We start from the raw sequence: 56661 nt of genomic DNA on the forward strand, positions 1-56661 counted from the left end.
GATGCCGCCGTCGTCGCGGATCGCGAGGATCGACCGCACCAGGTGCTGGCGGTAGCCCATGCGCCCGGTGACGCCGTTCATGATGATGCGAAGCGTCTGCGTCGACACGTCGTTTCCGTTCTCTCGGGCTCTCCGGGTGGAAAGCGCTTTCCAGGTAGTTCGACTCTGCCAGACGGGTCCGGCGTTGTCCAGGGGTAGTGGGTGGGGTGTCAGCCCGTCACCGGCGTCCCGGCCGCCACCGCGTTGTGCAGGCGGTCGATGTCGAGCCCCAGCCGTGACGGGCTGGCGATGTTCGTCAGCAGCACGAACGAGACGCCGAGCTCCGGATAGATCCAGAACTCCGTGCCCGCCCAGCCGCCGTGCCCGTAGGTGCGCTGCTCGAGCAGCCCGGGCGCGGCGAAGCGCAGGTTCCAGCCGAGTCCCCAGTCCTGGCCGCGCTCGGCCGGGTAGGGCGCGAGCCGAGGCAGGCCCGTGGTCTGCGGTCGCAGCATGGCGTCGACGGTCGACGAATGCACGACCCGCCGCCCGCCCGCACCCGCACCACCACCAGCAGCACCACCAGCGCCATCCGCCAGCAGCGCCGACCCCAGCACGAGCAGATCCTCGGCGGTCGCGTACAGCCCCGCCCCCGGATGCGCGAGCCTCTGCAGCGCCTGATAGTCCAGCCCCTGCTCGGCCGCGTCGAACACCGGATGCGGATCGCACCCCGCGTCGAACGTCAGCCCGGGCATCCCGGCATCGGCGGCGAGCGCGTCGAGCTCGTGCTGCAGCGACTCCCCCGTGGCGTGCTCGACGAGTGCCTGCACGCCGGCGAACGCGATGGACGAGTAGCGCGACACGGTTCCGGCGGCGAAGTCGGCGTCCGCGCCGAGCAGCGAGGCCTCGAGCCCGAGCGGCGTGTGCAGCGGCGGTTCGGCGATGCCCGAGGTGTGGCTGAGCAGGTGACGCAGGCGCACCGTGTCGGAGCGGTCGGCCCCGAACGCCGGCCGAGCATCCTGAAGCGGGGTCTCGGGGGTGAGCAACCCCCGCTCGACGGCGCGCAGGGCGGTCAGCGCGACGATCGGCTTGGTGATCGAGAACAGCGGATAGTGGTCGCCCGTGCCCGCCACCCGCGACCCGCTCGCACCGAAGGCCTCGAGTTCGAGCACCCCGTTCGCGTCGGCGATGCCGAGCACGGCGGTCGGCAGGATGCCCTCGTCGACCTGCCGCCGGGCCCAGCTCAGGGAATGCCCGTAGCCGCTCATCGCGCCTCCTCGGGAAGGGCGAACACGCGCACCGGGCCGTCGGCGGCCGCGGTCGCTGCAGGGTCGTCGACCACCACGACGAGACCGTCCGCAGTGCGCCACGCCCGCCACCAGGGCTCCACCGCCGAGTCGGCACGGTCCGCTTCCGGCACCGTCACGCGGATGCCCGCCCGCTCGACCATCGACCGCCCCACGGTCGCGGGCTTCACCTCGGCCAGCCATGGCGCCACCCCCTCGAGGGTGCGCCGCTGCACCTCCGGGATCTCGCCCGCCGCCGTCGGACCCACGTTCAGCAGCAGCCGCCCGCCTCGCGACACGACGTCGGCGTAGAGCCGGGCCAGCTCGCGCGGGCTCAACGTCAACGACTCGTCCTCGACGGCGTTGTAGCCGAACGAGAAGCCGAGCCCGCGGCAGTGCTCCCAGCCGAGGTCGGTCTCGTTCGCGGTGCCGCTGTCGTACTCGCTGGTGCGGTAGTCGCCCACCGCGGCGCCCCACCGGTCGTTCACGATGCCCTCGGGGGCGGCAGCCCGGAAGCGCGCCAGCAGCTGCTCGATCGAGGTCGGCCCGGCCGTCTTGCCGGCGTCGGGCCAGTCGATGTCGTTCCAGAGCACCTCGGGCGCGTAGCGGTCGATGAGGTCGGCCACCTGGGCGAAGGCGTAGTCGTTGTAGTCGGCGCCCACGGGCCGGCGGTCGGCGAGCTGGTCGCTGGCGGTGAGCGGCGGATGCTCCGCGAACCCCCAGTCGAGACCCCCCGAGTAGTACACGCCGAACCGCATCCCGGCCTCGCGCACGGCACTCGCGAGCGGCCCGATCAGGTCGCGGCGGGGCCCCCGCGCCACCGTGCTGAGCTCCCCCGCACCCGGAGCGTCCCAGAGCGCGATGCCGTCGTGGTGCTTCGTGGTCGGCACGACGTAGTCGGCGCCGACCGAGGCGAACAGGCGCGCCCAGTCGGCGGGGTCGTAGCGCTCGGCCGTCCAGGCGTCGAGGAGGGCGGCGTAGGGAGCGCCCCCGTAGAGCTCGGCATGCCGCCGCGCGGCGGGCGAGCCCTCGATGCGGATCGTGTTGGCGTACCACTCGGCGTAGGCGTTGTGGGCGAACCACTCCTCGTCGGGCACCGCTCCGAGAGCGCCGCTCGGCTCGGCCCAGGCCGGCACGGAGTAGGCGCCCCAGTGCACGAAGACGCCGAGCGTTGCGTCGCGGGCCCAGGCGGGCAGCGGGCGGGTGAGCACGCTCATCGCGTCTCCTCCGGCCCCAGCACGTCGTCGTCGCCGTCCCCGCGCCGCGGCCGCTCGGGGATCGCCACCAGCGCCAGCACGACGCAGCCGAGCGCCGGCACGGCGAGCGGCAGCAGCTGCCACGTCACGACCACCGCGAAGGCCGCCGTGGCGACCGTGTAGCCCGCACCGGCCGGGTCGCCGCGCAGCGCCGACGGAACCGCGGTGAGGGCGGCGCGCCAGCCGGCATCCGTCGACCATCGACCGCTCGCGGTGAGCAGCACGAGCGCGACCCCGGCGAGCCCCACCCAGCCGACGAGGCCGACGAGCGGGCCACCGGGCAGTGCGCCGGAATTGGCCAGATCGATGTCGAGCACCAGCACGAGCACGAGCGCCGCCGCCCCGAGGGCCACCAGCACTCCCCCGAGCAGCGCGGCCCTGAACTCGCTCCACGCGGTGCCGAACGTCGACTCCTCGGCCCGGAGGAAGCGGCGCATGTGCCCCGCACCCGCCACGAGGGCGGCCGGCAGCGTGACGATCGGCAGCGACACGAGCGTCACGAGGATGCCGACGGTCAGCACCTCCCCCAGCAGCGCGAAGCGGTTGCGGGCGCCAGGGAAGCGCGCGGGCGGAGCGTCGTCGCGGAGCGGACCGCTGCCCGATTCGGCGGCCCGGCGTGCGGCGCGATCGCCCTGCCGGAGCTGTCGGTCGGTGCGGCGGTGCTGCTGCCGGTCGGTCACGGTCATCAGCCCTTGAGCCCCTGCGTGGCCACCCCGTCGACGAGGAAGCGCTGGAACACGATGAAGAAGATCAGGATCGGCAGGAGCGCGAGGAACGACACCGCGACCGTCGCCCCGTAGTCGGAGGTGCTGGTGGCGTCGTTGTAGAGGCGCAGCGCGATCGGCAGCGGGTACTTCTCGGGCGAATTCACGTAGAGCAGCGGGCCGAGGAAGTCGTTCCAGGTCCAGATGAACGCGAAGATCGCGCTCGTGATCAGGGCGGGCCTGATCAGCGGCAGGATGATCGAGAAGAAGATGCGCGTGTGCCCGGCGCCGTCGATGCGGGCCGCCTCGTCCATGTCGCGCGGGATGTTGCGGATGAACTGCACCATCAGGAAGACGAAGAACGCCTCGGTCGCGAGGAACTTGGGCAGGATCAGCGGCACGTAGGTGTCCACCAGCTCGAGCTTCTGGAACATGATGTACTGCGGGATGATGATGACGTGGAACGGCAGCAGCAGCGTTCCGATCATCGCCGCGAACAGCACGCCGACGCCCTTGAACTTGATGCGGGCGAAGGCGTAGGCCGCCAGCGCCGACGAGGCCAGGATGCCTACGACCGCGCTCACGGCGATCAGCAGCGAGTTGCCGAAGAACCGCCAGAGCGGCGTTCCGGCGATGCCGTCGAACACCTTGAGGTAGTTGTCGATCGTCGGGTTGTCGGGAATGAGGCCCGGGTTGGAGCCGAACTCGCTCGACGGCTTGAAGGTTGAGAAGACCAGCCAGACCAGCGGGTACAGGATGATCGCGGTGAGCGCGAGCAGCACGACGAACCAGATGACCGTGCTGACCGTCTTGCGCTTCGGGCGCCGACGCCTCGGCTGCGGCTCGAGCTGGCCCTCGAGGAAGGCGGCCCGGTCGACTTCGATGGTGCTCATTTGTTCTCTCCCGCGTAGTGGACCCACGACTTCGACGTGCGGAACAGGATGAAGGCGATGATCGCGACCACGATCACGAGCACCCAGGCCATCGCCGCGGCGTAGCCCATCTGCCCGTCGGCGAAGCCCCGCTTGTAGAGGTAGAGGGTGTAGAAGTTCGTCATGCCGGCGGGGCCGCCCGAGCCGTTCGAGATGATGTACGCCGAGGCGAACACCTGGAAGGCGTTGATGGTCTCCAGCAGCAGGTTGAAGAAGATCACGCTCGAGAGCATCGGGATGGTCACCGAGCGGAACTTGCGCACCGGGCCGGCGCCGTCGACCTCGGCGGCCTCGTAGAGCTCGCGGGGGATCTGCTTGAGACCGGCGAGGAAGATGACCATCGGGGCGCCGAACTGCCAGACCGCCAGCAGGATCATCATCGGGATGACGAGCGAGACGTTGCCGACCCAGCCGCCGATGTCGATGCCGAACAGACTCAGCGAGGAGTCGACCGGCCCATCGGTGGAGAACATCGCCCGCCACACAATGGCGACCGACACCGAGGCGCCGATCAGCGAGGGAGCGTAGAAGGAGGAGCGGAAGAAGCCGGTGCCGCGGTTGCGGTAGTTCAGCAGCATCGCGATGCCGAGGGCCGCGGCGAGCTTCACCGGGGTGCCGACGAGCACGTAGACCAGGGTGATCTGCACGGACTGCAGGAACTGCGGGTCCTGCGTGAACATACGCACGTAGTTGTCGAAGCCGACGAACTTGGGGTCGGCGAACAGGTTGTACTTCGTGAACGAGAGGTACAGGGAGTAGATCATCGGCCCGAGCGTGAGGCCCAGGAAGCCGATCAGCCACGGCAGCAGGAAGGTGTAGCCCGCCACGTTCTCGCGGCGGTTCGCCCGTCGCCGGCCCGGCTTGGTCGCCGGGTTCTTCGTCCGGCCGCCGCCCTTGGCCGGGCTGCCGGCTGCGGTGCCGGTGGACTGCGACGAGGCAGCCTCTTTCGTGATCGTCACGCGATTTCTCCGATCCCTGTCACGCACTCCGGGCCCGGACACGAGGTCCGGGCCCGGAAGGCGTCGGTGGTCACTGGTTGAGGACGACGTCCATCTCGTTGAAGAACTGGTCGACGGCCTCGTCGACCGTCAGGGTGCCGAAGCCGAGCTCCTGGCCGATCTGGCGGAACTTCTCCTCCAGCGTGCCGGCGCCGACGATCGGAACCGGGGGCGCGTCGCCGAGGCGGTCCTGGATGGACGCCTCGTAGTCGCGGATCTGGGCGTCGAGGCCGCCGAGGTCGGCGCCCTCGAGCTGCGTCTCGGAGGCGGGCAGACCGCGGTTGGTGCCGAAGATCGCTCCGACCTCGGGCGAGTTCACCAGGAAGTTCACGAGCGTCGCCGCGGCCTCGGGGTGATCGGTCTTCGACGAGATGGTGTGCAGCATGGAGGGCTTCAAGTACAGGTCCTTCGCGCCTTCCTTCGTCACCGGCGGGGCCACCAGGCCGAGCTCGGTGTAGCCGTCACCCAGGTTGCCCAGGTAGCCGGCACCGAAGTTGTCCCAGGTCAGCTCGCTCGCGGTCTGCGCGGCGTCGAAGCCCGACAGCGGGTAGATCTCCTCGAGACGCTGCTGCGGGATCGTGTAGGCGGGGTCGCGCACCTCGGCGCCCTGCTCCCAGAACTCGGCGAGACGCGCCTTGTCGAAGCCGGGCTCGCCGTCCTCGCTGAACAGCTGCTTGCCCTCGGCCCGGAGCTGGATCTCGAAGTTCTGGATGCGGGCGGTCCAGTCGGTGCCGCCCGAGATGCCCTGGGCGCCGCCGGCGGTGGTGACCTGCTTCATCCAGTCGGCGTAGTCGTCCCAGCTGCCGCCGCCCTCGTAGCCGGCGACGCCGACCTGCTCGAGGAGCTTCGGGTTGGTGTAGAGGCCCCAGGCGTTGGTGGAGGTCGCGATGCCGGTGGTGGTGCCGTCGACGACCCCGATGCCGAGGATGTTCTCGGCGATGCCGTCGGTCTCGATCGTGCTGCCGAGGTAGGGGTCGAGGTCGAGCAGCAGGCCGTTCTCGGAGTACTGGCGAAGGTAGGAGTAGTCGAACTGCATCACGTCGGGCAGGCCACCGCCGGCCGCCTCGGTCTGGCGCTTCTCCCAGAACTCGGGGAAGCCGAGGAAGGAGCTGTTCACCGTGATGTTCGGGTACTCCTCGTTGAAGGCGGCGAAGGCCTGGTCGTAGAGACCGGCGCGCACGTCGTTGCCCCAGAACGCGAAGTTGAGGGTGACCTTCTCGGCGGGGTCGTAGGTCGCGGCGGGCTCGGAGCCTCCGCCGGCGCACCCCGTGAGGGCGAGAGCGGCGGTGACGCCGATCGCTGCTGCGGCGACCGCCGTTCGGCGCTTGCGAATTTCGAACATCTTTGTCCTCCTGGAAACGTCTGTGTCTGCCCGGTGCCGCGCTTCGCTAGAAAGCGCTTTCCGCCACTGTAAACGAACTGCCCCCGCCGGTCAACACGCTCCGGAAAAACGTTTCAAGCCCGTGCTCCCCTCACGCTCAGCGGCGGCGCGCCGGTGCCGAGAGCCTCCCGGCCAGCACGGCTGCGCCGGCGCCGGCGGTCGCGAGGCCACCCGCGATCGCGGCGATCGGGCCGGCGTCGAGGCCGGTCGCGGCGAGAGCTCCGTCCCCACCGCCGGCCGCGGGCGCGGGCGCCGGCGGGAGCGGGGGGACCGGCGGCGCGGGCGGCGCCGGGGGCGTCGGGGCGTGGGCGAACACCTCGTCGAGCCAGTCGTACACGACCTCGTTGCGCAGCTGCGGCGCCATCGGGGCGCAGTGGAACTGGGCTCCCTCCGCCTCGGTGAAGACATGGGTCGAGATCGAAGCGGCGCCGGTCAGCCAGCCCTTCACGGTCACGTCCTGACCCGAGAAGAAGGTGTCGTACTCGTAGCTCAGCAGCAGCGAGTGGGAGGTGACCTGCGCGAACAACGACTGGTCGGCCGTGTAGCGCCCGATCGCGGCCAGGAGGCCCTCGATGTCCTGGATCACCACGCCGGACAGCGCCTGGGCGTGGAACGCCTGGCCGAAGATCTCCCCGCGCTTGTTCAGCAGGAAGCGGAAGTACGCCTGGCTCCTCTCGGGGCCGAGCCCGTAGGCGGGCAGGTTCGCGTAGACGTCGTTCACCCAGATGTCGTTCGGCAGGCCCTTCAGGGCGTCGTAGGGCACCGTCGGGTCGTTGAACACCGGGTCGGCGACCACGGCCTTGATGCGGTGCTCGAACGCGGCGGCCCGCATCACCAGGAGGCCGCCGAAGCTCCAGCCGGTCAGGGCGACCGCGTCGCGGTCGGTCTCGGGCTGGGCGAGCACGAAGTCGACCAACGGGGTGATGACGTCCTCCCAGTACGGGGTGAACGGGACGTCCTGCTCGAACAGCAGCGACCCCTGGCCCGGCCCCTCGAACATCAGCGCGTTGTAGCCACGCTCCAGGGCGGCGGCACCACCGAAGGCGTAGGTGTCGACGAGCTGGGCGTCGCTGCCGTTGTTCACGATCACCGTCGGCTTCGGGCCGTCGCCCGCGGCACGGGCCCAGTAGGCCGGAACCGTGACCGTGCGGGCGACGGGCGCGCCGGAGGCGTCGGGGAACCTCACGGTCATCGGGATCTCGACCCGGGTCCACACGGGCTGCAGCAGCGCGGCGGCCTCCGCCCAGCAGCGCTGCATGGCGCCATAGAGCTCGGCCTCGCGGGTGGGCGCGTCGGTGCCCAGCACGAAGAAGAGCACGCCGGTGTAGTAGCCGGCCGCGCGCAGGTACTTCGACCGCGCGCTGACGAAGCGGCCCGCCGCCTTCTCGGCATCCGCCTCGGTGGCCAGGCGAGCGGCGAGCGCCTCGAAGGTGGCGTTGTACGGGTCGTAGATCGGCAGGGGCTGGCCGTCGATCGCGGCCATCGCCGCGGTCACCTCCTGGACGCCGGTCGCGACCTCGCCCACCTCGGCCGCCCCGTAGGCGGCCTCGCCGTAGTTGAACTGGGCCTGGAAGTTCAGGTCGGGCTGCTGCGGGAAGGGCGTGAGGCCCGAGACCTCCGTCGGCGCCGGAACGATGGCGGCCGGTGCCGCGGCGCGGGACGTGGGGATCCCGGTCCCGGCGATCGCGGTCGCTGCCGACACTCCGGCCACGGGCTGAGCCGCGAGCACGGCGCCGCCGCCGACACCGAGGGCGGCGAGGCCCAGGAGGTTGCGGCGAGTCAGCGCTCCGCTGGGCGCCTCGACCGCCGCGGTGGTCTCCATCTTCGTCTTCTTGGCCGTCTTCGTCTTCTTCGTCGTGCGCCCGCTCATCGTCTACCGCCCCATCGTGGTCGTCGCGGGCGCCGGACCCCGGCTCACCCAGGCACCCCGAAGCGGCCCCCGTCGTCAAATCTAGTGCCGCGGGTCCAGTGTCACGGACGGTCCGCCACGACGAGGGCTCCGGCGTGCACGGCGAGGGGAGCCGCCTGGAGCCAGGTGATGCGGGACGCCGGGGTGGGGGCGGCGTCGAGCTCGGTGCCCGTCCAGTGGGGGTGGGTGAAGTAGTAGAGGGTGGCCGTGTCGCCGTCGACCACGACGTCGCCATGCCGGCCGACGGGTGCCGCGCGTTCGCCGAGGAGCACGGCGTCGGGGCCGCCCTGGCGCGTCCACGCGACCGCGTCGGTCGAGCGGTAGGCGGCGAATCCGCGCCACTCGTCGACGAGCATCCACCACCACCCGCCGAGCTCGAAGACGTTGGGGCCCTCGTGCGGGCGGCCGCCGATGGCCTCGCCCTCGACGCGCCACTCGTGCTCGTCGCCGAGGTCGGGGCTCGAGGCGACCCAGGTGGTCGAGTCGCGGGCCTCGTCCTTGTACCAGAGTCGCCAGAGGCCGTCGGGGCAGCGGGCGACGCAGGCGTCGATGACGCGGTCCGACGAGAGCGGCAGGGGGCGGATGCGCGTCCAGCGCTCGAGGTCGGGGCTCCGGTACTCGACGATCCGCCGCGCGTGCCCCTCCCAGCGGTCGGGGATGCCCTCGATGACCGAGAGGTACATGCGGTACTGCGTGCCGTCGTGGATCACCTCCGGCGCCCAGTGCGTGTCGGGGCCGGCGAACGGGTCGCTCGGGCGGGGCCCTCGAGCGGGCTCGGCGTCGAGACCCTCCACGATGCCCGCCGCGCGCCAGCTGCGCCCGTCGTCCGAGCGCGCGACGCCGATGCGGCTGCCGTGCACCCACGTCACTCCGGGGCCGGGGTCGGCCGGGCGGCGGCGGGTGTAGAACATCCACCACTCGCCCGTCTCGTGGTGGCGGATGACCGTGGGATCGGCCGCCCCGTCGGTGTCGGGATCGCGGAACAGCGGCTCGAGGAATACCCCGCTCACGGGCGCAGGTCGGTGACGGGGCTCTCCAGCGAGCGCATCCGGTCGGCGTCGTCGCGGAGCGTCGCCGGCGTGACCGTGCGCCCCGTCGCCGCGGACGAGTACAGCGCCGTCACGATCTCGAGCGAGCGAGCCGCACTCGCGGCGACCGCCGGCAGCGGCGCGTTGGAGTGCAGGGCGTCGTACACCTCCCGCACCAGCGGTACGTGCCCGCTCCCCTCCTCCACCTCGGGCAGCCGCCACTCCGGCGCCGGCTCGACCCCGGGCGCCGGCGTGATGCGCCAGTTCTCGTGCCCGTGCCCGTACAGGTGCTCGACGGTGACGGTCGCGAGCTCGGTGTCGATCCGCACCGAGCTCACCTCGCGCGGCGACAGCGCGCTCGTGATCACCGATGCCACCACGCCATTCGCGAAGGTCACCACCGCCGTCGAGACGTCCTCGGTCTCGGTCTCGCGGCCGAGCCGCCAGAGCTGCCCCGACACGCTCGCCCAGTCCCCGAGCAGGTGGGCGAGCAGGTCGAGCTGGTGGATGCCGTGCCCCAGCGTCGGCCCCCCGCCCTCGCTCGCCCAGGTGCCCCGCCACGGCACGTCGAAGTAGGCCTGCGGCCGGTACCAGAGGGTCTGGCAGGTGGCGACGAGCGGGCGGCCGAGGGCTCCGTCGGCGAGCAGCCCCCGCACGTGCGCGGCCGCGGTGCCGGTGCGCTGCTGGAACACGATGGCGAGCTCGCGCCCGGTCGCCGCCGCGGCATCCGTCATCGTCTGCAGCTCGTCGAGCGAGAGCGCGGCGGGCTTCTCGCACACCACGTGAACCCCGGCCGCGAACGCGGCGAGCGCCTGCTCGGCGTGCACCGCGGGCGGCGTGCAGATGTGCAGCACGTCGAGGTCGAGGGCGAGCAGGGCGTCGAGGTCGGTCACGGCATCGACCGGGGGTCCGGATGCTCGGCTCCACCGCTCGGCGAACGCCTGCGCCCGCGCGGGGTCGAGGTCGGCGACACCCACGAGAACGGCCCCGTCGTAGGCGGCGAGGGCCTCGGCGTGCAGCTCGGAGATGCCGCCGGTGCCGACGATGCCGGCGCGCAGGGGCCGCGTGGGCTCTTTTCGCTCACTGTCGGCGGGGGTCGGGTGGGTCATGCGGACTCCTTCTTCGCGAGGGTGACGGCGTGGGCGGCGAGACGGGCCGCGGCGGATTCGTCGAGGGCGCCGTCGGCGATCACCACGGCGTAGCGGGCTCGCAGCTCGGCGCCCGGGGCGACCTCCCACTCCTCGTCGAAGAAGGGGGCGGGGCAGAGTCCGGCGTACTCGGCGCTGCGGGCGAACCACGGCGTCGGATGCCGGGGGTTGCCGGGCAGGTCGATCATGACGATCGAGGAGGAACGGGCATCCGGATGCTCGCCCACGAAGCCGAGCCACGGCGACCTGGTGCCGCGGAACTCGTCGCCGCCTTCGCCGCTGTGCACTGCTTCTGCGTTCGGCGCCAGGATGCGGCCGCCCGTGAACGAGGCCGGGCCGCGCCAGAACAGCCCGCCGTAGCCCGCGTTCGGGCGACCCTCGGTGGTGGGCGAGCCGAGGGCGATGGGCGCGGGGGTGCGGTTGGTCATGGTGGTGTCGAAGACGAGCATCCAGGCCGTGTCGTCGAGCACTTGGGCGGTGAGGCGCCGGGTCTCGTCGAAGAGGGTGCGGCCGTTCTCGGTGACCCAGTCGAGGCGTTCCACGATCTCGGCGCGGGGGCCGTCGTCGAGGCGGTCGAAGCCGAGGTGGCGCTGGCGGCCGTTGTTCGGCAGCTGGACGTATCCCTCGCCACGGCGGTAGCTGGGGCCGCCCCAGAAGTTCTCGTCGCCGACGACCGGCAGCGACCAGGACAGGCCCTTGTGCCAGACGTGATCGGCGGGGCGCAGATCGGTGACGACGTCTCCGGCGAGCGTGCGGAGCGGCGCGAAGTACGGTCGCGGCGACTCGAGCTGCGGGTCGGGCGGCAGCATCACGTACTCGGCGAGCACGCGCGGTGCGGCGGTGGTGCCGTCGGCGGTGGTGCCGTCGCCGGTAGCGGTCGCGGTCGCGGCGGCGGGCCCGGCGGCCTCCGTGCCGGCCTTGACACCGAACAGCAGGCGGTCGGCGGTCTCGGTGATCGTGATGTCGGTCACCGGGGCTCCTGTCGTCGTCGGTCAGGGTGTCGTCGCTGCGTGGAAAGCGCTATCCGCGTTCGAATGTACACGATCAGCGCCGAAGCGCGACCGGTCGACGGCGACCCGCCACCACCTCGACCGGCCAGCGCGGATCGTCCGTGAGGGGCTCGATCCCGGCGGACGTCACGAGCACCGTGTCCTCCACCTTGGCACCCGGGGCGCTCGGGTTCCAGGCGAAGGCGTGGTTCTCCTGCACGACGTCGTCGACCCCGAAGGTGGCCCGCGGGTCACGGCCGGCGTAGCCCGTGGGCCCACCCTGATGGTGCCGCCGCCACTCTCCGGCCTCGAACCCGGCCTCGGCGTAGGCGGCGACCCCCGCCGCGAACACCTCCCCCACCGTCGCCCCGGGCACCGTTGCGTCGAAGAACCGCGCCTCCACCTCGAGCACCCGCCGCTCGGTGTCCCCCACGGCCGATCGCGAGGCGCCGTTCGTCACGACGAGTCCCGCCCCGCCACCCCGCCCACCGGCGGCCCCCGCGTCGCCGGCCGGCACGACGACCCCGACCCCGCCACCCCGCCCGCCGGCGGCCTCCGCGTCGGGTCCCACCGCCGGCTCCCACGCGACCCACCGGGTCGCGTTCGCGATCAGGCCGTGTCTCCGGCCGCACACCACGAGCATCGCCCGCCGCCCGAGCGGCCCGTCGGTGGGCAGCGGATGCCGATGCCGCACCCGCGCGTCCCCGCTCACCAGCACCACCACCGGGTCGATCCCGCGCGCCACCAACGCGCCGGCCAGCACCGCGGCCGCCTCGCGCTCGCTGCTCCCGGGCGTCACGGCCAGCGCGACATCGGTCAGCACCTCGGCGACCTCGGCCCCCAGCCGCCGATACCGCCCCAGCTCCCCCGGCAGCAGCGACGCCCGCGCGGCGCGCAGCTCGGTGGCGACGTCACCCTCGCTGATCAGCCCCAACCGGGCAGCACCCTCCCGCGATCCCACCCGCGCCGCGACCGCCGACTGCGCCACCGGCGCGGCCGCCACCGGCGGCGTCGGCGCTGAAGGCAGCACGGGCAGGAGCGGCTCGTGCCAGGGCACCCGCGTCACGTGCGCGGCGTCGTCGGGGTGGAGCTCCTCAGCGAGCATCCGCTCGGCCTCGTTCTCGAAGACCCGGATCTCGTCGCCACCCGGCCGCACCACCACCGCCGCCACCGGGTCACCCATCAGCGACACGTGGGTGCGCGCGCCGTCGAGGTACCACGTCACCGCTGCGTGCGAGCTGAGGATCAGACCCTCGGCACCGCGGCCGCCGAGCAGCTCGAGCAGCCGAGCGCGCTTGACAAGCCGGTCGGCCGAGCGCGCCACGACGGTCACGCCCCCACCCCCAGCTCAGCGGTGGCGGAGGCGGTGGCCGTCGCGGGGGCGGAGGCGGAAGCGGCGGCGGCAGCTTCGCGGACGCCGGCCGTCCGCCGAGCCTCTGACGGCGGCGCCGTGCTCGTGCGGTGCTCGAGGCGCGGCCGGAAGAGCAGCGCGTGCTCCGACGCCTCCCCCGCGATCAGCGCCCGCAGCCGTGACCACACCTGCGCCCCGAGCTCGCTCCGCGGAACGGACATGCTGGTCAGCGGCGGAGTCGCGTAGCGCGCGAGCGGCACGTCGTCGAAGCCGGCGACCGAGACGTCGTCGGGGATGCGCAGCCCGAGCTCGACGAGGCGCGGCATGAGGCCGAGCGCCACGAGGTCGTTGAAGGCGATCACCGCGGTCGCGCCCGCCCGCACGGCGGTGGCGACGGCGTCGGCGGCGCGGTGGCCGTCGTCCAGGCGGGATCCGCACGGGAGGGCGTCGACGGTCACCCCGGGGTGGGCGGTGACGGCGTCGCGGAGGCCGCGCATCCGCTCGCCCTGGGAGGAGCTGGCGTCGGGGCCCGCCAGATAGACCAGCCGCGTGTGACCGAGGCCGGCGAGGTGGTCGACGAGGTCGCGCATGCCGCGGGCGTAGTCGACGCCGACCGTGGGCACCGCGGGGTCGTCCAGGCTGCGGTTGACGACGACGGCCGGTGCGAGCAAGGGGGCGAGGGCGCGCAGCTGAGGGGCGGGCATCCGCGGGGCGCAGAGCACGATAGCGTCGCAGCGGTGGCGGGCCTCGCGGGCGATCGCGGGCTCTTCGTCGGCCTGCTCGGCGGTGTCGGCGACGAGCACGCGGTAGCCGTCGGCCGCGGCGGCGAGGCTCAGACCCTTCAGGATGCCCTGGAACAGCGGGTTCTCGAGGTCGGGCACGACCATCGCGACGGTGTCGTTGCGTCCGTGCACGAGGCTCCGGGCGGCGATGCTCGGGGTGTAGCCGAGGGCCGCGACGGCGGCGTGCACGCGGGTGGCGATGGCCGGGTCGACGTTCTGCTTGCCGTTCAGCACGCGCGAGACGGAGGCCTGGGAGACGCCGGCGCGCGCGGCGACGTCGGCGATGGTGGCGGGTCTGGTTCGGTCGGCCATCTGTCCTCGAGTGCTGGCGGCGGCGTCGGTGGGAAATCGCTTACTCACTGTAGCCGCGCGGTTGCCGCGGGGGCCAGTGCTCGCTTAGGCTCAGGTGAGAAAGCGGTTTCCCGACGGTAGGAAGCAGGCAATGGGAAGCAGCCCATGAAGGAGCAACGGATGCACGTGGTCGTCACCGGTTCGTCGGGCCGCCTCGGGCGCAGTGTCGTCGCAGGTCTCCTGGAGCACGGCCACCGCGTCACGGGCCTCGACCGCGCTCCGGCCGGCCCCGGCCTGGCGGTAGATGCCCCCGCCATCTCGGTCACCGCCACCGCGCCAGCCCCCGCCACCTCGGCCCCCGCGACGAGCGCCCCCACCCACACCGAACACCACCTAGACCTCCGCGACGCCCCCGCCCTAGACGCCCTCCTCGCCGATCTCCGCCCCGACGCGATCGTGCACCTCGCCGCCATCGCCGTGCCCTTCAGCGCCCCCGAGCTCGAGATCCTCACCACGAACACCGCCCTCGCCTACACCGTCTGCGCCGCCGCCGATCACGCCGGCGTGCCCCGCACCCTCGTCGCCAGCAGCCCCACCGTGCTCGGATACTCCCACCCCGCCTGGCACCCCCGAACCCTCCCCCTCGACGAGGCCCACCCGGTCGAACCGTCCCACGCCTACGCCCTGTCGAAGGCCGTCCTCGAAGAAGAGGTGCGGATGTTCGCCCGAACCTCCCCGCACGTCTTCGGCTCCTTCCGCCCCTGCTACGTCATCTCGCCCGAAGAATGGGCCGGCGCCCCCACCCAGCAGGGCCACACCGTGCTCGACCGCCTGCGCGATCCGGCGCTGGCCGCGGTCAGCCTGTTCAACTACGTCGACGCCCGGGACGCCGCCGACTTCGTGCACGCCTGGCTCGCCGCCGACCCCGCCTCCATCGACGGCGAATGCTTCTTCGTGGGGGCCGCCGACGCCCTCGCGGTCGAACCGGTCGCGGCCCTCTGGCGTGAGCACGCCCCGGCCCTCGGTGAGGCGGCCGACGCCCTCGGCCCGGGCGCCCCCGTCTTCAGCATCGCCAAAGCAGAGCGGATGCTCGGCTGGCGCCCCACGCGCACCTGGCGCACCGAGCTCCCCACCTGGCCCGAAGCCCTGGCCCCCGAGACCGACCTGGCCCCCGACACCGCCCCGGCCGCCGATGCCGACCCGGCCCCCGACACCGCCCCGGCCGCCGATGCCGGGCCGACCACCGACACCGGCCCGGTGGCCGACACCACCCCGATGACCGATCAGAGAGCAGCGCGACCATGACCGATGGACTTCCCACCCCGCCCGCGCCCGCGCCGATCACCTTCGACGGCGTCCTCTTCTTCCCCGTCACCCCGTTCGGCACCGACGGCGGGGTCGACCACGGCCTGCTCGCCGAGCACGTCGCGAGCCGGCTGCCCCACGGCCCCGGCGCCGTGTTCCCGGCGTGCGGAACGGGCGAGTTCCACGCCCTCAGCGCCGCCGAGGTCGCCGAGGTCGTGCGCACCACGGTCGAGACCGTCGCCACCGCCGACCGCCGCGTGCCCGTGCTCGCCGGCGCCGGCGGCCCGCTCGGCCACGCGATCGAGAACGCCCGCAGCGCCGAGGCGGCGGGCGCGGACGGCCTGCTGCTGCTGCCTCCGTACCTCGTCTCGGGCACCACCGCCGGGCTCGTCGCCTACGTCGAGGCGGTGCTCGCCGCGACCAGCCTGCCGGTCGTGCTCTACCACCGGGGCACCGCCCGCTACACGCCGGACGCCGTGCGGCGCCTCGCCGCGCATCCGCAGATCATCGGCTTCAAGGACGGCACGGGCGACATCGGCGCCACGCAGGAGATCGTGCTGGCGGCCGCCGCGACGGGGCGCGAACTGCAGTTCTTCAACGGGCTGCTGACGGCCGAGCTGACGCAGGGGGCGTTCCGCGGGATCGGGGTGCCGCTGTACTCGTCGGCGGCGTTCGCGATGATCCCCGAGCTGGCGGTGCTGCACTATGCGGCCTACACGAGCGGCGACGAGGCGCTGCGGCTGCGGCTGCTCGAGCAGTTCTACGTGCCGCTGGTGCGCCTGCGCGACGAGACGCCCGGGTTCGGGGTGTCGCTGATCAAGGCGGGGCTGCGCATCCGGGGGCTGGCGGTGGGGTCGGTGCGGCCGCCGCTGGTCGACCCGACGGGCGAGCAGGAGTCGCGTCTGGCCGCGCTGCTCGACACGGGGCTGGCGCTGGCCGCCGAGCTGGCGCCGAGTGGTGAGACCGATCGCGCCGCACCCGCCGCACCGGCGACCGCCGGGTCGAGCACGCTCGCCGCACCCGCACCGCGATGACCGCGCGCATCGCCGGCCTCAGCACGCGTCTCATTCGCGTGCCGCTCCGGCGCCCCTGGGGCCCCGACGTCACGTCGATCTCGCTCGTCGAGACCGTCGTGCGCGACAGCGACGGGGCCGAGGGCTTCGGATTCTCGTGGACACCGTCCATCGGCGCCGAAGCCGCGCAAGCCCTGCTCGACCACGACATCACCCGCTTCGCCGTCGGCCGCGGCACCGGCCCCGAGGCGCTCTGGCCCGAGCTCTGGGCGCACCTGCACGAGGCCGGCTCGGGCGGACTCACCACCATCGCGATGGCCGGCCTCGACCTCGCCCTCTGGGACCTCGCCGGCCGCCGCGCCGACCGCTCGCTCACCGAGCTGCTGACGCAGGGCGCGGGCGGCGCGACCGCCCCGAAAGGCGCGACCGCAGCGTCCGGCCCGACCGGCCCAACCGGCCCGACCGGCCCGCCCGGCACCGACCCCGAGGTCTACGGCAGCGGCGTCAACCTGCACTACCCCCTGCCCGAGCTCGTGGCCCAGGCCGAGCGCTGGGTGGCGAGCGGCTTCGACGCCGTGAAGGTGAAGGTCGGCAGCCCCGAGCTCGCCGACGACGTCGCCCGCGTGCGCGCCGTGCGCGAGGTGATCGGCCCCGACCGCCGCCTGATGATCGACGCCAACCAGCGCTGGGATCTCGAGCACGCCGTCCGCGCCCTCGACACCCTCGCCGAGTTCGACCTGCGCTGGATCGAGGAGCCCCTCCGCGCCGACGACCTCCCCGCCCACGAGGCCCTCCGCGCCCGCACCGCCGTGCCGATCGCGCTCGGCGAGAACGTGCACACGCGCTACCGCGTCGAGGAGTTCCTGCGGGCCGGCGTCGTGGACGTGCTGCAGCCGAACGCCGTGCGCGTCGGCGGCGTCACTCCCTTCCAGCAGATCGCCGCCCTCGCCCGCGTGAACGGCGTCGAGGTCGCCCCGCACCTCCTGCTCGAACTCTCGGGCCAGCTCGCCGCCGCCTTCCCGCCCGCCGCCGCCCGCCCCCTCGTCGAAGCGGTCGAAGACGCGGGCTTCGCGTCCTTCGGCATCCTGGCGTCCCCCTCCCCCATCACCGTCGACGGCTCCCGAATGCACGTGACCGACCACCCCGGCCTGGGCCTCCGATTCGCCGCCCGACCCCTCGCCTCGACCCGAACGGACACCCCATGACCCCCGCCGCCGAGCGCATCACCTCCCCCGCCGCCGAGCGCACCACCTCCCCCGCCGAGCTCGACGCGATCGCCGAGCGGGCTCGCCGAGCATCCGCCGCCCTGGTCGGCACCCCCGCCGCCGCCCGCGCGCGCTGGCTGAGTGCCGCCGCCGACGACCTCGACGCCGCCGCCGACGAGCTGGTCGAGCTCGCCGACCGCGAGACCTCCCTCGGCCGCCCCCGCCTGCCCGGAGAACTCGCTCGCACCACCGCCCAGCTGCGCCTGTTCGCCGAGGCCATCCTCGAGGGCTCCTACATCGAGGCGACGATCGACCACGCCGACCCCGCCGCGGTGCCGCCGCACGGCGACCTCCGCCGGATGCTCCGCCCCCTCGGCCCCGTGGGCGTCTTCGGCGCGTCGAACTTCCCGTTCGCGTTCTCGATCGCCGGGGGCGACACCGCGTCGGCGCTGGCCGCCGGATGCCCGGTGATCGTGAAGGCGCACCCCGCGCATCCGCTGCTCTCGCACCGCACGGCCGAGATCGTGGACGCCGCCCTCACCGCCGCGAGAGCCCCGGCCGGCACCTTCGCGATGATCGAGGGCCGCGACGCCGGCACCGCGCTCGTGACCCACCCGGCCGTGCGCGCGATCGGCTTCACCGGGTCGCTGCACGGCGGCCGCGCGCTGTTCGATCTCGCGGCCGGCCGACCCGACCCGATCCCGTTCTACGGCGAGCTCAGCGCGCTGAACCCCGTGCTGATCACCTCCGCCGCCCTCGAGGCGCGCGCCGCCGAGCTCGCCGAGGGCCTCGTCGGCTCGTTCACCCTCGGTGCCGGGCAGTTCTGCACCAAGCCGGGCGTCGTGCTCGTGCCCCGCGCCTCGGGCTTCGCCGACCGGGTGGGCGCGGTGCTCGGCGCCGGGGCGAATGCGTCGGCCGACGCTTCCACGAGCGCAGGGCCCCGGATGCTCTCGGCCGCCATCGCCTCGGGCTACGGCGACGGTGTGCAGGCCCTCACCGCCCACCCGTCGGTGCGGGTCGTCGCGGGCGGGGCGGCGCAGGCGTCGGCGGCCGCGGCGGACGGCCGCGCATCCGTCGCCCTGTTCGAGACCGCCGCCGCGACCGTGCTCGCCGACCCCGACGCGCTGCTCGTCGAGTGCTTCGGCCCGGCGGCTCTGGTGATCGAGTACGACGACCGCGCGCAGGCGCTGGCCGTGCTCGGGGCGATCGGCGGGAGCCTCACGGCGACCCTGCACGCCGAGCCGGGCGAGCCGGTCGACGACGTCGTGGCCGCGATGACCGCGATCGCCGGGCGCGTGCTGTTCGCGGGCTGGCCGACGGGCGTTGCGGTGACGTGGTCGCAGCAGCACGGGGGGCCGTGGCCGGCGACGACGTCGATCCACACCTCGGTCGGGGTGACCGCGCTGCGCCGTTTCCTCCGGCCGGTCGCCTACCAGGACGCTCCCGACCCGCTGCTGCCGCCGGAGCTCCGCGAGGCGAACCCGCTCGGCATCCCGCGCCGCGTCGACGGGGCGCTGACGCTCGACTGACCCGCAGTGGGCGTCGGCCCTCGCCGGCTCGCGTCGGGCATCCGGCGCCTTCCGCCCGGCCGAGCACCGGCCTAGGGTTGCGGCATGGATGCGCGGCCGATCGACGTCGTCTTCGTCCGCGGTGCCGGCGAGGGCGCCTACGAAGCCGACGAGCTCCTCGCCGACAGCCTCGCCCGCCACCTCGGCCGCGGCTACGCGGTCACCATGCCCCGGCTGCCCGCTGACGACGACGACAGCGAGCCGGGCCACAGCGGCCCACTTCAGATCATCGCCGACGCCATCGCAGCCGCGCACCCGCCCGTCGTCCTCGTCGGCCATTCGGCGGGCGGCTACCTCCTGCTCGAGGCGCTCACCCGCCGAGCACCCGAAGAGGGAGACGGAGACGCGGACGGGCCACCCCGCGCATCCGTCGCCCTCATCGCGCTGATCGCCGCGCCCTACCCCGGCGCCGACCCCGACTGGACCTTCGACGGCTTCGACCTGCCCACCGACATCGCCGAGCGCCTGCCGCCCGGCGCCCCCGTGCTGCTCTATGCGAGCGAGGACGACGACATCGTCCCCTTCGCCCACCGCGACCTCTACGCGGCCGCGCTCCCCGGAGCGATCACGCGCACCACCACCGGCGGCCACCAGCTCGGCGACGACCTCTCGCTCGTGGCGGCCGACATCCGCACCCACGTCCCGCGCCGCCGCCCGACCCACCCCTCCCCGGGCCGCGTGCCGAGCTGAGCCGCATGCTGAGCGGAGCCGCCGCCGCGCATCCGCTCACCCGGCCGCGGACCTGGGCGGATGCCCGTGCCGGGGCACCTCGATCGAGACCAGATGGTCGACCACGGGCAGCGAGCGCGACAGGGCCCGGGCCGCGTCGCTCACCTCGGTGTCGTAGCCGGTGGTGCGCGAGCGGTGCTGGCTCAGGTGCTCGCGCCACGAGCCGACGGTGAAGGCCTCGACCAGGAAGCCCGGATGCTCGCGGTCGTCGTAGAGCGTCCAGGTGCGCGCTCCCGTGCGCCGCCGGCTCTGCTCGACCCGGCGCATCAGGTCGAGGAAGCGGGCGCGATCGGCGTCGGCTATCTCGTAGCGCACGATGACGAGGGTGCTGCCGTCGGGATCGAGTGCCGGGCGCGCATCCGGCCCCGCCGTGTCAGCATCGCCCGCGGCGCCGCCCGCCTCGTCAGGCCCCGGGAGCTCGACGGGCGGCACGTCGGTGAGCGGCATCGGTGCCAGCGCCCGGCTCTTGCCGCTGGTCGGCAGCAGCGGTCTCATCAGCAGCCAGAGAGCGGTCAGCAGCACCAGGCCACCCGCTCCCGCGACGGTGACGACCACCCCGATCGCCGTGCCGAGCGCCCCCGCGATCGTCGCCCCGAGCGCGGTGCCGCCGAAGAGCACCAGCTGGTAGACCGAGAGCCCGCGGGTGCGCACCCACGCCGGAAGGAACGACTGCACCGTGCCGTTCAGGGTCGCGATCACCCCGATCCAGGCGAGCCCGACGACGACGAGCACGGGCAGGGTGATCAGCAGCGAGTCCGACAGCGCGACCCCGGCGATCCCGAGCCCGTAGAGGGCGCTCGTCACGACGATCAACCGGCTCGTGCCCCACGCGTCGCGGAGCTTCGGGATGAGGAACGCCCCGCCGATCGATCCGACTCCGAGCGCGGCGAGCAGCAGGCCGTAGCCGTTCGAGTCGAGCCGCAGTCGCACGTCGGCCAGCACGGGCAGCAGGGCCCACAGGGCGTTCGCGGGCACGATGAACAGCAGCAGCTGCAGGTAGAGCCGCCGCACGACGCCGGCGTGAGCCACGTAGCGCAGGCCGGCACGCGTGGCGGCGACGAACGGCTCGCGGTCGGCTTTCGGAGGCGAGTAGCCGCGCCAGAGCAGCAGCACGAGCAGCAGCCCCGCGAAGCTCGCGGCGTTGAGCGCGAACACGAACGGGATGCCCAGCGAGGCGATCGTCAGCCCGGCGAGGGCCGGGCCGATCGCCCGCGCGACGTTCACCCCGATCGACGACAGCGACGCGGCATTCGCGATCAGCCGGGTCGGCACGATCTCGGGCACGATCGCCTGGTACGCCGGCAGCTGCACGGCCGACGCCGTGCCGAGCGCGAAGGTCAGCGCGAGCAGCAGCACGGGGGTCATCGCGCCCGCGGCGGTCAGCAGTGCCAGCGCGAGAGCGGTGAGAGCCTGGATGCTCTGCACGGCGATGAGCAGCAGCCGGCGGTTCGCGAACTCACCGAGAACTCCGGCGGGGATGCCGAACAGCAGCACCGGGGCGGCCGACGCCGTCGACACCAGCGCGATCACCGCGGGCGACGCGTGCTGCTCGACGAGGAACCACTGCGCGCCGACGGTCTGCATCCAGCCGCCGATGTTGCTGATCAGCCCCGCGATCCACAGCCAGCGGAAGATGCGGACGGCGAGCGGGGCCAGCGCCCCCACCCGGGCGGGCGGCGCGCCCACGGGCGGCGTGGCCGCGCCCGGAGACCGCGTCGGCGCCCCCACCGGCGACGTCAGCTGACGGCCGCGAAGGCGGTCTCGATGACCTCGACCACCTCGTCGGGCTTCGCGATCATCGCCAGGTGGGGCGCCGCGAGCTCGACGACCTCGCGCATGCCGGCGCGCTCGTAGCCGAAGCGCTCGACGTCGGGGTTGATCGTGTGGTCGTCGGCCGAGACGATGCCCCAGGCCGGTGTCGTCTTCCACGCGGCGACGGGGGCCGCGTCGCCGAAGGCCGCCGCGGCGAGCGGTCGCTGCGAGACGGCCAGCACCTGGGCGGTCTCGAGCGGAACCCCGCCCGCGAACACCGCGGGGAAGGCGTCGATCTTCACCGACACGTCGGTGCCCGGCTCGGCTCCGCCGCTCGGGAACGGCGTGTACACCAGGTTCTGCGCGAGGTCGGAGTCGGGGAACCGCCCCTGATCACGGCGCCGCCGTAGGAGTGACCGACGAGCAGCACCGGCCCGTCGATCTGCTCCACGAAGGCGCGGATGTACTCCGAGTCGCCGATCAGGCTGCGGTTCGGCACGCCGGGCACGAGCACGGCGCGGCCCTTGTCGAGCAGGCGCCGGGTCACCGGGGCCCAGCTGGCGGCGTCGGCGAAGGCGCCGTGCACGAGGACGATGGTGGGTTCGTTGGCCATGGATCAACCTCTTTCTGTCGCAGCGAATCTACGGATCGCCGACGTCGAGCGCCTGTCCCTGCCGTTACCACTCAGACGCGCCGCCGGGCCCCTCAGCCCAGCAGCCGCAGCTCCGGGATGCGCACCGGCTCCCCCGTCTCAAGCGACAGGTTCCCCGCGATCCCCACCGAGATCGCCTTGACCCCGTCGGCGAACCCGGCGACCCGGCCGAGCGGCTCGTCGACCGCCACCCGGTGGAAGAGGTGGTCGAGCAGGTACGCGTCCCCACCCCCGTGTCCACCGATGCCCTCGGGAATGGGCACGACCCGCGCGCTCTCCCAGTGCCGCTGCACGACGAGCCGCTCCGACTCGGGCCGCACGTCGCCGGCCGACTCCGACTGCCCCGGGTTGGCGCTCGGGTCGACGACCACTCGCCCGTCCTCCCCGATCAGCACCGCCCCGCGCTCGACCACCTCGAGCTCCGCCCGGCCCTCGGTGCCGCTGACCGAGACCCGGTAGCCCTCCCAGGGCGAGTGCGCGTTCAGCGAGTAGCTCAGGGTGGCGCCGGAGTCGTAGTCGACCAGGGCGGCGAGGTTGTCCTCGATCGTGATGCCCGGGTCGAAGACGTCGCGGTCGCGCAGGTACCCGTCGTGGTGCTCGTTGTCGAGGTAGAGCTCCTTCATGCGCGCATCCGCCCCGAGGTCGAGCGCGAAGGGGTCGCCCGTGACGCCGGTTCCGCGCGACGGCCGCGCCCCGAGCCCTCGCGCCTCGGCGTTCGCCGCCCCGTAGAAGCGCAGCCCGCCGCTCGCGAACACCCGCACCGGGGTGGCCGCGATCCACCAGTTCACCAGGTCGAAGTGGTGCGAGGCCTTGTGCACGAAGAGCCCCCCGCTGTTGCGCTTGTCGCGGTGCCAGCGGCGGAAGTAGTCGGCCCCGTGCACCGTGTCGAGCGCCCACTCGAAGTGCACCGCGGTCACCTGTCCGATCGTGCCGTCGGCGATCACCGAGCGCAGGGCGCTGTTGCGCGGCGAATAGCGGTAGTTGAAGGTCGTGATGACCTCCCGGCCGGTCGACTCGATCGCGGCCGCGATGCGGCGCACGCTCTCGACGTCGATCGTCAGCGGCTTCTCGACCACCACGTCGGCCCCCGCCTCGAGGGCGCGCACCACGAAGTCGGCGTGGGTGAAGTCGGGGGTGGTGATGATCACCCGGTCGATGCGCTCGTCCACGATCATCCGCTCGAGCTGGTCGGGCGTGTAGCGCTTCGGTGCCCGGATGCCCGCCGCCGTCACCTGGCGCTCGTAGACGTCGAGGCGGCCGGGGTTGACGTCGCTCCAGGCCACCAGTTCGGCGACGTCGGCGTGCACGCCGGTCAGCCCGCGCACGTAGAGGTCGGCCCGTCCGCCCGTGCCGATGAGTGCGTACCGTTCGGTCTGGGCCATGGGAGCTGTTCCTGGTTCTGGCGCCTGCGCGCCGTCGCGATCGAGAAAGCGCTTGCCGAGCGTCCAGCGGTCGACCCGGTCGAGAGCACGGATGCAGCGAGAAAGCGCTATCCCAAGTTGTACCAGGGGCGCGCTGAGAGGGCAAACATCCCGAACCGGGCGGCGCGGTCGCGATAGCATCGGGAACGCTCGGGCAACGACCCGCCCGGGTCATCCGGCACCGGAGGAACGCATGACCGGGAACACCCCCGACGGCCCCACCGCACCCTCGCTCGACGCGGGCTCGCGGCGCAGTTCGCCCGCGACTCTCGAAGACGTCGCCCGCGCGGCCGGAGTCTCGCTCGCGACCGCCTCCCGCTCGCTGAACGGCAGCAGCCGCACGGTGAACGCCGCCTACCGCAGCAAGGTGCTCGACGCCGCGGCGCGGCTGAACTACTCCCCCAACCTCTCGGCCCAGGCGGTCGCGCGGGGCAGCACCATGACCGTCGCCCTCGTGGTCGCCGACATCACCGACCCCTACTTCTCGTCGATCGCGGCCGGGGTGGTCGCCGAGGCCGACCAGGGGCGGCTGATCGTGACGATGGCCGCGACCGAGCGCGACTCCGAGCGGGAGCTCGAGATCGTGCGCACCCTGCGCGGACAGCGACCGAAGGTGATCATTCTGGCCGGGTCGCGGCGCGAGGGCGACCCCTCGGAGGAGGCGCTCCGTCGCGAACTCGAGGACTACGAGCGGGCCGGCGGCCGCGTGGTGCTGATCAGCCGGAACGAGCTCGGTTTCCGCACGGTGCAGATCGACAACGCCTCCGGGGCCGCCGACCTCGCGACCGCACTGGTCGGGCTCGGCTACCGCCGCTTCTCGGTGCTCACCGGAAACCGCGAGCTGAAGACGGCCGCCGACCGGCTCGACGGGTTCACGTCGGGGCTGGAGCGGGCGGGCATCCGCGTCGAGGCCGACCGGGTGGTGCAGAGCGCCTTCACCCGGGACGGCGGCTACGAGGGCATGCGCTCGTTGATCGCCGCGGGCGTGCAGGCCGACGAGGTGGTGTTCGCGGTGAACGACGTGATGGCGGTCGGCGCCCTGTCGGCGCTGCGGGATGCGGGCCTCACCCCCGGCGCCGATGTGGCGGTCGCGGGGTTCGACGACATCCCCACGGTGCAGGACGTGTGGCCGACGCTGACGACGGTGAACGTGCCGCTCGTCGAGGTGGGGCGGGCCGCGCTGCGGCTGGCGCTCGAGGAGACGGACGCCTCCGTGTCGGCCGACTCGGACGCGTCCACCGCGCCCGGGTCTCCGGTGGCGACCTCGGTGGTGGTGCGGGACAGCACGCCGCGCCGCGCGTAGAGGTCACCTCGCGGGGCCGTGCGGCCGCGCATCCGCCCCCTCACCTGCCCGGTCACCTGCCCGCAGGCAGCACAACCGACCCTCCCTACGCTGACTGCACCCGGTGCAGCTCCGCGTACCGGCCGCCCGCCGCGAGCAGCTGCTCGTGCGACCCCACCTCCACGATGCGCCCGTGCTCGAGCACCACGATCCGATCGGCCGAGCGGATGGTCGACAGCCGGTGCGCCACCACCAGCGTCGTGCGCCCGCGCATCAGCCGGGCGAGCGCCTCCTTCACGGCAGCCTCCGACTCGGGGTCGAGCGCGCTCGTCGCCTCGTCGAGCAGCAGCACGCGCGGATCGCGCACCAGCGCCCGCGCGATCGCGATGCGCTGCCGCTGCCCGCCGGAGAGCCGGGCGCCGCGCTCACCGACGATGGTGTCCCAGCCCGCCGGCTGTGAGGCCACGATCTCGAGCGCGTTCGCGTCGCGCAGCGCCGCGAGTACTGTCTCGTCAGGCACCTTCCCCAGCCCGTAGGCCACGTTCTCCCGGATCGACCCCTCGAACAGCACCGACTCCTGGGGCACCACCGACACGAACCGCCGGAAGGATCGCAGGTCGAGCGTCTCCATGTCGACCCCGTCGAGCAGCACCCGCCCCGACCCCGGCCGAAGGAATCCGAGCACGAGGTTCAGCATCGTCGACTTGCCCGACCCGCTCGACCCGACGAACGCGATGGTCTCCCCCGGATGCACGTGCAGTGCGATCCCGCTCAGCGAATCGGTCTCGGCGCCGGGGTACCGGAACGACACGTAGCGCAGCTCGAGCTCGCCCGCGACCGTCTCGACCGGGGCCTTGCCCTCGTTCTGCTCGAGGTCGGGATCCTGCAGCACCTCCGCCATCGATCGGATCGACTCGGTGCCGCGCGCCACGATCGGCAGCAGCATCAGGAGGTTCGTCATGCTGCTCGTCAGCAGCGCGAAGTACGAGCTCAGCAGCACCACCTGGCCGGCCGTGATCGGCAGCCAGCCGCTGATCGACACCCACGCCGCGAGCACCAGGCAGCCCACCCCGAGCAGCTGCAGGCTCACCCACGACAGCGACGCGAACCGCCCGTTCAGCAGGTCGAGGCTGAACCCCGCGGTGCGCACACCTTCGGCGCCGTCGGCGACCCGGCGAACGGCGGTGCCCTCGACGCCGTGCGCCCGCGTGATCGGCATCAGGGTCGCCATCTCGCCGACCCGCGACGAGAAGTGCTCCATCTCGCGCCGGAACGTCTCGTTGCGCCGCGCCGAGCGCTTGCCCAGCACGTACCGCAGCATCACCGCGATCGGGATCGTGAGCGCGTAGACCGGCAGGAACGCCGGCACGTTGATCGCGGTCATCGTCACGGCGCCGGCGAGCACCATCACCGACGAGAGCAGCGGATGCGCGGTCTGCTGCAGCATCAGCTCGACGTTCTCGACGTCCCGCACCACCTTGGTCTGCACCACCGACGAGCTGGCCCGCGAGTGGAACCCGATCGACAGGTTCTGCAGACGCGACGCGAGCCCGTTGCGCAGGTCGGCGCCGATCTGACGCACGGCGGTCATGAACAGCTTCGTGTACATCACGTGATTCGGATAGTTCTGCAGCAGCGCCGCGAGGGCGACCGCCGTCCAGATGGCCAGCGAGCTCACCGGGCCGCCGTCGACGACGATGTCGATGACCGCGCCGGTGATGACGGGCAGGAGCCAGAGCGGGATGTCCTTCAGCACGAAGAAGAACACCGCGACGACGACCTTGCGGCGGTGCATCCCGAGCAGACGAAGCACGGTGCGGCCCGGATGCGCGCCGTCGACGACACCCTCGATACCCTGACCGGTAAGCGCTTTCTTGCTCATGGCCTCATCCTCCCATCAGCCGCCCGACCGGCGCACCCCCGGACTGCGCCAAACCTCCGCGCGACCACCCCTCCAGAGGAACAGGTCCCGCGGAGGCCTGGCGTTGTCCGCGCAGTCGGGCCGCTACTCGCAGCCGCCGCCGCTACTTGCAGCTCAGCGCCGCGTACGGCACCGAGTAGCTCGAGTGGTACCCGACGCCGTCGACGAAGGAGTACGCCGTGACGCTCGCCGTGCCGGCCGCGATCGCCGCCGCGCCCGAGCCCACCAGCGAGTAGGCCGCCTTGCCTGCCGCCACCGCCGTGACCTTCTTGTCGGTGCCGAGCGCCGAAAGCCGCACGTCGGCCGGACGCCCGGAGTCGTTGTAGGCGTACACGGCCACGTGCGCGGTGCCGTTCACGCACTGCGACTTGGCGTTCGCGGCGAGGCGCACCGGCTGGGATCCGGTCACCACCGCGGTGGCGGACGGCGCCGAGGCCGCCGACGGGCCGGCGTCGCCGACCGCCACGACCTTGGCCGTGTACGAGCCGGCCGGAACCGTGGCCAGGGCGAAGGAGGCTCGCAGAGCATCCGCCCCCACCGTGGTCTCGAGCGGATCGCCGCCGCCCACCGGGGTCAGCGTGACCCGGTAGCCCGTGATCGCAGAGGTGCCGGGCGAGGCCGGTGCCTTCCAGGTCACGTTCACGCCGGCGCTGTCGACGCCGATGCCCGGAGCTGCGACCGGCAGGGGCGGGGCCGCGAGTGGCACGTCGGCGAACGACATGTCGGAGGCGAGGTAGAACGAGGTGTAGCTCGGCTGGTTGTAGGTGGTGTTCTGCCGGGCGACCTCGACCCGGTACTGCGGGTCGTGCATCAGCGTGTAGAGCTTGTGCGTCGTCACCTCGGTGCTGACGTGGATGTTCAGCGCACTCGAGTCAGCCGATCGCAGGACGAGCTCCTCGCGCCAGTCGCCGAGCACGTCGGCCACGAGGTTCGCGGTGCCCTTGGTGCCGTTGTTCGTTCGCTCACCGGTGCCGGTGAGGAGGCGTCCGCGGGTCCAGTCCTCGATCGTCGGGGTCACGTCGCCGGCCCCGTTCAGGATCTGCGTCGTGAGGTCGCCCGACCAGCGGATCGACTGGTTCGTGCCCGGGATCGCCGCGCCGAGGCTCTCGCCCGACGCCGAGCGGAGGCGGGTGGCCCAGGTCTCGAGGCCCGGCGTGTTCGGGTCGATGTCGCCGACCATGCCGCGTCCGGTGTCCTTGCCGCTGTACTCGCCGTAGATGAGCTCGCCGGTGGCGGCGTCGCGCAGCGCGTAGCCGAGGGGGGCGTAGGTCGCTCCCTCGTGCACGGTGAAGATCTCGAGCCCGGGTCGCGCCGGGTCGATGTCGGCCACGTGCATGGCGTCGCCGTGGCCGAGCTTGGCCTCGGTGCCCGGCGCCGCACTCCCCTCGGGCAACGTGTCGTAGGAGCTGTAGAGCAGGCTGCCGTCGTCGTCGATCGTGGCCGAGCCGTAGACGATCTCCTGCCGGCCGTCGCCGTCGACGTCCGCCGCGCTGAGCGAGTGGAAGCCCTGCGTGGTCAGCCGGCCCCACTCCTCGCTCGTGCCCTCGCGGCCGTGCGGCGAGTCGTTGAAGGGGTTCGTCATCGGGGTGAAGCCGCTGTCGACGAGGAAGCGCTGCGAGAGGTTCTCGCCGTCCCAGTCCCAGGCCGCGACGGTCGTGCGGGTGTAGTAGCCGCGCGCGAACACGGCAGAGGGGTGCTCGCCGTCGAGATACGCGACCCCCGCCAGGAAGCGGTCCACCCGGTTGCCGGGCTCGATCCGCGCCATGGCGTAGTCGCCCCAGAGCAAGCCGTCGTCGGTGCGACCGGGCTCGTACGGGATGGTCTGCAGCTCGGCACCGGTGGCTCCGTCGAAGACCGTGAGGTACTCGGGGCCATCGAGGATGAAGCCCTCGAAGTTGCGCAGCGCGTTGCGGGCGCTGCGGGAGGGGGCGTAGACGTCGAGGAAGTGGTCGACGAGCTCACGCGCATCCGCCTCACTGAGCGGGTACTGGTGCGTGACCGGGATGCCGAACGCCTCTTCGAGCGTCGCCGGCCAGGTGCCGTCGACGACCTCGGGGCGGGTCGACCAGCCCCGGAAGACCTCGACGAGGTGGTCGGCGTAGTCGGCCGCGCTGAGGCGGTAGTCGTCGTCGTTGCTGACGCCGGCGGCGATGTCGGCCTCGGGGAGGGTGACGAAGGCGTCGTTCGTGACTTCTCCGTCGGCGCCGAAGCCCGTCGACTTCGTGCCGGGGGCGGTCTTCGTCATGAGCTCGGCGCGGCCGTCGCCGTCGAAGTCGTAGACCATGAACTGCGTGTAGTGGGCACCGGCGCGGATGTTCACACCCAGGTCGATGCGGTTGAGAAGGGTGCCGTCGAGCTCGTAGGTGTCGAGGAAGACGGTGCCCGTGTAGCCGACCTGGGAGACGTCCTTGGAATTGGAAGGCTCCCATTTCACGATGAACTCGTAGGCGCCGTCGCCGTCGACGTCGGCGACCGAGGTGTCGCTGGCCGAGTAGGTGTAGGCCTCGTCGGCGGGGGTGACGCCGTCGGCGGGTTTGGTGAGCGGGATGCTCGCGACGGCGTCGCCCGCCTTGCCGGCCTCTCCGGCGTCTCGGCTCGTCAGCGTGGTGGCCTTCTCGCTCTGGGGGCCCTCGTGGCCGCCGAGCACTGGGGCGACGGTGTAGGCGCTGGCCGCGGTTCCGTCGGGGTCGCGGAGGTTGGTGCTGTCGGTGACGTCGGCGATCTTGGTGCCGTCGCGGTAGACGGCGAAGTCGGCGCCGGTGAGGCCGGTCTCGCTCGCGCCGTAGGCTTCGCTCTTCAGGAGGCGCCAGCTGAGGAAGACGCCGTCGGTCGTGGGGGCGGCGACGAGGCCGCGGTCGAGCGCCTCGAGGCGCGGGGTGGCGAGGGCTGTGGATGCTCCGACCTCCGCTCCCGCTCCTGTCTCGGCCGCGGCGGTAGCCGGCGTCGCGGCGGCGGCCGGCGTCGCGGCGAACGCGGCCGGCGCGGCGGTGAGTGCGAGCGCGGCGGCGGTCACTCCGACCAGGCCCGCTCGGCTCGCGCGTTTGAATCGATTCATCATTGAACCCCAATCACCGGAAAGCCCTTTCCCGATTGCGGGCCAAACTACCACCCCCGTTCGGGGGAGGTCAACGGGTCGACGCCCCGGCCGTCATCCAGCCGCCCTGCCACTCACCGCGACGACGCTCGCGATCCCACCCGCCCCGCGATGGTGGCCACGCCGAGCAGCACCCCGTTCCACACCGCGGCCCCGACCAGCGCCGCCACCGGCAGGATGACGATCCCGTACTGCTGCTCACTCCACAGCACCGACAGCGCGAGCACCGCGAACCCCCACGTCCCGAGCCCCGCCAGCACCCGAGCGGCCACCGCCACGACGGCCCCACCGCGCAGACCACCCAGGCCGCCACCCCGGCTCCCCCGCCGAGCATCCCGCACCGCGACCCACAGCGTCGCGCCACCCACGAGCACCAGCACGACGGGAACGACGAACAGCACCACGGCAGCTCCGGACATGGCGCGAGCCTATCCGTCTCGCGCTCGCCGCCCACACCGGCTTGCCCGCCCCTTCCGAGCTCCGGCGTTCTGGCTGCAGCCGGCCGAGGCGCCCGAGCCGGCGGGTCGCGAGGGCACCGCGGTCACGATCAGCGTGGCGGATGCCGGCGGCCTCGATCGGCTCCGTAACCGAACTCGGCTGGGTTCAGCCGCCGAGCCCCCATTTTGCTGCCAGGCCGAGCCCGATCACGATCGCCCCTATCGCGCCGGCGATCCAACCGAGCGCCCGGCGGGATGTGCGATTCATCGGCGATCATCCGGCCGGATGAAAGCCAGGGTCTCGTCGAGGCCGCAGACGGCGATGCCGGGGTTCCCGAGCGCGGTGGCCATGCCTCCACGGTACGAGCAGCCGAGCACGAGCGCCAGCTCTCCGCACGGCCGGCGAAGAGACCGACGTCGTCAGCCGAGGTTGATCGCGATCAGGAGGCCGACGAAGCAGAGCGTGACGAAGCCCACGATGAGGATCGTGCCGAGGCTCCACGTCGTGCGCAAGGTACCGCGCTGCGTCGCCAGGCGACGCGCCGACCCGTCGGCGCTCCCGTCGGCCCGCGGTACCGGCTCGCCGCGGGCGGCCCGGTCGTCGCGCCACCGCGCCCAGCGGTCGATGCGGTCGTCGAGCGCGTCGACGGCTGCGGCGAGCGCCTGCCAGCGCTCGGCGCTGTCGGTGACGAGGTCGCGGGCACTGATCAGATAGAGCCAGTCGTCGACGATCTCGACGTCGAGGCCGCGCAGGTGATCGACGAGCCGGCCCATCACGTCGGGCGTGAACAGGTAGAGCGCGTCACGCTCGTAGCCCTCCGGGCAGTAGAGCCGGAAGTACCGGTCGAAGTCCCCCTCGAGCGACAGCACCTGCGAATCCGGCAGCGCCGCCGAGGTGTGCAGCGGCCGGCGCGGCCCGTCGAGTGAGCGCAGCAGGATGTTCGGCAGGGCCACCGGCAGCCGCAACGCGCAGTACCCGCCGAACTGGGGCGACGTGTTGCTCATCGTCGAGTTGAGCAGCTCGTAGTTCGCGAACTCGACCCCCCGAGCATCCGGAGACCGGAGCACGCGGTAGAGGTTGAGGGCGCCCCGCAGCCGCAGTGGAGCACCCGGGGCGGCGCTCGTGGGCCCGGGGCTGTAGCTCAGCCCGTTCGCCGCGGCGAAGCCCATCAGTCTGTGGTGCACGCGCGGCCGGGGGCGACGTCGCCGCAGGCGCAGCCACGCCCATCCGCAGACCACGCCGGCCAGCAGCAGCAGGCCGCCCAGCACGCTCTGCACCACCACCGCCTGCACGACGTCGGGCCCGCCATCGTCGAGGGTCGCCCAGACGATCAACGCGAAGGCCAGGAGCGCGATCGGTGCGGTGAACGTCGCGAACCCCAGGACGAGTCGCCGAAACGCGCCCGCGAGGTCACGCGCCTCGGGATGCGCGGCGACGAGGGCGCGCCAGGAGCGGCGGACCTCGCGGCGGTGCACGGGTGCCGTGAGTGCAGTCGTGTCGATCGGTCTGCGCAGCGCCTGCACGGTGTGTCGCCCCCCTCGTTCGGGCGCGGATGCGCGCCCAGACGATCCTGGCCCGGACGCCGGGGGCTCGCCAGGCCGCGGCACGGTCATCCGCCCGCCGGGATGAACAGGGGGTCGGACGCCAGGGCTCGGAAGCCCTGCAGGGCGGCGGGCGATGAGCGGATGCGCCAGTCCCGCTCCTTGTCGACGTCGAACCAGACCAGCGCCCGGATGTCGGGGAATCGCGTGGTGAGCGTCGGCACGATGTCGCGGATCCATCCGGCCTTGCTGCCGCCCGTCTCGGCTGAGGCCGTCTCGCCGATGATGACGGGTTTGCCGATCGTATGGAGGTCGTCGTAGACCGAATCGACGACGCTCTCGAAGCTCTGCCACTCGAAGTCGGGGTCGGAGGTGCCCCAGTTGTAGCCGTCGATGCCCGTCCAGTCGACGTAGTCGTCGCCCGGGTAGTACTCGAGGGCTGCCGGCGCGCCGGCGCTGTCGACGTTGTTCGGTGCCCAGACCCAGACCACCCGGTCTCCCGCCTCGGCCGACACGAGATCGTGCACGTGCCGGTAGGCCGCGACGTAGAGCGCGGGGTCATGGCCACCCCAGCCCTCCTCCTCGTTCATCTCGGCGGCGAAGTCGACGAACACCGGGGCGTCGAGCGCCGCCGCCTCACGTCCGCGCTGGGTGAGCAGGGCGTCGTACCGGCCGGCGACGATGTCGGCGAACTCCACGTCGAAGGGCTCCCAATTCACCAGCGACACCTGCCCCCGCGCGGTGTCGCGGGCGAGCACGGGGTCGGTCGCCCAGCCGTCCTGCCATCCGACATAGGTGAGATGGATGCTCGGGGTCAGGCCGATGGCGTCGTCAGTGCCGTCTGGGCTGCCGTCGCCGTAGTACATGCCGAGCAGCACGCCCTCGTCGGGCACGAGGGGCACGCCCGGGAACGCCGTCATGGCGTCGGCCGACGCAGCCTCGGGTACCGGAGCGACCGGTGCCTCCGCCTCCGGCGCCGCCGAGCATCCGGACAGGCCGAGGAGCACAGCGGCGATCGCCGCGACCACTGCTAGCCGTGCTCGCATTGCCCTCCCTCCTCCGTTCAGGTCGCCGCTCGTTACCGGCGAAACGAACGCTAGCGGACGGCACCGACAACGGCCCTCCGGCGCGGTGCACTCAGCGCCAGTGAGCCAGTTCCGTGGCCAGGAGGGCGCGCGCCCGCGCGATCATTCCGCGCACCGTGGAGGGCGGGAGGGTGAGGCGGCGGGCGATCTCGTCGTAGCTCAGCTCGTCGAGCTGGCGGAGGTGCCAGCAGCGCCGTTGGGCATCCGGCATCGTGTCGAGCACCCGTTGAAGATCGGCCGCCAGGCAGGAGCGGCGCGCACCGTCGTCGGGATCGGGCTGGTCGGCGGTGAGCATCCGCTGGTCGTCGAGTTCGCCGCCCCGGGTGCGCACGGCCGCCGAGCGGAGGCGGTCGTAGCTGCGGCGACGGGCGGTGGTGACGAGCCAGCCGGCGATGGAATCGCCGTCGATGACGCTGTCGGCGTGGGTCCAGGCGGCGAGGAAGGTCTCCTGCACCACGTCATCGATGTCATCCGTGCTGCCGAGGGTGCGGTACGCGATCTGGCGGAGGAGGCCCGAGTAGCGCTGGACGATCTGCGCGAAGGCCCGGTCGTCGCCGGACGCGGCCCGCACCACGAGCACGCGGTCGGAGTCCCAGGAGAGCTCGTCCAGCGGATTCGACGGAGCGATCGACGCGGGACGGGTGAGGCTGGGGACACTGGTGGCACTGGTTCTGGGCGGCATGCGGACTCCGGAGGATTATTCAATACGTGTGCATGATTCGGCGCGGGTCGGCTGTGCGCTTGGATCGGGCGCACCCCCAGTTGAGGGGACGGGCGCGCTGAGGTGGCACTGCCTCGGCCCCATGGACGCGCCTCGGCTGCCGGAGTAACCTCGCCCGCATGTGCAGGAACATCCGGGTGCTCCACAACTTCGAGCCAGCGACGACCGACGACGAGGTGCGGGAGGCCGCCCTGCAGTTCGTGCGGAAGGTGAGCGGGTCGACGCATCCCTCGCGAGCGAACAGCGCGGCCTTCGACCGGGCCATCGATGAGATCGCGGCCGCCACCCGGCGCATGCTCGACGAGCTCGTGACGAATGCGCCGCCGAAGAATCGCGAAGACCAGGCCATCAAGGGCCGGGAACGGCACGAGAAGCGGATGGAGCGGGAGGTGCGGATCCGCACGGCGGCCGTGTGAGGCGGGATGCGGCGGTGGGCGGCGTGAGGCTGTCGACGCCGCGACCGCTTGGTCAGCCGCTTGGCGGCGTGATCGCGGGGCGCGCTCGACGGAGTACCTAGCAGCGCCGCAGATGGCGCGGCCGATCAGCCACCCGGCGGCGCCGCACGGCGCGCTGGATCGGCCTCGCGGCGGCGCCGCACAGCGCGCGCCCGATCAGAACGGCGGGCGGTCGGGAAGGTGAATCGGCGGTGCAGGGCGGGCCGGAGCACCCGGCGGCGAGGCCGTCGACGGCGACGTAGCGGGCGGCGACGTCAAGGACGGAGACGACGGCCATGACGATGGCACCGCCGCCGCCGGCGACTGCACCTGAGGAGCACCCCGCAGCGGGCCCGCCTGACCGTGACCCGCGCCCCGATCGGGCGGGCGGGTCGTGTGCCGAGCACCCGAGGGCGACGTCCAGTGCAGTGCCCGACCTTCGCCTGCCTGCACCGTCCAGTCGGTCTGGTGCTTCACGGTGTGGTGCCGGCGGCAGAGGGCGGCGAGGTTGTCGAGGCCGGTCTCTCCGCCGTGGGCCCAGTCGGAGGTGTGATCGAGGTCGCAGCGATCGGCACGGCGCACGCAGCCCGGGAAACGGCACGTCTCGTCGTCGAGCACCACCGCAGCTCGCAAGTCGGCGGGCACCTTGTAGCGGTCGCGGCCGACCGAGAGCCGCCGGCCCGTGATGGGGTCGGTCAGGATGCGCAGGAACGACGTCGCCCCGGCGGCCATTCGGCGGGCGGTCTCGAGATCGATCGGGCCGTAGCCGACCAGTTCGACGGGGTCGACCGCCCCTGCCCCACGATCGAGCAGCGCCATGACCGGCACGGTGAGGTTGATGTTCGCCGTGATGCCACGCGCCCGGGCGGAGGTGTCGCCGTCGCGGTGGAGCAGCAGCTCGACGAGGCCGTCGGCCCGCAGTTGCGCGTGCGTGCGCGTCTCCTCGGGTGAGCGCAGAGCCCGCCCCAGCTGGTCGAGCGTGTCGTCGATGGCGTAGGCGGCCACGGCCGGCAGGTGGCAGACGAGCGTCGCCATGCCGTCGCGCTCCTTCTCGAGCCACACCGCCCGCTCCTCGCGCGCTTCGCGGTGGCGGGCGTCGATGGATTCGGGGTGCATCCGCTCTCTCACCAGACGCGCGTGCGACGCCAGCTGCGAGGGGGTCTGCGAATCGGCCTTGTCGAGCGCGGCGGACTCGAACTCGCCCCGCGCGCTTTCGGGCAGCGTGCGGGCCTGGCGCACCACCGCCTGGGCATGCGGGTAGTCGATGTCGCCGTTCGCCAGCAGCGCGAGCGTCGACGGCAGCGAGTCGCTCAGCGTCTCGGCCTCGTCGATGCGGCGAGCCGCCGTCGCCTCGGGGACGCGCAAGGTCGTGGCGACCTCGGTCACCAGTGACCGCCGCGCGTGCTCGAGGGAGCTGCCCGGCAGCCCCGCCAGGAGGTTCGCCTTGCGGGCAGCCGCGGCCAGCACCCGGACAGCCTTCGCCTCGAGCCTCGCCTGTTCGCGCCGGATCACCGCCACCTCATCGGCATCAGCCCCGATTCCCCGCAACAACGCCTCCCGCAGGTCGGCGGGAGAGCGCGCCTCAGACGAGGCGGAAGCGAAGGCGACGGAATGGTTCATGAGCTTGTCTCAATCTTACTGCGTGGTCGTCACTGAATCAATCGATCGAGCCGATCAAATCGCCGTTTTCGAAGACCCGGCCATGACCATCGAGGGCAAGCGCGGAGCGCGCGGCAGCCCCCTCGCACCACCGCTGAACGTCAGAACCCGACAGGGCTGCCGCGCGCTTCGCGCTTGCCGATGACACCTGTGGTCGGCTCATGCAGACCCGCACTCCGATGGCCGAGGAGGTCTGCGCTGCGACTCCTCGAGACGGGCCGTTGTCGCATCGGTCGACACCTCGTCCAAAGGGGTGGAAACGGAGGGCGCCGAGTGGCTAGAGTTCGGGCATGACGAGCCCCGGTCCGCTGAGCCCCGGTCGCTATCGCGCGACCCTCATCCTGGGCCTCGTGCTCTCCGTCGCCTGTGTGGTGATCGGCGTGGTCACCCTGGTGCTGAACACGAATCCGCTGTTCGGGTGGTTCTTCCTGATCGTCGGGGTCGTGGTGCTGGTGCTGTCGATCGTGCAGCTGTACCGCTCGAACAGGTCCTGACCCGCGCCCGTTCGCCGGCCAGGCAGGCGGGCGGATGCGCGGGGCCGACTCAGCCGGTCGGATGCGCGGGGCCGACTCAGCCGGTCGATGCGCTCGATCCGCTCGATGCGGTCGATGTTGCCGTGCATCCCACCAGCACGCCGCCCGCCCGTGGGCAACAAAAAAGGCCCGGAGGACCGGGCCGGATCTTGCTGGGGTACCTGGACTCGAACCAAGAACAACTGAACCAGAATCAGCCGTGTTGCCAATTACACCATACCCCAATGGCCTTCACCGGAGTTCGGGCCGTCGTCTACCCTAGCCTATCTGCGGCGCGCTGCCAAAAGCGCTCACAGCGGCGCGATCACCGCACTCCGCACGTGCTCGTAGACGACCGAGGTGCGCACGTCCGCCACCTCGGGCCGCTCCGTCAGCCGATCGATCACGAAGCCGTACAGCGCCTCGTTGTCGGGCACCGCGACGTGCACCAGGAAGTCCTCCGAGCCCGACGTCACGAACACCCCGATGGTCTCGGGCAGCTCGCTCACCCACGACCGGAACCCCTCGATGTTCTTCCGCGACGGCGGCCGGATGCGCACCGCAATCATCGCCTGCACCCCGCGCCCGAGGCTGCCGAGGTCGACGGTGACGGTCGATCCGGTGAGCACACCGCGGTCGCGCAGGGCCCGCACGCGGTCGAGCGCGGTGGTGGGCGCGACCCCGACCGAGGCGGCGAGGTCGCGATTGGTGCGCCGTGCATCCGTCTGCAGTTCGCGCAGGATGGCCGTGTCGAGTGCGTCCAGCGAGGCCATCCGGCCCTCCTCTCCGTTCGATGTACGGTTCGATAGCGAGAGTGTCGTGCGGATGCATACTATCTCCGCATCCGGTCGTACGGGCCGGCAGTCGAAGAGAGAGCACGAATGCCCGCGACCCCCGCGTTCCGCCCCGAGGAGATCCTCACCCACGAGTCCACCCGGTCGGCGCGGCTGAAGTGGGTGGTGGTCGTTGACACGGCCCTCGAGCCCGGACGACTGGCCAACGCCGTGGCCTGCGTCGCCGCCGCCACCGGTGACGCCGTGCGGGGGCTGCAGGGGCCGGGTGGCGCGGATGCGGGTGGGGCCGAGCATCCGGGGCTCGCCTGGGCCGGCTGCACCGTGCTCGGCGCCGGGGCCGAGCAGCTCGCGAACGTGCGGGCCAAGGCCGTGGCTGCCGCGGAGTCGGCGGAGACCGACGACGAGGCCGTGTGGATCGCCGACATGCCGCTCGCGGCGCAGACCACCCGCGTCTACGACGAGTACCTCGCCGAGCTTGCGCGCACGGCGCCCGATCAGCTGCAGTCGCTGGCGCTCAGCATCGTGGGGCCGCGGGCGACCGTCGACCGCATCGTGAAGAAGCTCAGACTGCTCTGAGCGTCGGCCCGCCAGGGTCAGGCGCTGAGCGCGATTTCGTGGTCGGTGCCCGCGGTGCCGGCGGCGCGGACGTGGGCGTCCTGGAGGATCCAGGCGAGCGCCGAGCCGTGCCGCGGGTCGAAGTGCGCCGATCGGTGCCAGGCGTTGACGAAGACGTCGAGGCAGACGGCCTCCGCCTGCTGCGGGTCGGCCACGAACTGCCGGATGAACCCCAGCACCCTCGGCGCCGTGCGGTCGTACAGCTCGGCGAACGCGTCCGTGTCCCCGTCGGCCGTCCGGGCGAGCAGCGTCTCCAGCGGGCTGCTCTGCTCGGGGCTTCGGTGCGGGATCACACTTCACTCTGACATGACCGAGGAATCCATGCTCGCGTATCGACCTGCGCCCAGCCGGGATTCGCTCAGCGGCACCGCACCGCCTCGAGCCCGACGGTAGGCTCGCCCGCATGGACGCTCCCCCGCTCGTGGTGAAGGTCTGCGGTCTCCGCACCGAGGCCGCGATCGACACCGCGGTGGCCGCGGGCGCCGACGCCGTGGGCTTCGTGATCGCCGCCGGCAGCCCGCGCCACCTCGACGGGGACACCGCCCGCCGGCTCGTCGAGCACACCGCGGGACGGGCGACCACCGTGCTGGTGACGAAGGGCATCTCGCCCGAAAAGGCCGCGGAGGCAGCTCACGCGGCCGGGGTCGACGTGCTGCAGGTGCACGGGTTCGACCGGCGGGAGGTGGGGCGGGCATCCGCTCTGTTCGCCCGAGTGTGGCGGGCGACGTCGCTCGACGCGGACGACCTCGGGTCGTGGGGCGAGGAGCTGCTGCTGATCGACTCGCCACGGCCCGGGTCGGGCGAGCGCTGGGATCTCGGTGCGCTGCGCGAGCGCCGCCCGGAGGGCCCCTGGCTGCTGGCGGGCGGGCTCGACCCCTCGAACGTCGCCCAGGCCGTCGCCGAGGCCGCGCCCGACGGCGTGGACGTCTCGAGCGGTGTCGAGTCGGCGCCCGGCGTGAAGGACCACGCGCTGATCGAGCGCTTCGTCGCCGAAGCCCGGTCCGCCTCGACGGTGCGATGAGCGCGGTCGCAAGCGTCGACGAGTTCGTCGCCGCACTCGAACCGGAGCAGCGCGCTCAGGTGCTCGAGCTGCGGCGGGTCATTCTCGCGCTGCCGGTCGAGCTCGGCGAGCACATCAAGTGGAACTCGCCCAGTTACGTGCACGGCGGGGTGGACCGCCTAACGATGAACGTGCGCAACCGGGAGGGCGCTCTGCAGCTCATCCTCCACTTCGGTGCGGGGCGGCCCGAAGTGAAGGGGGCGCCACCCGTCCTGACCGACGCGACCGGGCTCGTGCGCTGGCTGTCCGACATCCGCGGGGTGGTCACCGTGCCGCCGGGCTCCGCGGTGCGCGAGCTCGAGCCGGCGCTGACGTCGGTACTGACCTCCTGGCTGCAGATCGGCTGACGCGAGGGAACCAGAGCGCGCCGCCGGAACCCCCCGGCTTCCGACGTCGGTCGCAGAGTGGGCGGTGCAGAACTGAACAGCTGTCGGAACATCCGGAATCGCGCTCTCACGGGCCATTTCGCGGCGTTATGGTTGACCCACTCTTCACCCCTCGGAGAGAAGGAACACCGAACGCGGAGGACGATCATGCCGTTTGTGACCACGGACGATGGCGCAGAAATCTACTACAAGGACTGGGGCCCCAAGGACGCCCAGCCGATCATGTTCCACCACGGATGGCCGCTGTCGTCCGACGACTGGGACGCCCAGATGCTCTACTTCCTCGACCAGGGCTTCCGCGTGATCGCCAGCGACCGCCGCGGTCACGGCCGCTCGTCGCAGATCGGCACCGGTCACGACATGGACCACTACGCCAGCGACGCCTCGGCGGTCGTCGAGCACCTCGACCTGCGGAACGCCATCCACATCGGTCACTCGACCGGTGGCGGCCAGGTCGCACGTTACGTCGCGAAGTACGGCGAGCCCCAGGGCCGCGTCGCCAAGGCCGTGCTCGTCTCCTCCGTGCCGCCGCTGATGGTGCAGACCGACGCCAACCCCGAGGGCACCCCGATCTCGGTGTTCGACGGCTTCCGCAGCGCTCTCGCCGCGAACCGTGCCGAGTTCTTCCAGGCGGTCGCCTCCGGCCCGTTCTACGGCTTCAACCGTCCGGGCGTCGAGCTGTCCGAGCCGGTCGTCGCCAACTGGTGGCGCCAGGGCATGACCGGCAGCGCGCTGGCTCACTACCTCGGCATCAAGGCGTTCTCCGAGACCGACCAGACCGAGGACCTCAAGGCCATCTCCGTGCCCGTGCTCGTCACCCAGGGCGACGACGACCAGGTCGTCCCCTACAAGGACGCGTCGCTGAAGCAGCACGAGCTGCTGCAGAACTCGACCCTGAAGATCTACGAGGGCTACCCGCACGGCATGCTGACGACCCACGCCGACGTGATCAACCCCGACCTGCTGGCCTTCATCAAGTCCTAGCGGCTCGCCATTCGTGCCGACGAGGTGCACCCGGGTCCGCCCGAGGTGCACCTCTTCGGCGTTTAGCCGCCGCGCTCTGCGAGGATGAGCGCGTGCAGCAGAACGAGGGGCCGCGCCGGCCCGAGGTCACAACCGTCGAGATCATCGGTGGGCCCGAGCGGCTCACCGTGGGGCTGCACGAGCACGATCCCGCCTGGGCGACGGTCTTCGAGAGCCACCGGCGGGTGATTCAGGATGCTCTCGCCGACGTCCCGGCCGACGCCCGCCCCGTGGCGATCGAGCACATCGCCGTCGAGCACATCGCCGTCGAGCACATCGGGTCGACCGCCGTGCCGGGGCTCGCGGCGAAGCCGATCGTCGACATCGTCGTGGCCGTCGGCGACATCACGGCCGAGGAGCACCACGTCGACCGCCTCGTGGCGGCCGGCTACGAACTGAGGGTGCGGGAACCGGGCCACCGCCTCGTGCGCACCCCGGAGCGCGACGTGCACGTGCACCTCTACCAGCAGGGCGACCCTGCCATCGCCGAGTACCTGCTGCTGCGCGACCACCTGCGCGCCGACGCCGGCGACCGCGCCCTGTACGAGAGCACGAAACGCGCGCTGATGGCCGAGAGCTGGGCCGACATGAACGCCTACTCCGACGCCAAGACGGAGGTCATCGCCGCCATCAAGGAACGGGCGCGGCGGGCCGCCGGTGCCGACGCGTCTCACGGAGGGGTCAGCGACCCACCCGCGTGAACAGCCCCGGGTAGTCCGTGACAAAGCCCTCGTCGTCGACCTCCACGTCGCGCACGAAGCTGCCGTCGAGAGCCTCGTAGCGGTAGACGGAGGGCGCGATGCGCGTGTAGCGTTGGCGGTCGGCGGAGACCTGCAGCGAGGGGACGTCCACGTAGGCCGTGGTGATCTCGGCGCTCTGGCCGAGGGCGAGGCCGATGCGGCGGATCGGCAGCGTGTTGCTGAACGGGGTGGCGCTCAGATCGACGTCGAGGGCGTCGGAGAGGGCGACGAGCATCCGCCCGTCATCGCCCTGCCAGTGGCCGTCGCCGGTCGACCACAGCTCGAGCGCGCGGTTCGTGGAGTTCTCGACCACGCTGACGTGCCGGGTGCGCCAGGCCTCGTCGCACTCGATGCGGTAGAACACCTCGAAGCCGGTCGATCGCTCCGGGTCGCGGTCGTCGGGGTCGGCGGTGATGTGGCCGACCGCGGTCGCGCCCGAGGGGGTGAGGGTGAGGGTGAGGCCCTCGAAGCCGCTCCGGCTCGACGGGACCCACGCCAGCGAGCGGGTAATGATCGGCACGGCTGACCTCCTCGCCGACGAACCTACTCCCCCGGGCGCTCGCCCGCGGGGGCTGGGTCTGTGGGGGCTGGGCCTGCGGACGCCGGACCTGCGGAGGTGCGGGCCGCCCGCCGCTGCCGCAGGTAGGCGATCAGCGCCGACCTGCGGATGTGCGGGCCGCCCGCCGCTGCCGCAGGTAGGCGACGAGCGCCGAACCGACCGTGAGCACGGCGATGCCGATCAGCACCCACTCCATGTACTGCTGCACGATCGCGGCCACCTCGGGGATGCCGCCGAGCGCGAAGCCGAGCCCGATGATCGCGCTCGACCAGATCAGGGCGCCCAGGGCGTTGTAGGCGGAGAAGTGCGAGCGCTTCATGCGCCCGACGCCCGCCGCGACCGGCGCGAAGGTGCGCACGACGCCGATGAAGCGGGCGATCGTGACGGCCCAGCCGCCGAAGCGGTCAAAGAACGCCTGGGTGCGGTCGACGTTCTTGCGGCTGAAGAAGCCCGAGTCGCGCCGTTCGAAGATGCCGGGGCCGGCGCGCTTGCCGATCGTGTAGCCGAGCTGGTCGCCGAGGAAAGCCGCGGCGAAGACGGCGAGGATGACGACGGGCAGCGGCAGCGGGATGTCGCCCGTAAAGGTCAGCAGACCCGCGAAGAACAGCAGGGTGTCGCCGGGGAGGAAGAACCCGATCAGCAGGCCGGTCTCGGCGAAGACGATCACGCAGACGAGCAGCAGGCCCCAGAGGCCCGCGCCCTGGATGGCGTCCTGGAAGCCGAAGATGTCCCTGATCACCCCTCGACCCTAGCCGTCTGCGGTGTCGCGCCGCTTTGAGCGATCGCTAGGCTTGTTCGCGTGATCAGGGGGTACGTCGAGGGCGATGCGGCGGCCACTCTCGAGGTGTTCGAGCGGGCGATCCTCGAGACGGCCCGGTCGGATTACAGCGAGGAGCAGGTGCGGGCGTGGCTCGGCGGACCACGCGAGCTCGCCCGCTGGAACGCGGAGCGGCTCGCGACCCGCACGGTCGTCGACGAGCTCGACGGTGCGGTCGCCGGCTTCAGCGACCTTGGGGCGGATGGCTACGTCGATCGCCTGTTCGTGCATCCGTCGTTCGCCCGCCGCGGTGCAGCAGCACGGCTGCTCGACGCCGTCGTCGCGACGGGCGAGGACCTCGGGCTGGCCGAGCTGACGACGCACGCGAGCCTCGTGGCACGGCCGGTCTTCGAGCGCGCCGGCTTCGACGTGGTGCATCGCGAGACGGTCGAGCGGGGTGCACTCACGCTCGACCGGTTCTTCATGCGGCGGATGCTCGGAGACGGGTAGCTCGGCGGCCCGCGGTCGACGCGGGCGTCAGTCGCCGCAGGCGGCTCGGGCGGCGGGGCGGCGGGCTAGAGCGGGCCGAGGAGACGGCGGGCGACGGCGGCGGCCGTGCGGGCGCCGGCTCCGGCTGCGACGATCAGCTGCTGCGGGCCGGGGGGCGTGAGGTCGCCGGCCGCATAGAGGCCCGGCACCGAGGTGGCTCCGAGGGCGTCGACCACGAGGTGGCCGTCGGCGTCGCGCTCGAGGCCGGTGAGCTCGGCGAGATGGGCGTCGGGCACGGTCCAGGTGGGGCGCACGAAGCCGCCGGTGCGCGGCACGACCGTGCCATCGGCGAGGCGCACCCCGGTCAGGCCCGAGCGGTCGCCCTCGAGGTCGTCGATCGGGCGGCGCTCCACCGCGATGCCGCGCGCGGCCAGGGCGGCCTCCTCGGCGGCGGTCACGGCGTCGGGGGCGTCGTTCGTGAAGACGATCAGGTCGTCGGTGACCTGCGAGACGAGCAGCGCGCGCTCGGCGAGGTCGGCGCTCTCACCGATCAGCGCGAGCGGCTGGTCGCTCTTCTCGAACAGGTCGCAGGCGAGGCAGCTGTGCAGGGCGGTTCCGTAGTAGGCGCGGATGCTCGGCAGCGCGGGAAGCGTCTCGGCGAGGCCGTGGGTCAGCACGACGACGGGCGCGGTGACGGTGCGGTCGGCCGAGCCGCGCACGCCGCGGGACGTGACGGTGAAGAGGGGGGCGCCGCCGGTGGCGGTGGCGGAGTCGGCCGCGGCTCCCGGGGTGATGGTCGTGACCAGGCCCTGGTGGAACTCGGCGGTGGGGTAGCCGGCGAACTCCTCGCGGCCGAGGGCGCGCAGCTCGAGGGGCGAGACGCCGTCGCGGGTGATGAAGCCGTGCGAGATGAGGGTGGCCGAGTGGCGGGGGCGGTTGCTGTCGAGGATCAGCACCCGACGGCGCGCGCGCACCAGGTTGAGGCCGACGGACAGGCCGGCGGGGCCGCCGCCGATGACGATGACCTCGTAGGCGTCGCCGTCGTAGCCGCGCACGGCCTCGGCGGGGCCGCCGGCTGTGCTGCTCGCCGAGACGCCGCCCGGCGCCGCCGCGCCGATACCGCTGACAGTCGCGCCGGGGCCGCCCGCAGCCGCGCCCGTCACAGCGCCGCCACCAGCGCCTCGAGCCGCGCGATCGTCTCGGCCTTGCCGAGGATCTGCATCGACTCGAACAGCGGCGGCGAGATGCGCCGCCCCGACAGCGCGACGCGCAGCGGCCCGTAGGCCACGCGCGGCTTCAGCCCCAGCCCGTCGATCAGCGCCGCGGCGAGCGCCGACTGGATCGCCTCATGCTCCCACTCCGACTCCGGCACGTCGAGGAGCCCCGCGATCGCCGCGTTCAGCACGAGTCCGGCGTTCTCGGGCAGCGAGGCCCGGGCGTCCTCGGCGTAGCTGAGCGAGTCGGCCGGCACGAAGAACGACGCCAGCAGCGCGGGCGCCTCGCCGAGCAGCTGCATGCGGGTCTGCACGAGCGGGGCGACCTGGTCGAGCACGCGCTGCTGCGCATCCGTCACCGGAACCGAGACGATGCCCTCGGCCGCGAGGTACGGCACGAGCCGCGACGCGAAGTCGTCGGGGGCCAGCAGCCGGATGTGGTCGCCGTCGATCGACTCGGCCTTCTTCAGGTCGAAGCGCGCCGGGTTCGGCAGCACGTCGGCCACGTCGAAGGCCGCCACCATCTCCTCCAGCGAGAACACGTCGCGGTCGGCCGCGAGCGACCAGCCGAGCAGCGCCAGGTAGTTCACGAGCCCCTCGGGGATGAACCCGCGCTCGCGGTGCAGGAACAGGTTCGACTCGGGGTCGCGCTTTGAGAGCTTCTTGTTGCCGTCGCCCATCACGTAGGGCAGGTGCCCGAAGCGCGGCACGAAGGTGGTCACGCCGATGTCGATCAGCGCGTGGTACAACGCGATCTGGCGAGGGGTCGACGAGAGCAGGTCTTCGCCGCGCAGCACGTGGGTGACCCCCATCAGCGCGTCGTCGACCGGGTTGACGAGCGTGTAGAGCGGATGCCCGTTGGGCCGCACGATCACGAAGTCCGTGAACGACCCCGCGGGGAACGTGATCTCGCCGCGCACGAGGTCGTCGAACGACAGGTCGGTGTCGGGCACCCGCAGGCGCAGCGCCGGCTCGCGCCCCTCGGCCCGGAAGGCCGCTCTCTGCTCCTCGGTGAGGGTGCGGTCGAAGTTGTCATAGCCGAGCTGCTTCGCGCGGCCGGCGGCCTCGTTGCGGGCGTCGATCTCCTCGGCGTTCGAGAAGCTCTCGTAGACGTGGCCCGACTCGAGCAGGCGGGCGATGACGTCGCGGTAGAGGTCGTAGCGCTCCGACTGGCGGTAGGGGGCGTGGGGGCCGCCGACGCCGGGGCCCTCGTCCCAGTTCAGGCCGAGCCAGGTGAGGGCGTCGACGAGCTGCTCGTAGCTCTCCTCGGAGTCGCGGTTGGCATCGGTGTCCTCGATGCGGAAGATCATCGTGCCGCCCGTGTGGCGCGCGTAGGCCCAGTTGAACAAGGCGGTGCGCACGAGCCCCACGTGGGGCGTGCCCGTGGGGCTCGGGCAGAACCGCACGCGCACGTCGGCGCCCGTGGCGGTGGAGAACGGATGCTCGGACGACTGTGCTGGTGACGTTGCGCTCATGACCCGCCGATTCTATCGGGGCCGGGCCGGTGGCAGGCCGGTCGCGTGCCAGGCTGGTGGGATGTCCTCCTCCGCGAAGAGCGCCGTGCGCGACGTCAGCCGCAACCCGGTGTTCCGGGTCGTCGCCCGCTCCGGGTTCGCGGTGAACGGCATGCTGCACCTCCTGATCGGGCTGCTCGCGATCGGTGTGGCGCTGCATGGCATCGACGGCGCCGGCGGTGTCGGCGGCGGCGAAGCCGACCATTCCGGGGCCCTACGGGAGCTCGCGGCCACCCCCGGGGGTGTCGTCGTGCTCTGGGCTTCGGTGCTCGCCCTGTTCACGCTCGCGCTGTTCCAGCTGGTGACGTTGCCGCTGCGACGCGCCGACGGGCCGCTGAAGACCTGGGGTCGCCGGGTCGTCGAGGCCGGGAAGGCGGCGGTCTACGTCGTGCTCGGCTCGACCGCGCTGATCTTCGCCCTCGGCGGATCGACCAGCGGCTCCGACACCAGCCAGACGTTCAGCGCGGGCCTGATCGCGACACCCGGCGGGGTCTTCCTGCTCGTCGCCGTCGGCCTCACGGTCGGCGGATTCGGCGTGGGGTTCGTGGCGATCGCGGTGCGGCGGGGCTTCCGCAAGCTGATCGTGGTGCCCGACGGGGTGCCGGGGCGGGTGGTCGTGGGCCTCGGCGTGGTGGGGTACGCCGCCCAGGGAGTGGCGCTCGTCGTGGTCGGGGTGCTCTTCCTCGTGGCAGCGCTGAGCTCCGACTCCGCGGCCGCCTCGGGACTCGACGGGGCGCTGAGGGTGCTGGCCGCGCTGCCGTTCGGTGGGCCGCTCCTCGTCGCGGTCGGGGTCGGCTTCCTCGCCTACGGACTGTTCCTGATCGCCCGGGCGAGGATCGCGAAGCTGTAGGGCCTAGGCGGCCGACCGCAGCGACTTCAGCCGCGACAGCACCTCGGGCGCCGAGCGGTCGAGCTGCGCCCCGCCGAGGCGCAGCCCCAGCACGAGCAGCGCCCCTCCGAGCCCCACCCCCACCACGAGCGTGAGCCAGCCGAGCAGCGCCGAGTCGAGCACGAGGCTGAGGATCGCGAGCACCACCGCGGGGATCGTCAGGAGCAGCACGATCCCCCAGGTCGCGAAGCCGGCGAGCGCCGTGGTGAAGCCGGCGCCGGGCGCCGACTTGAACGGGTTGTCGCCCGCCTGCGGCACCGGGATGACGATCCGCGCCGACGAGACGCTGACCACCGCGAAGCCGCTGAGCAGCGCGGCCGCCGCGAGACCGAGCAGCATCGGCAGCCGCTCCCAGGCGCCGATCACGGCGACGGGCACGATCGTGCCGATCAGCACCAGCGGCACGGAGATGATCGCGAGCGCCCACACCCGCCCGAGCCGGTCGTCGAGGCCCCGCACCCCGTCGGCGACGTGGGTGGCGAACGCCGTGCCGTCGAAGGAGATGTCGGCGTACAGGGCGATGCCGAGGAAGAAGGCGATGATCGGGCCGGTGAGGGTGAAGACCCACTCCCCCGAGCCGTTCGCCGAGTAGAACCACAACAGCACCGGCACCAACGGCACCGTGATGAGCTGGCGGGCGTAGCGCGGGTCGCGGCGCCAGTAGGTCAGAGCCCGGGCGGCCACGGCACCGGCGGGGGTCGCGGGGAGCAGGCCGAACATCCCCGTCTTGCCCTTGGCCACCCGCTTGGCGCCGGTCGCGGCCGGGGTGACGAGCGCGCTGGCGAGCGCCGCCCGCCAGATGAGTAGCAGCACAGCGAGCGTGGCGAGCGCGATGACGAGCTTGGCCAGGGCGGGGCCCCAGTCGCCGATCGCGACGTCGGCCGCGATCGCCCAGGGCGCGCCGACGGGCGTCCAGCCCACGGCCCGGGCGATGGCGGGCAGCTGATCGGCCGAGACGGCGAGCGTGCGGCCGAGGCCGATGACGATCGGGCCGAGCAGGATGATCGGGATGAACACGAGCACACCGCCGAGCTCCCGGAACCGGCGCTTGGACTGGAGCGTCGTCGACAGCGCCGCCACGGCGCGCGATCCGACCACGCAGATCAGCACCGCGATCAGTCCGCCGATCACCGCCGCGACCGCCGCCAGCGGGGAGCGGATCCAGCTCGCGGCCGTCGCCACCGCCGCGATGGTGGTGACGATGCCCGGCACGCCGAGCACGCCCGAGAGCGTGAGTCCGGCGAGCAGGGTGTTCAGCGGCACCGGGAACACCGACAGCCGCGCCGGGTCGAGCGTCTGCTCGATGCCGAAGGCGAACAGCGGCACCACGATCCAGCCCAGCACCACGAGGGCGCCGGCGAGAACGAGCACGGTGGACGTCAGCTCGACGGGCGCGAAGGAGAGCGCGATCAGGCCGGCCAGCACGCCGACCAGCAGCCCCAGTCCGTAGAGGCCTCCGATGATCACGGCGACGAGCTGCCACGGGCTGCGCTTCAGCGAGTTGCGCAGCACCAGCAGCCGCAGCCTTACGAGCGTCGCAACCATTCCGGCCCCTCCGCGTGGGTGCGGCCGCCGACGAGCTCGACGAACCGGTCCTCCAGGGTCGAGTCGCCGCGCACCTCGTCGACGGTGCCCGCGACGAGCACCGTGCCGTGCGCGACGACGGCGACGTGGTCGCACATCCGCTGCACGAGGTCCATCACGTGGCTCGAGACGATGACCGTGCCGCCGTTCTGCACGTAGCCGGTGAGGATGTCGCGGATGTTCGCCGCCGACACAGGGTCGACCGACTCGAAGGGCTCGTCGAGCACCAGCAGCCGCGGGGCGTGCACGAGCGCGCAGGCGAGCGCGATCTTCTTCGTCATGCCGGCGGAGTAGTCGACGACCAGCGTGCCGGCCGCCTGCTCGAGGTCGAGCAGCTTCAGCAGGTCGGCGACGCGCTCCGCCACCTCGGCCCGCTCGAGGCCGAACAGCAGCCCGTTGTAGGTCACGAGCTGCTCGCCCGTGAGCCGGTCGAACAGTTTCACGCCGTCGCTCAGGTTGCCGATCTGCGCCTTGGCCTTCAGCGGCTCGCGCCACAGGTCGATGCCGTGCACGAGCGACTGCCCCGCATCCGGCCTGAGCAGGCCCGTGGCCATCGAGAGCGTCGTGGTCTTGCCCGCACCGTTGGGCCCCACGAGGCCGTAGAACGAGCCGGTCGGAACCGTGAGGCTCAGATCGTTCACGGCGATCTTGTCGCCGAAGTGCTTGCGGAGACCGGTCAGCTGCAGCGCCGGTGCTGATGGATCGGACAAGTCATCCCCCAGATGGTCGTGTCGGTACCGTCAACTCTGGCCGAACTCGCAGACTTCACCAAATGCCCGCGCCCAGAGGCGGCATACGCTCGGAATATGTCCCGCCCGCGCCGCTCCGACCGACGGGACCGCTGGCGCTCGCACCTGCTGTCCACCCTCTCGGGCCAGAGCGACGGCCGCCCGGCCTGGGTGCAGGCGATCGCCGAGGGCAACGACGTCGGCTACTTCGGCCCCGGTTCCGCCTCCTGGGCGGTGCACGGCGGCATGGCGACCATGGTGGCGGGCATCCGCGCGCTGCTGATGCAGACGCTGCACCCGGGCGCCATGGCGGGCGTGCACGACTGGTCGCGCTACAAGGAGGACCCGCTCGGCCGCCTCACCGGCACCATCCGCTGGCTGGTCACCGTGACGTTCGCCGACACGACCGTGGCCGACCGCGAGTCGGGCCGGGTCGCCCACTTCCACGAGCGGGTGCGCGGCGAGTACGTCGACGACCACGGCGTCACGGTGCCGTACACGGCCGGCGACCCCGAGCTGCTCGCCTGGGTGCACGTCGTCTTCACCGACGCCTTCCTCTCCAGCCACACCCTGTGGGACGAGCCGATCCCGGGCGGTGCCGACCGGTACGTGCGCGAGTGGGCGAAGGCCGGCGAGCTGATCGGGGTGCAGGATGCTCCGCGGAGCGATCGCGAGCTCCGCGCCCAGCTCGAGGCGTTCCGGGCCTCCGGGGTGCTGAAGAGCGACGAGCGGGTGCGCGAGGCCGTGCGGTTCATCCGCCGGCCGCCGCTGGCCAAGGGCTTCCTGCCCGCCTACCGCATCATGTTCGCCGGCGCCGTGGCCTCCCTGCCCAAGGAGTACCGGCGGATGCTCGGCCTCCGCCGCTCGCCGCTGCCGGTGATCTGGGCCACCGGCCGGGTGCTGGCCGTGGTGCGGCGCGTGATGGGCAGCGAGTCGTCGTCGGAGGAGGCGGCGCTGTCGCGCATCCGTCGCCTGGGGGCAGCGGCGGCCCGCCGGCCGGCGGGGGCACCGGGCCCGACGGCGGCACCGGAACCGACGGGCGCACCGGAGCCCACGGGGGCACCGGGATAGTCTTCGACCGTGTCGATCACGCTGCACGACGTCGCCCGGCTGGCCGGGGTGTCGATCAAGACGGTGTCGAACGTGGTGCACGACTCGCCGGGCATCCGGCCCGAGACCCGGGCGCGCGTGCTGGCGGCGATCGAAGAGCTCGGCTACCGCCCCAATCTGACGGCCCGCGGTCTGCGGTCGGGGCGCACCGGAGCCATCGGGCTCGTCATCCCCGACCTCCGCAACGCGTACTTCGCCGAGCTGGCCGGGGCGGTCATGACCGCGGCGCACGCGCGCGGACTGTACGTGCTGATCGAGCAGATCAGCGGCTACGACAAGGCGTCGGAGCTCGCCGTACTGCGGGGCCCGCGGATGCAGCTGGTCGACGGCATCCTGCACAGCGTGCTCACCCTCGACGACGACGACGTGGGGATGCTCGACCTGCCGACCCCGCTGGTGCTGCTCGGCGACCGCATCTTCGACGGCCCGACCGACCACGTGACCATGCCGAACGTCGCCGGATCACGGGCCGCGACCGAGCACCTGCTGGGGCTGGGGTGCCGGCGCATCCTGGCTCTCGGCGCGCACCCGGGCGAGGTGGCCGGGTCGGCGGCGCTGCGGCTGCGGGGGTACGGCGAGGCCCTCTCCGCGGCCGGGGTGCCCGTGCATCCGGAGCTCGTGATCGCGGTGCAGGACTGGCAGCGCTTCGACGGAGCCGCCGCGATGCGCGCCGTCATCGCCTCGGGCCTGGAGTTCGACGGGATCGTGGCCTTCAACGACCCGCTGGCGCTCGGGGCGCTGCGCGTCGTGCTGGAGGCGGGGCTGCGTGTGCCCGAGGACGTCGCGATCATCGGCTTCGACGACATCGACGAGACGCGCTACTCGCTGCCGACCCTCTCGACGATCGATCCGGGGCGTGACGAGATCGCCGAGATCGCCGTCGGGTGGCTCGTGGAGCGCATCGGGGCCCCACGCGGGTCGATCGCGCCGCGCGAGCACGAGACGCGGGTGCGGCTGGTGCAGCGGGAGTCGACGACCCGCTCTTGACGGGCCCGCCCTGAGCCCTCAGGATGCAATTACAACGTTTACCTGACAGCAGCGTTAAGGACAGCCTTGGTCTCCGCACGACTCACCATCGACCCCCACTTCACCGTCGGCCCGATCAACCGGCGCCTGTTCGGCTCGTTCGTCGAGCACCTCGGCCGGTGCGTCTACGACGGACTGTACGAGCCCGGACATCCCACCGCCGACGCCGAGGGGTTCCGTCAGGACGTGATCGACCTGGTCACGGAGCTCGGTGTCTCGACCATCCGCTACCCGGGGGGCAACTTCGTCTCGGGCTTCCGCTGGGAGGACAGCGTGGGCCCGGTCGCCGAGCGGCCGCGCCGGCTCGACCTCGCCTGGCACTCCACCGAGACGAACGAGGTCGGACTGCACGAGTTCTCGAACTGGCTCGACAAGGTGGGCAGCGAGCTGATGCTCGCGATCAACCTCGGCACCCGCGGCACGATGGAGGCCCTCGACCTGCTCGAGTACGCCAACCTGCCGGGCGGCACGGCGCTCAGTCAGCAGCGCATCGACAACGGGCGCACCGACGCCTTCGGCGTGAAGATGTGGTGCCTCGGCAACGAGATGGACGGCCCGTGGCAGCTCGGTCACCGCTCGGCCGAGGACTACGGGAAGCTCGCCTCGCAGACCGCGAAGGCGATGCGCCAGCTCGACCCTTCGGTGGAGCTCGTCGCGTGCGGCTCCTCCAGCGCGCACATGCCGACCTTCGGCGAGTGGGAGAGGGTCGTGCTGACCCACAGCTACGACGACGTCGACTACATCTCCTGCCACGCCTACTACCAGGAGAAGAACGGCGACCTCGGCAGCTTCCTCGCCTCGGCGGTCGACATGGACCACTTCATCGACTCGGTCACCGCGACCGCCGACCACGTCAAGGCCGTGCTCGGCTCGTCGAAGACCATCGACATCTCCTTCGACGAGTGGAACGTCTGGTACCTCGACCGCTACGAGGACGTCGACAGGATCGAGGGCATCGACAACTGGCCGGTCGCCCCGCGCCTGCTCGAGGACGCCTACTCGGTGGCCGACGCCGTCGTGTTCGGCAACCTGCTGATCTCGCTGCTGCGCCATGCCGACCGCGTCACCAGCGCCTCGCTCGCGCAGCTCGTGAACGTGATCGCCCCGATCATGACCGAGCCCGGCGGGCCGGCCTGGAAGCAGACCACCTACTTCCCGTTCGCGCTGACCTCGCGGCTCGCCACCGGTGACGCCCTCGACGTGAAGCTCGAGTCGGACGACTACGAGACCGCGGTGTACGGTACCGTGCCGCTGGTGGACGCCGTCGCCACGCACGACGCCTCGACGGGGTCGACCTCGGTGTTCCTCGTGAACCGCAGCCAGCACGAGCCGGCGACCGTCACGATCGACATCGCGGCACTCGGCGCGGTGGCCGTGCGCGAGGCGCAGACGCTGACCGACACCGACACCTCGGCGAAGAACGTGCTGGGCGACGAGGAGCGGGTGGGCCTCGTGGCGACCGAGAGCGTGGTCGTCGGCGACGGCGGAGTGACGATCATCCTGCCGCCCGTGTCATGGACGGCGCTCTCGCTGGGCTGAGCGGCCCGTCGGAGCGGACCGACCCGGTAGGCTCGGGGTGAACCGCGGCCGTCGGACGCCGCGATCAAAACTGAGGAGATCGAACGTGACGACCGTGGTTGTGCCCCCGAAGCCGAGAACGATGCTGGCCGCACCCGTCAAGGGCATCGTCGCCGTCGTGCTCTGGGTCGTCGCCATCGCGCTCTGGGTCATCGCGCCGAACATGACCGACCCGCGCTGGGGCGCGTACCTCATCGACATCGGCATCGTGCTGGCCTCGGTCGGTTTCGCCGCCCCGACGCTCACGTACTCGGTGCCGCTCCGCAACACCGTCATCGCGGGCATCGCCGCCATCGCGCTGTTCGCGCTCGGCGACCTCGGCGGCATCCTCGTGATCAGCTACATGCTGCGTATCCTGGTGCCCCTGCTTGCGCTGTTCTCGGCGCTCTACGCCGTCGTCGGCCGCGTTCGCGTCTGGTACAACTGAGCCCCTCGCGCTGCACCCCGCGCCCGTAACGCACTCGTTCGGGCGCCGAAACACGGCCGTCACACACGCGCCCTAGATTCGAGCCATGAGGTCGTCGCACGAGTCACTGGGGTTCTGCCAGTGGTTCTGCCTGCGCCGACAGAGCGGTCACCACAACACCGCCGTCTACTCGTTCAACTCCTGACCGCGCCCCGCGTCGAGGCACCGGTGCGCCCATCGGGCGGCTGAGCCTCCGCGGGACTGCTCCGTCCCCCGCAGGGCCTCCAGCCCTGTCAGGGACCCCTGCGCGCCCAGTGAACGATTCCTCCAGACGGGGTACACCCATGCGACTCGACGACGTCTGCATCGTGAACAGCGATGTGACCGCTTCCGACGACTTCTACCGCGACACGCTCGGCCTCGAGCGGCGGATGCGCAACGTGCGCTTCGCCGACTTCGTGTTCGACAGCGGGCCGCGGCTGGCGATGTGGCTGCGGCCGAGCATCGCCGAGACCGTCGGGGCGGCCTATCCGACCCGGCCGGGGCTGCCGTTCCGGCTGGTGCTCGAGGTTCCGGATGCGCGTCCCGGCCCGGTCTCGGACCCGGACGGGTTCGTGCTGACGCTCGCGGCGCCGTCCGGGTCGGGCTCGCGCCCGGGCGGCAGTCGCAGCCGCCTCGCCGAGGTCGAGCTCGCCGTCACCGACCCGGAGGTCACCGGGGAGTTCCTCGAGACCCTCGGGTTCTCGCGGGCATCCGGTGACCCGCACCGCTACGACGGGGGCGACGGCACCGTCATCGCCCTCGTCGCGGCCCACTCGCTCGCGGGCTCGCCCCGCCTCGCGTCGTTCTCGCAGAACGGCGGGCACGTCATGCTCGCCGTCGAGCTCGACACGGGCGAGCAGGTCGACGCCCTCCACGAATCGCTCACCGCGCGCGGCCTCGCCGCCTCCGGTGCCCCCGCCGTCTACGAGTGGGGTGCCCGGTCGACGTACTTCGTCGATCCCGACGGGTACATCTGGGAGATCTACGCGTGGGTGGAGACACCCCGCTGAGCTCCCGCTCCCCGCACCATCCTCCGCACCACTCCACCTGCACCACTCCCTCAGAAGGAGCACACCCATGACCCGTTCCACCCCGTTCCCCCGCCTCGGCGCCCTCGGCGCCCTCACCGCGACGGCCGCGCTCGTGCTGGCCGGCTGCGCGTCCGCCCCGAGCGACGCCGGCAGCGCATCCGGAACCAGCCCGGCCGGCGCCGAGGGCGACGTGCTGCCCTGCATCGTCAGCGACGAGGGCGGCTTCGACGACCAGTCGTTCAACCAGCTGGGCCTCGAAGGCGTCACCCTCGCCGCCAAGGCGCTCGGCACGGATCACATCGACGTGCAGAGCGAGTCGGAGAGCGACTACGCGCCGAACATCGCGAGCCTCGTCGACCAGGGCTGCACCACGATCGTCACCATGGGCTACCTGCTCGCGGCGGCCACCGAGGAGGCCGCGACCGCGAACCCCGACGTGCACTTCGTGATGGTCGACGACAACACGATCACCGCCGACAACGTCAAGGCCGCGGTCTGGGACACCTCGCAGGCCGGCTTCCTCGTGGGCTACGCCGCCGCGGACTACACCGCGACCGGCAAGGTCGGCACCTACGGCGGGGCGCAGATCCCGCCCGTGACCCTGTACATGGACGGCTTCGCCCGGGGCGTCGAGTACCACAACGCCGAGAAGGGCACCGACGTGCAGGTGATCGGCTGGAACCCCGACACGCAGGAGGGGCAGTTCACCGGCAACTTCAGCGACATCAACGCGGCGAAGGTGCTCTCGCAGGGCATCCTCGAGCAGGGTGTCGACGTGATCCTGCCGGTCGGCGGGCCGATCTACAAGGGCGCCGGCCAGGCCATCCGCGAGTCGGCGAAGCCGGTGGCGCTCGTCGGCGTCGACACCGACATGTACGTCAGCGACCCCGACTACGACGACCTCTGGTTCTCGTCGATCGCCCGTGACATGCCGAAGTCGATCTCCGAGGTCATCCAGGCCTCCGCGTCGGGCGACTTCTCGAACGAGACCTACGTGGGCACGCTCGAGAACGGCGGCGTGCTGATGAGCCCGTTCCACGACTTCACCTCGAAGGTCGCGCCCACCCTCCAGGCCGAGCTCGACACCATCGAGCAGGGCCTCGTCGCGGGCACCATCCCCATCGACACCCCCTCGGCCCCGTAAACCCCACCCGTAACCCCACCGAGCCGTCGCAATCCGCCCTCTGAACGCCGTGAGAGGGCGGATTGCGACGGCTCGATTCCCCAGCGATTCGATCCCCCAGAGATTCGATCACCTAGAGAGAGGATGCTCGTGCGCGAGTTGATCTGCATCACCGACCCGGGGCAGGAGCAGGCCGTCGCGCTGCTCGCGATCCTCGCGTCGCCCGAGGAGTTCCACGTGCAGGCCATCGTGGCCGGCGCGGGCAACACCACGCTCGACCACACGGTCGAGAACGTGTTCAAGGTGCTCGAGCTGGCGGGGCCCGAGACGGATGCTCCGCGGATCCCCGTGCACCGCGGCGTCGCCCGGCCCCTCATCCGCCCTCTCGTCACGGCCGCCCACGTGCACGGCGAGACCGGACTCGACGGCTACGACTTCCCTCCCGTCGCGGGCCGCGCCTCCGACGAGCCGGGGGTCGCGGCGATCATCCGCCTCTGCCGCGCCGCGCCCCCGGGCGGGATCACGATCGCGCAGTTCTGCAGCATGACGACGCTCGCCGTCGCCCTCACGGAGGCGCCCGACATCGCGGCGCACATCGACCAGGTCGTGATGATGGCGGGCGCCTACTTCGAGGTGGGCAACATCACGCCCGCCGCGGAGTTCAACGTCTTCGTCGACCCGCACGCCGCGGCGATCGTGCTCGGCTCGGGCATCCGGCTCGTCATGCTGCCGCTCGACGTCACCCACCAGCTGCGCAACACCCGGGCGCGGCTCGACGCCTTCTCGGCGCTCGGCACCCGCTGCGGGCGCGCGGTCGACGAGTTGCTGACCTTCTCGGAGGCGTTCGACCTCGCGAAGTACGGCTGGGACGGCGCTCCCCTGCACGGCCCGGTCGTGCCGCTCTATCTGCTGCGGCCCGAGCTCTTCCACGGGCGCGAGATCAACGCCCGCGTCGAGACAAGCAGCGAGCTGACGATGGGGATGCTCGTCGCCGACTGGTGGGGCGTCACGGGTCTGCCCGCGAACGTCTTCTACGCGCGCGACGTCGACGCCGAGCCGTTCTACGCCGAGCTCACGGCCCGCATCGCGCGGCTGCCGTAGCGGCGCGGGCTACGGTCGATCCATGCGCACGCCTCCACCCCCGCGGACACTGTGGCAGAACGCCCTCGTCATCGCCCTCGACGCGGCGCACGGCGCCACCCCCTTCCGAGCCGACGTGCTCGTCGACGGCACCGACATCCAGGCGGTCGCCGAGGTGTCGCAGCCCGGCCGGCCGGCGCCCTCGCCCGACACCACCGTCGTCGACGCGACCGGGCTGCTGATCACGCCCGGGCTCGTGAACGCGCACACGCACTCGTGGGAGATCCTGCTGCGCGGAACGAGCGCACCGCTGCCGCTCGAGGTCTGGACGCTGCTCAGCTACCCGCCGACCGGCGTCGCGCCGGCGTCCGAGCGGCTGGTGCACCTCCGCACCGTCGTGGCCGCGCTCGAGTCGCTGCGCGGCGGCGCCACGACGCTGCTCGACGACACCGGAGAGCTGCCCGGCCAGACGCCGGCCGGCATCGCGGAGGTCTTCCGGGCGTACGACGCCACGGGCATCCGCGCCACCTGCACCGGAACCGGCATCGAC

At 72.3% G+C, this 56661-nt stretch carries 52 protein-coding genes, 1 tRNA gene and 1 pseudogene (1 of these 54 only partly in view); 23 read left to right on the forward strand and 31 right to left on the reverse strand.

Features of this window, described 5'->3' with window-relative positions; translation table 11 throughout:
* Window positions 1-209: 209 nt before the first annotated feature.
* The 12 genes from NVV95_RS17035 to NVV95_RS17090 form a co-directional block, all read right to left on the reverse strand.
* Window positions 210-1244: a serine hydrolase domain-containing protein gene (locus NVV95_RS17035; protein ID WP_259487755.1), complete on the reverse strand. Its 1035-nt coding sequence runs from the start codon at window positions 1242-1244 to the stop codon at window positions 210-212.
* The gene (locus NVV95_RS17040; RefSeq protein WP_259487756.1) at window positions 1241-2479 is read right to left on the reverse strand and encodes an alpha-L-fucosidase; all 1239 of its coding nucleotides are present in this window, start codon (window positions 2477-2479) and stop codon (window positions 1241-1243) included. The genes NVV95_RS17035 and NVV95_RS17040 overlap by 4 nt, the downstream gene beginning before the upstream one ends.
* The gene (locus NVV95_RS17045) at window positions 2476-3204 is read right to left on the reverse strand and encodes a DUF624 domain-containing protein (RefSeq protein WP_259487757.1); all 729 of its coding nucleotides are present in this window, start codon (window positions 3202-3204) and stop codon (window positions 2476-2478) included. Before NVV95_RS17045 ends, NVV95_RS17040 begins: the two co-directional genes overlap by 4 nt.
* Window positions 3204-4115, reverse strand: a complete 912-nt coding sequence (locus NVV95_RS17050; RefSeq protein ID WP_259487758.1) for a carbohydrate ABC transporter permease — start codon at window positions 4113-4115, stop codon at window positions 3204-3206. The genes NVV95_RS17045 and NVV95_RS17050 overlap by 1 nt, the downstream gene beginning before the upstream one ends.
* Window positions 4112-4981, reverse strand: a complete 870-nt coding sequence (locus tag NVV95_RS17055) for a carbohydrate ABC transporter permease (RefSeq protein WP_259487822.1) — start codon at window positions 4979-4981, stop codon at window positions 4112-4114. The genes NVV95_RS17050 and NVV95_RS17055 overlap by 4 nt, the downstream gene beginning before the upstream one ends.
* 202 nt (window positions 4982-5183) lie before the next feature.
* A complete protein-coding gene (locus NVV95_RS17060; RefSeq protein WP_259487759.1) occupies window positions 5184-6494 on the reverse strand; it encodes an ABC transporter substrate-binding protein in 1311 nt (436 codons plus the stop codon).
* A 136-nt stretch (window positions 6495-6630) separates the two neighbouring features.
* Entirely contained in the window at window positions 6631-8403 is a 1773-nt protein-coding gene (locus NVV95_RS17065) for an alpha/beta hydrolase (RefSeq protein ID WP_259487760.1), read from the reverse strand.
* 101 nt (window positions 8404-8504) lie between these two features.
* Entirely contained in the window at window positions 8505-9452 is a 948-nt protein-coding gene (locus tag NVV95_RS17070; RefSeq protein WP_259487761.1) for a glycoside hydrolase family protein, read from the reverse strand.
* The gene (locus NVV95_RS17075) at window positions 9449-10579 is read right to left on the reverse strand and encodes a Gfo/Idh/MocA family protein (RefSeq protein WP_259487762.1); all 1131 of its coding nucleotides are present in this window, start codon (window positions 10577-10579) and stop codon (window positions 9449-9451) included. The genes NVV95_RS17070 and NVV95_RS17075 overlap by 4 nt, the downstream gene beginning before the upstream one ends.
* Window positions 10576-11589 carry a DUF6807 domain-containing protein gene (locus NVV95_RS17080; RefSeq protein WP_259487763.1) on the reverse strand — a complete coding sequence of 338 codons (1014 nt, stop codon included), beginning with the start codon at window positions 11587-11589 and terminating at the stop codon, window positions 10576-10578. The genes NVV95_RS17075 and NVV95_RS17080 overlap by 4 nt, the downstream gene beginning before the upstream one ends.
* Window positions 11590-11662: 73 nt before the next feature.
* Window positions 11663-12940 carry a M24 family metallopeptidase gene (locus NVV95_RS17085; RefSeq protein WP_259487764.1) on the reverse strand — a complete coding sequence of 426 codons (1278 nt, stop codon included), beginning with the start codon at window positions 12938-12940 and terminating at the stop codon, window positions 11663-11665.
* Window positions 12937-14052, reverse strand: a complete 1116-nt coding sequence (locus NVV95_RS17090; protein WP_259487765.1) for a LacI family DNA-binding transcriptional regulator — start codon at window positions 14050-14052, stop codon at window positions 12937-12939. The genes NVV95_RS17085 and NVV95_RS17090 overlap by 4 nt, the downstream gene beginning before the upstream one ends.
* Window positions 14053-14211: 159 nt before the next feature.
* On the opposite strand from NVV95_RS17090, the gene NVV95_RS17095 reads away from it, so the two are divergent.
* From NVV95_RS17095 to NVV95_RS17115, 5 genes are all read left to right on the forward strand, one after another.
* The gene (locus NVV95_RS17095; protein ID WP_259487766.1) at window positions 14212-15336 is read left to right on the forward strand and encodes an NAD-dependent epimerase/dehydratase family protein; all 1125 of its coding nucleotides are present in this window, start codon (window positions 14212-14214) and stop codon (window positions 15334-15336) included.
* A 35-nt stretch (window positions 15337-15371) separates the two neighbouring features.
* A complete protein-coding gene (locus NVV95_RS17100; protein WP_259487823.1) occupies window positions 15372-16370 on the forward strand; it encodes a 5-dehydro-4-deoxyglucarate dehydratase in 999 nt (332 codons plus the stop codon).
* Complete coding sequence (locus NVV95_RS17105; protein WP_259487767.1) at window positions 16367-17554, forward strand: mandelate racemase/muconate lactonizing enzyme family protein; 1188 nt, start codon at window positions 16367-16369, stop codon at window positions 17552-17554. Before NVV95_RS17100 ends, NVV95_RS17105 begins: the two co-directional genes overlap by 4 nt.
* Window positions 17551-19083, forward strand: coding sequence for an aldehyde dehydrogenase family protein (locus tag NVV95_RS17110; protein ID WP_259487768.1), 1533 nt, complete (start codon window positions 17551-17553; stop codon window positions 19081-19083). Before NVV95_RS17105 ends, NVV95_RS17110 begins: the two co-directional genes overlap by 4 nt.
* An 84-nt stretch (window positions 19084-19167) precedes the next feature.
* The gene (locus NVV95_RS17115; RefSeq protein WP_259487769.1) at window positions 19168-19812 is read left to right on the forward strand and encodes an alpha/beta fold hydrolase; all 645 of its coding nucleotides are present in this window, start codon (window positions 19168-19170) and stop codon (window positions 19810-19812) included.
* 36 nt (window positions 19813-19848) lie between these two features.
* On the opposite strand, the gene NVV95_RS17120 is transcribed toward NVV95_RS17115, so the two are convergent.
* The 3 genes and pseudogenes from NVV95_RS17120 to NVV95_RS17135 all read right to left on the reverse strand — a co-directional run bounded on the left by NVV95_RS17120 (window position 19849) and on the right by NVV95_RS17135 (window position 23637).
* Window positions 19849-21537, reverse strand: coding sequence for an MFS transporter (locus NVV95_RS17120; protein ID WP_259487770.1), 1689 nt, complete (start codon window positions 21535-21537; stop codon window positions 19849-19851).
* Window positions 21538-21587: 50 nt separating this feature from the next.
* Window positions 21588-22216 (reverse strand): annotated as a pseudogene (locus tag NVV95_RS18495) (alpha/beta fold hydrolase).
* Between the two features lie 92 nt (window positions 22217-22308).
* Entirely contained in the window at window positions 22309-23637 is a 1329-nt protein-coding gene (locus tag NVV95_RS17135) for a Gfo/Idh/MocA family protein (protein ID WP_259487773.1), read from the reverse strand.
* A gap of 232 nt (window positions 23638-23869) precedes the next feature.
* Here NVV95_RS17135 and NVV95_RS17140 point away from each other — a divergent pair, with 232 nt between their 5' ends.
* Window positions 23870-24979 carry a LacI family DNA-binding transcriptional regulator gene (locus tag NVV95_RS17140; protein WP_259487774.1) on the forward strand — a complete coding sequence of 370 codons (1110 nt, stop codon included), beginning with the start codon at window positions 23870-23872 and terminating at the stop codon, window positions 24977-24979.
* A gap of 85 nt (window positions 24980-25064) precedes the next feature.
* Here NVV95_RS17140 and NVV95_RS17145 read toward each other — a convergent pair whose 3' ends face one another.
* From NVV95_RS17145 to NVV95_RS17170, 6 genes are all read right to left on the reverse strand, one after another.
* Window positions 25065-26840: an ABC transporter ATP-binding protein gene (locus NVV95_RS17145; protein WP_259487775.1), complete on the reverse strand. Its 1776-nt coding sequence runs from the start codon at window positions 26838-26840 to the stop codon at window positions 25065-25067.
* Between the two features lie 142 nt (window positions 26841-26982).
* Window positions 26983-29937 (reverse strand): rhamnogalacturonan lyase family protein, encoded by a 2955-nt coding sequence (locus NVV95_RS17150; RefSeq protein WP_375163858.1) that lies wholly within the window; start codon window positions 29935-29937, stop codon window positions 26983-26985.
* 110 nt (window positions 29938-30047) lie between these two features.
* On the reverse strand, window positions 30048-30392 hold the full coding sequence (locus tag NVV95_RS17155) for a hypothetical protein (protein WP_259487776.1): 345 nt from the start codon (window positions 30390-30392) through the stop codon (window positions 30048-30050).
* Between the two features lie 438 nt (window positions 30393-30830).
* On the reverse strand, window positions 30831-31934 hold the full coding sequence (locus NVV95_RS17160; RefSeq protein WP_259487777.1) for a hypothetical protein: 1104 nt from the start codon (window positions 31932-31934) through the stop codon (window positions 30831-30833).
* An 86-nt stretch (window positions 31935-32020) separates the two neighbouring features.
* Window positions 32021-32998 carry a glycoside hydrolase family 26 protein gene (locus tag NVV95_RS17165; protein WP_259487778.1) on the reverse strand — a complete coding sequence of 326 codons (978 nt, stop codon included), beginning with the start codon at window positions 32996-32998 and terminating at the stop codon, window positions 32021-32023.
* A gap of 91 nt (window positions 32999-33089) precedes the next feature.
* Entirely contained in the window at window positions 33090-33719 is a 630-nt protein-coding gene (locus NVV95_RS17170) for an RNA polymerase sigma factor (protein WP_259487779.1), read from the reverse strand.
* 158 nt (window positions 33720-33877) lie between these two features.
* Between NVV95_RS17170 and NVV95_RS17175 the strand changes: the two genes are divergently transcribed.
* Window positions 33878-34174, forward strand: a complete 297-nt coding sequence (locus NVV95_RS17175; RefSeq protein ID WP_259487780.1) for a DUF2277 domain-containing protein — start codon at window positions 33878-33880, stop codon at window positions 34172-34174.
* A gap of 195 nt (window positions 34175-34369) precedes the next feature.
* Here the strand turns inward: NVV95_RS17175 and NVV95_RS17180 are convergent, their stop codons facing one another.
* On the reverse strand, window positions 34370-35704 hold the full coding sequence (locus NVV95_RS17180) for an HNH endonuclease signature motif containing protein (RefSeq protein ID WP_259487781.1): 1335 nt from the start codon (window positions 35702-35704) through the stop codon (window positions 34370-34372).
* Window positions 35705-36141: 437 nt separating this feature from the next.
* On the opposite strand from NVV95_RS17180, the gene NVV95_RS17185 reads away from it, so the two are divergent.
* The gene (locus NVV95_RS17185; protein ID WP_259487782.1) at window positions 36142-36345 is read left to right on the forward strand and encodes a hypothetical protein; all 204 of its coding nucleotides are present in this window, start codon (window positions 36142-36144) and stop codon (window positions 36343-36345) included.
* Window positions 36346-36536: 191 nt separating this feature from the next.
* On the opposite strand, the gene NVV95_RS17190 is transcribed toward NVV95_RS17185, so the two are convergent.
* Window positions 36537-36608 (reverse strand) — tRNA-Gln (locus NVV95_RS17190).
* Between the two features lie 66 nt (window positions 36609-36674).
* A complete protein-coding gene (locus NVV95_RS17195; protein WP_259487783.1) occupies window positions 36675-37136 on the reverse strand; it encodes an Lrp/AsnC family transcriptional regulator in 462 nt (153 codons plus the stop codon).
* 108 nt (window positions 37137-37244) lie between these two features.
* Here NVV95_RS17195 and NVV95_RS17200 point away from each other — a divergent pair, with 108 nt between their 5' ends.
* Window positions 37245-37733, forward strand: coding sequence for a DUF2000 family protein (locus NVV95_RS17200; protein ID WP_259487784.1), 489 nt, complete (start codon window positions 37245-37247; stop codon window positions 37731-37733).
* A gap of 17 nt (window positions 37734-37750) precedes the next feature.
* Here NVV95_RS17200 and NVV95_RS17205 read toward each other — a convergent pair whose 3' ends face one another.
* Window positions 37751-38065 carry a sigma factor gene (locus tag NVV95_RS17205; RefSeq protein WP_259487785.1) on the reverse strand — a complete coding sequence of 105 codons (315 nt, stop codon included), beginning with the start codon at window positions 38063-38065 and terminating at the stop codon, window positions 37751-37753.
* Between the two features lie 110 nt (window positions 38066-38175).
* On the opposite strand from NVV95_RS17205, the gene NVV95_RS17210 reads away from it, so the two are divergent.
* The 4 genes from NVV95_RS17210 to NVV95_RS17225 all read left to right on the forward strand — a co-directional run bounded on the left by NVV95_RS17210 (window position 38176) and on the right by NVV95_RS17225 (window position 40942).
* Window positions 38176-38793: a phosphoribosylanthranilate isomerase gene (locus NVV95_RS17210; RefSeq protein ID WP_259487786.1), complete on the forward strand. Its 618-nt coding sequence runs from the start codon at window positions 38176-38178 to the stop codon at window positions 38791-38793.
* The gene (locus tag NVV95_RS17215; RefSeq protein WP_259487787.1) at window positions 38790-39179 is read left to right on the forward strand and encodes a DUF1801 domain-containing protein; all 390 of its coding nucleotides are present in this window, start codon (window positions 38790-38792) and stop codon (window positions 39177-39179) included. The genes NVV95_RS17210 and NVV95_RS17215 overlap by 4 nt, the downstream gene beginning before the upstream one ends.
* A 186-nt stretch (window positions 39180-39365) precedes the next feature.
* Window positions 39366-40202, forward strand: a complete 837-nt coding sequence (locus NVV95_RS17220; RefSeq protein WP_259487788.1) for an alpha/beta fold hydrolase — start codon at window positions 39366-39368, stop codon at window positions 40200-40202.
* A gap of 92 nt (window positions 40203-40294) precedes the next feature.
* The gene (locus tag NVV95_RS17225) at window positions 40295-40942 is read left to right on the forward strand and encodes a GrpB family protein (RefSeq protein ID WP_259487789.1); all 648 of its coding nucleotides are present in this window, start codon (window positions 40295-40297) and stop codon (window positions 40940-40942) included.
* Here the strand turns inward: NVV95_RS17225 and NVV95_RS17230 are convergent.
* Window positions 40923-41501, reverse strand: coding sequence for a putative glycolipid-binding domain-containing protein (locus tag NVV95_RS17230; RefSeq protein ID WP_259487790.1), 579 nt, complete (start codon window positions 41499-41501; stop codon window positions 40923-40925). The two genes, NVV95_RS17225 and NVV95_RS17230, sit on opposite strands and share 20 nt — an antisense overlap.
* A gap of 130 nt (window positions 41502-41631) precedes the next feature.
* Complete coding sequence (locus NVV95_RS17235) at window positions 41632-42279, reverse strand: DedA family protein (protein WP_259487791.1); 648 nt, start codon at window positions 42277-42279, stop codon at window positions 41632-41634.
* 60 nt (window positions 42280-42339) lie between these two features.
* On the opposite strand from NVV95_RS17235, the gene NVV95_RS17240 reads away from it, so the two are divergent.
* A complete protein-coding gene (locus NVV95_RS17240) occupies window positions 42340-42807 on the forward strand; it encodes a GNAT family N-acetyltransferase (RefSeq protein WP_259487792.1) in 468 nt (155 codons plus the stop codon).
* 65 nt (window positions 42808-42872) lie between these two features.
* Here NVV95_RS17240 and NVV95_RS17245 read toward each other — a convergent pair whose 3' ends face one another.
* A complete protein-coding gene (locus NVV95_RS17245; protein WP_259487824.1) occupies window positions 42873-43841 on the reverse strand; it encodes an NAD(P)/FAD-dependent oxidoreductase in 969 nt (322 codons plus the stop codon).
* A gap of 104 nt (window positions 43842-43945) precedes the next feature.
* Complete coding sequence (gene gltX / locus NVV95_RS17250; RefSeq protein ID WP_259487793.1) at window positions 43946-45475, reverse strand: glutamate--tRNA ligase; 1530 nt, start codon at window positions 45473-45475, stop codon at window positions 43946-43948.
* 61 nt (window positions 45476-45536) lie between these two features.
* On the opposite strand from gltX, the gene NVV95_RS17255 reads away from it, so the two are divergent.
* Window positions 45537-46364, forward strand: coding sequence for a DUF1206 domain-containing protein (locus tag NVV95_RS17255; protein ID WP_259487795.1), 828 nt, complete (start codon window positions 45537-45539; stop codon window positions 46362-46364).
* 3 nt (window positions 46365-46367) lie between these two features.
* On the opposite strand, the gene NVV95_RS17260 is transcribed toward NVV95_RS17255, so the two are convergent.
* Window positions 46368-47948 carry a transporter gene (locus NVV95_RS17260; RefSeq protein WP_259487796.1) on the reverse strand — a complete coding sequence of 527 codons (1581 nt, stop codon included), beginning with the start codon at window positions 47946-47948 and terminating at the stop codon, window positions 46368-46370.
* Window positions 47930-48697 (reverse strand): ABC transporter ATP-binding protein, encoded by a 768-nt coding sequence (locus NVV95_RS17265; protein ID WP_259487797.1) that lies wholly within the window; start codon window positions 48695-48697, stop codon window positions 47930-47932. Before NVV95_RS17265 ends, NVV95_RS17260 begins: the two co-directional genes overlap by 19 nt.
* 96 nt (window positions 48698-48793) lie before the next feature.
* Between NVV95_RS17265 and NVV95_RS17270 the strand changes: the two genes are divergently transcribed.
* The 8 genes from NVV95_RS17270 to NVV95_RS17305 all read left to right on the forward strand — a co-directional run.
* Window positions 48794-49786, forward strand: coding sequence for an oxygenase MpaB family protein (locus tag NVV95_RS17270; RefSeq protein ID WP_259487798.1), 993 nt, complete (start codon window positions 48794-48796; stop codon window positions 49784-49786).
* Between the two features lie 9 nt (window positions 49787-49795).
* Window positions 49796-50812 (forward strand): LacI family DNA-binding transcriptional regulator, encoded by a 1017-nt coding sequence (locus NVV95_RS17275; protein ID WP_259487799.1) that lies wholly within the window; start codon window positions 49796-49798, stop codon window positions 50810-50812.
* Between the two features lie 66 nt (window positions 50813-50878).
* On the forward strand, window positions 50879-52390 hold the full coding sequence (arfA, locus tag NVV95_RS17280) for an arabinosylfuranosidase ArfA (protein ID WP_259487801.1): 1512 nt from the start codon (window positions 50879-50881) through the stop codon (window positions 52388-52390).
* Between the two features lie 85 nt (window positions 52391-52475).
* Complete coding sequence (locus NVV95_RS17285) at window positions 52476-52856, forward strand: hypothetical protein (RefSeq protein WP_259487802.1); 381 nt, start codon at window positions 52476-52478, stop codon at window positions 52854-52856.
* A gap of 323 nt (window positions 52857-53179) precedes the next feature.
* On the forward strand, window positions 53180-53887 hold the full coding sequence (locus tag NVV95_RS17290) for a VOC family protein (RefSeq protein WP_259487803.1): 708 nt from the start codon (window positions 53180-53182) through the stop codon (window positions 53885-53887).
* Between the two features lie 67 nt (window positions 53888-53954).
* The gene (locus NVV95_RS17295) at window positions 53955-55052 is read left to right on the forward strand and encodes a BMP family lipoprotein (RefSeq protein ID WP_259487804.1); all 1098 of its coding nucleotides are present in this window, start codon (window positions 53955-53957) and stop codon (window positions 55050-55052) included.
* Window positions 55053-55181: 129 nt separating this feature from the next.
* Window positions 55182-56132, forward strand: a complete 951-nt coding sequence (locus tag NVV95_RS17300; protein WP_259487805.1) for a nucleoside hydrolase — start codon at window positions 55182-55184, stop codon at window positions 56130-56132.
* A 22-nt stretch (window positions 56133-56154) separates the two neighbouring features.
* Window positions 56155-56661, forward strand: partial view of an amidohydrolase family protein gene (locus NVV95_RS17305; protein WP_259487806.1) — the beginning only. The gene runs 1017 nt beyond the window's last position; 507 of the gene's 1524 nt are visible here — the first part of the coding sequence; its start codon is at window positions 56155-56157; its stop codon lies beyond the right edge, outside the window.

The sequence above is a fragment of the Herbiconiux gentiana genome, from assembly GCF_024978135.1.
GTDB lineage: Bacteria > Actinomycetota > Actinomycetes > Actinomycetales > Microbacteriaceae > Herbiconiux > Herbiconiux gentiana.

Excerpts from the sequence above, each read along its gene's own strand:
- NVV95_RS17035 (WP_259487755.1), bottom strand. The coding sequence starts at position 1,244 with ATGAGCGGCTACGGGCATTCCCTGAGCTGGGCCCGGCGGCAGGTCGAC.
- NVV95_RS17145 (WP_259487775.1), bottom strand. The coding sequence starts at position 26,840 with ATGAGCAAGAAAGCGCTTACCGGTCAGGGTATCGAGGGTGTCGTCGAC.
- NVV95_RS17185 (WP_259487782.1), top strand. The coding sequence starts at position 36,142 with ATGACGAGCCCCGGTCCGCTGAGCCCCGGTCGCTATCGCGCGACCCTC.
- NVV95_RS17150 (WP_375163858.1), bottom strand. The coding sequence starts at position 29,937 with ATGATGAATCGATTCAAACGCGCGAGCCGAGCGGGCCTGGTCGGAGTG.
- NVV95_RS17260 (WP_259487796.1), bottom strand. The coding sequence starts at position 47,948 with ATGGTTGCGACGCTCGTAAGGCTGCGGCTGCTGGTGCTGCGCAACTCG.
- NVV95_RS17060 (WP_259487759.1), bottom strand. The coding sequence starts at position 6,494 with ATGTTCGAAATTCGCAAGCGCCGAACGGCGGTCGCCGCAGCAGCGATC.
- NVV95_RS17135 (WP_259487773.1), bottom strand. The coding sequence starts at position 23,637 with ATGGCCCAGACCGAACGGTACGCACTCATCGGCACGGGCGGACGGGCC.
- NVV95_RS17115 (WP_259487769.1), top strand. The coding sequence starts at position 19,168 with ATGGATGCGCGGCCGATCGACGTCGTCTTCGTCCGCGGTGCCGGCGAG.
- NVV95_RS17195 (WP_259487783.1), bottom strand. The coding sequence starts at position 37,136 with ATGGCCTCGCTGGACGCACTCGACACGGCCATCCTGCGCGAACTGCAG.
- NVV95_RS17090 (WP_259487765.1), bottom strand. The coding sequence starts at position 14,052 with ATGGCCGACCGAACCAGACCCGCCACCATCGCCGACGTCGCCGCGCGC.
- NVV95_RS17200 (WP_259487784.1), top strand. The coding sequence starts at position 37,245 with ATGCCCGCGACCCCCGCGTTCCGCCCCGAGGAGATCCTCACCCACGAG.
- NVV95_RS17290 (WP_259487803.1), top strand. The coding sequence starts at position 53,180 with ATGCGACTCGACGACGTCTGCATCGTGAACAGCGATGTGACCGCTTCC.
- NVV95_RS17175 (WP_259487780.1), top strand. The coding sequence starts at position 33,878 with ATGTGCAGGAACATCCGGGTGCTCCACAACTTCGAGCCAGCGACGACC.
- NVV95_RS17065 (WP_259487760.1), bottom strand. The coding sequence starts at position 8,403 with ATGAGCGGGCGCACGACGAAGAAGACGAAGACGGCCAAGAAGACGAAG.
- NVV95_RS17165 (WP_259487778.1), bottom strand. The coding sequence starts at position 32,998 with ATGCGAGCACGGCTAGCAGTGGTCGCGGCGATCGCCGCTGTGCTCCTC.
- NVV95_RS17155 (WP_259487776.1), bottom strand. The coding sequence starts at position 30,392 with ATGTCCGGAGCTGCCGTGGTGCTGTTCGTCGTTCCCGTCGTGCTGGTG.
- NVV95_RS17210 (WP_259487786.1), top strand. The coding sequence starts at position 38,176 with ATGGACGCTCCCCCGCTCGTGGTGAAGGTCTGCGGTCTCCGCACCGAG.
- NVV95_RS17040 (WP_259487756.1), bottom strand. The coding sequence starts at position 2,479 with ATGAGCGTGCTCACCCGCCCGCTGCCCGCCTGGGCCCGCGACGCAACG.
- NVV95_RS17050 (WP_259487758.1), bottom strand. The coding sequence starts at position 4,115 with ATGAGCACCATCGAAGTCGACCGGGCCGCCTTCCTCGAGGGCCAGCTC.
- gltX (WP_259487793.1), bottom strand. The coding sequence starts at position 45,475 with ATGAGCGCAACGTCACCAGCACAGTCGTCCGAGCATCCGTTCTCCACC.
- NVV95_RS17220 (WP_259487788.1), top strand. The coding sequence starts at position 39,366 with ATGCCGTTTGTGACCACGGACGATGGCGCAGAAATCTACTACAAGGAC.
- NVV95_RS17140 (WP_259487774.1), top strand. The coding sequence starts at position 23,870 with ATGACCGGGAACACCCCCGACGGCCCCACCGCACCCTCGCTCGACGCG.
- NVV95_RS17295 (WP_259487804.1), top strand. The coding sequence starts at position 53,955 with ATGACCCGTTCCACCCCGTTCCCCCGCCTCGGCGCCCTCGGCGCCCTC.
- NVV95_RS17075 (WP_259487762.1), bottom strand. The coding sequence starts at position 10,579 with ATGACCCACCCGACCCCCGCCGACAGTGAGCGAAAAGAGCCCACGCGG.
- NVV95_RS17255 (WP_259487795.1), top strand. The coding sequence starts at position 45,537 with ATGTCCTCCTCCGCGAAGAGCGCCGTGCGCGACGTCAGCCGCAACCCG.
- NVV95_RS17045 (WP_259487757.1), bottom strand. The coding sequence starts at position 3,204 with ATGACCGTGACCGACCGGCAGCAGCACCGCCGCACCGACCGACAGCTC.
- NVV95_RS17270 (WP_259487798.1), top strand. The coding sequence starts at position 48,794 with ATGTCCCGCCCGCGCCGCTCCGACCGACGGGACCGCTGGCGCTCGCAC.
- NVV95_RS17170 (WP_259487779.1), bottom strand. The coding sequence starts at position 33,719 with ATGCCGCCCAGAACCAGTGCCACCAGTGTCCCCAGCCTCACCCGTCCC.
- NVV95_RS17095 (WP_259487766.1), top strand. The coding sequence starts at position 14,212 with ATGCACGTGGTCGTCACCGGTTCGTCGGGCCGCCTCGGGCGCAGTGTC.
- NVV95_RS17215 (WP_259487787.1), top strand. The coding sequence starts at position 38,790 with ATGAGCGCGGTCGCAAGCGTCGACGAGTTCGTCGCCGCACTCGAACCG.
- NVV95_RS17105 (WP_259487767.1), top strand. The coding sequence starts at position 16,367 with ATGACCGCGCGCATCGCCGGCCTCAGCACGCGTCTCATTCGCGTGCCG.
- NVV95_RS17110 (WP_259487768.1), top strand. The coding sequence starts at position 17,551 with ATGACCCCCGCCGCCGAGCGCATCACCTCCCCCGCCGCCGAGCGCACC.